Annotated in this window: 33 protein-coding genes; 20 read left to right on the forward strand and 13 right to left on the reverse strand. The window is 65.2% G+C overall.

Going from position 1 to position 40,478, the window contains the following annotated elements:
• Positions 1–68: 68 nt before the first annotated feature.
• Positions 69–3,440: a tetratricopeptide repeat protein gene (locus GPL20_RS35555; protein ID WP_157336882.1), complete on the reverse strand. Its 3,372-nt coding sequence runs from the start codon at positions 3,438–3,440 to the stop codon at positions 69–71.
• Positions 3,441–3,756: 316 nt separating this feature from the next.
• Between GPL20_RS35555 and GPL20_RS35560 the strand changes: the two genes are divergently transcribed.
• The gene (locus tag GPL20_RS35560) at positions 3,757–4,515 is read left to right on the forward strand and encodes an outer membrane protein (RefSeq protein WP_157336883.1); all 759 of its coding nucleotides are present in this window, start codon (positions 3,757–3,759) and stop codon (positions 4,513–4,515) included.
• 15 nt (positions 4,516–4,530) lie between these two features.
• Here the strand turns inward: GPL20_RS35560 and GPL20_RS35565 are convergent, their stop codons facing one another.
• Positions 4,531–5,106 (reverse strand): PadR family transcriptional regulator, encoded by a 576-nt coding sequence (locus GPL20_RS35565; protein WP_157336884.1) that lies wholly within the window; start codon positions 5,104–5,106, stop codon positions 4,531–4,533.
• A 177-nt stretch (positions 5,107–5,283) separates the two neighbouring features.
• Between GPL20_RS35565 and GPL20_RS35570 the strand changes: the two genes are divergently transcribed.
• The 4 genes from GPL20_RS35570 to GPL20_RS35585 all read left to right on the forward strand — a co-directional run bounded on the left by GPL20_RS35570 (position 5,284) and on the right by GPL20_RS35585 (position 11,072).
• Complete coding sequence (locus GPL20_RS35570; protein ID WP_157336885.1) at positions 5,284–5,667, forward strand: nuclear transport factor 2 family protein; 384 nt, start codon at positions 5,284–5,286, stop codon at positions 5,665–5,667.
• 117 nt (positions 5,668–5,784) lie between these two features.
• Positions 5,785–7,575: an acyl-CoA dehydrogenase C-terminal domain-containing protein gene (locus GPL20_RS35575; protein WP_157336886.1), complete on the forward strand. Its 1,791-nt coding sequence runs from the start codon at positions 5,785–5,787 to the stop codon at positions 7,573–7,575.
• A gap of 56 nt (positions 7,576–7,631) precedes the next feature.
• Positions 7,632–8,840, forward strand: a complete 1,209-nt coding sequence (locus GPL20_RS35580) for an acetyl-CoA C-acetyltransferase (protein ID WP_157336887.1) — start codon at positions 7,632–7,634, stop codon at positions 8,838–8,840.
• Between the two features lie 18 nt (positions 8,841–8,858).
• Positions 8,859–11,072 (forward strand): FAD-dependent oxidoreductase, encoded by a 2,214-nt coding sequence (locus GPL20_RS35585; protein ID WP_157336888.1) that lies wholly within the window; start codon positions 8,859–8,861, stop codon positions 11,070–11,072.
• Between the two features lie 451 nt (positions 11,073–11,523).
• On the opposite strand, the gene GPL20_RS35590 is transcribed toward GPL20_RS35585, so the two are convergent.
• The 3 genes from GPL20_RS35590 to gstA form a co-directional block, all read right to left on the reverse strand.
• A complete protein-coding gene (locus GPL20_RS35590; RefSeq protein WP_157336890.1) occupies positions 11,524–11,832 on the reverse strand; it encodes a hypothetical protein in 309 nt (102 codons plus the stop codon).
• Positions 11,833–12,040: 208 nt separating this feature from the next.
• Complete coding sequence (locus tag GPL20_RS35595; protein WP_157336892.1) at positions 12,041–12,385, reverse strand: hypothetical protein; 345 nt, start codon at positions 12,383–12,385, stop codon at positions 12,041–12,043.
• 114 nt (positions 12,386–12,499) lie between these two features.
• Positions 12,500–13,114 (reverse strand): glutathione transferase GstA, encoded by a 615-nt coding sequence (gene gstA / locus GPL20_RS35600; protein WP_157336894.1) that lies wholly within the window; start codon positions 13,112–13,114, stop codon positions 12,500–12,502.
• Between the two features lie 126 nt (positions 13,115–13,240).
• Between gstA and GPL20_RS35605 the strand changes: the two genes are divergently transcribed.
• From GPL20_RS35605 to GPL20_RS35615, 3 genes are all read left to right on the forward strand, one after another.
• Positions 13,241–13,735 (forward strand): MarR family winged helix-turn-helix transcriptional regulator, encoded by a 495-nt coding sequence (locus GPL20_RS35605; protein ID WP_157336896.1) that lies wholly within the window; start codon positions 13,241–13,243, stop codon positions 13,733–13,735.
• Between the two features lie 99 nt (positions 13,736–13,834).
• Positions 13,835–15,205: a glutamate--cysteine ligase gene (locus tag GPL20_RS35610; protein WP_157336898.1), complete on the forward strand. Its 1,371-nt coding sequence runs from the start codon at positions 13,835–13,837 to the stop codon at positions 15,203–15,205.
• Positions 15,206–15,320: 115 nt separating this feature from the next.
• Positions 15,321–15,887, forward strand: a complete 567-nt coding sequence (locus GPL20_RS35615; protein ID WP_157336900.1) for a PAN domain-containing protein — start codon at positions 15,321–15,323, stop codon at positions 15,885–15,887.
• 86 nt (positions 15,888–15,973) lie between these two features.
• Here GPL20_RS35615 and GPL20_RS35620 read toward each other — a convergent pair whose 3' ends face one another.
• Positions 15,974–16,207 (reverse strand): hypothetical protein, encoded by a 234-nt coding sequence (locus GPL20_RS35620; protein WP_157336902.1) that lies wholly within the window; start codon positions 16,205–16,207, stop codon positions 15,974–15,976.
• 206 nt (positions 16,208–16,413) lie between these two features.
• Between GPL20_RS35620 and GPL20_RS35625 the strand changes: the two genes are divergently transcribed.
• From GPL20_RS35625 to GPL20_RS35635, 3 genes are all read left to right on the forward strand, one after another.
• Positions 16,414–18,939 (forward strand): glycogen/starch/alpha-glucan phosphorylase, encoded by a 2,526-nt coding sequence (locus GPL20_RS35625; RefSeq protein WP_157336904.1) that lies wholly within the window; start codon positions 16,414–16,416, stop codon positions 18,937–18,939.
• A gap of 97 nt (positions 18,940–19,036) precedes the next feature.
• Positions 19,037–19,378 carry a hypothetical protein gene (locus GPL20_RS35630; RefSeq protein ID WP_254126096.1) on the forward strand — a complete coding sequence of 114 codons (342 nt, stop codon included), beginning with the start codon at positions 19,037–19,039 and terminating at the stop codon, positions 19,376–19,378.
• Between the two features lie 4 nt (positions 19,379–19,382).
• Entirely contained in the window at positions 19,383–20,198 is an 816-nt protein-coding gene (locus GPL20_RS35635) for an acyl-CoA thioesterase (RefSeq protein WP_157336906.1), read from the forward strand.
• A gap of 164 nt (positions 20,199–20,362) precedes the next feature.
• Here GPL20_RS35635 and GPL20_RS35640 read toward each other — a convergent pair whose 3' ends face one another.
• From GPL20_RS35640 to GPL20_RS35650, 3 genes are all read right to left on the reverse strand, one after another.
• Complete coding sequence (locus tag GPL20_RS35640) at positions 20,363–21,979, reverse strand: phosphoenolpyruvate carboxykinase (RefSeq protein ID WP_254126094.1); 1,617 nt, start codon at positions 21,977–21,979, stop codon at positions 20,363–20,365.
• Positions 21,980–22,262: 283 nt separating this feature from the next.
• Positions 22,263–24,851, reverse strand: coding sequence for a CHAT domain-containing tetratricopeptide repeat protein (locus GPL20_RS35645; protein WP_157336908.1), 2,589 nt, complete (start codon positions 24,849–24,851; stop codon positions 22,263–22,265).
• A gap of 78 nt (positions 24,852–24,929) precedes the next feature.
• Positions 24,930–25,664 (reverse strand): HugZ family pyridoxamine 5'-phosphate oxidase, encoded by a 735-nt coding sequence (locus GPL20_RS35650; protein ID WP_157336910.1) that lies wholly within the window; start codon positions 25,662–25,664, stop codon positions 24,930–24,932.
• A 241-nt stretch (positions 25,665–25,905) separates the two neighbouring features.
• Here GPL20_RS35650 and GPL20_RS35655 point away from each other — a divergent pair, with 241 nt between their 5' ends.
• From GPL20_RS35655 to GPL20_RS35675, 5 genes are all read left to right on the forward strand, one after another.
• Positions 25,906–26,607 (forward strand): response regulator transcription factor, encoded by a 702-nt coding sequence (locus tag GPL20_RS35655; protein WP_008542552.1) that lies wholly within the window; start codon positions 25,906–25,908, stop codon positions 26,605–26,607.
• A 114-nt stretch (positions 26,608–26,721) separates the two neighbouring features.
• Positions 26,722–28,521 carry a sensor histidine kinase gene (locus tag GPL20_RS35660; RefSeq protein WP_157336911.1) on the forward strand — a complete coding sequence of 600 codons (1,800 nt, stop codon included), beginning with the start codon at positions 26,722–26,724 and terminating at the stop codon, positions 28,519–28,521.
• The gene (locus GPL20_RS35665) at positions 28,518–29,042 is read left to right on the forward strand and encodes an HPr kinase/phosphorylase (protein ID WP_157336913.1); all 525 of its coding nucleotides are present in this window, start codon (positions 28,518–28,520) and stop codon (positions 29,040–29,042) included. The genes GPL20_RS35660 and GPL20_RS35665 overlap by 4 nt, the downstream gene beginning before the upstream one ends.
• A gap of 133 nt (positions 29,043–29,175) precedes the next feature.
• The gene (locus GPL20_RS35670; protein ID WP_024339151.1) at positions 29,176–29,577 is read left to right on the forward strand and encodes a PTS sugar transporter subunit IIA; all 402 of its coding nucleotides are present in this window, start codon (positions 29,176–29,178) and stop codon (positions 29,575–29,577) included.
• Complete coding sequence (locus GPL20_RS35675) at positions 29,574–29,891, forward strand: HPr family phosphocarrier protein (RefSeq protein ID WP_157336915.1); 318 nt, start codon at positions 29,574–29,576, stop codon at positions 29,889–29,891. The genes GPL20_RS35670 and GPL20_RS35675 overlap by 4 nt, the downstream gene beginning before the upstream one ends.
• 115 nt (positions 29,892–30,006) lie before the next feature.
• Here the strand turns inward: GPL20_RS35675 and GPL20_RS35680 are convergent, their stop codons facing one another.
• Positions 30,007–31,632 carry a glycosyltransferase family 39 protein gene (locus tag GPL20_RS35680; protein WP_157336917.1) on the reverse strand — a complete coding sequence of 542 codons (1,626 nt, stop codon included), beginning with the start codon at positions 31,630–31,632 and terminating at the stop codon, positions 30,007–30,009.
• A gap of 114 nt (positions 31,633–31,746) precedes the next feature.
• Between GPL20_RS35680 and lepA the strand changes: the two genes are divergently transcribed.
• Positions 31,747–33,558 (forward strand): translation elongation factor 4, encoded by a 1,812-nt coding sequence (gene lepA, locus GPL20_RS35685; RefSeq protein WP_157336919.1) that lies wholly within the window; start codon positions 31,747–31,749, stop codon positions 33,556–33,558.
• A 387-nt stretch (positions 33,559–33,945) separates the two neighbouring features.
• Here the strand turns inward: lepA and GPL20_RS35690 are convergent, their stop codons facing one another.
• A complete protein-coding gene (locus GPL20_RS35690) occupies positions 33,946–34,119 on the reverse strand; it encodes a hypothetical protein (protein ID WP_157336921.1) in 174 nt (57 codons plus the stop codon).
• A gap of 45 nt (positions 34,120–34,164) precedes the next feature.
• Between GPL20_RS35690 and GPL20_RS35695 the strand changes: the two genes are divergently transcribed.
• Positions 34,165–35,385, forward strand: a complete 1,221-nt coding sequence (locus GPL20_RS35695) for an MFS transporter (RefSeq protein ID WP_157336923.1) — start codon at positions 34,165–34,167, stop codon at positions 35,383–35,385.
• A gap of 116 nt (positions 35,386–35,501) precedes the next feature.
• On the opposite strand, the gene GPL20_RS35700 is transcribed toward GPL20_RS35695, so the two are convergent.
• A complete protein-coding gene (locus tag GPL20_RS35700) occupies positions 35,502–35,894 on the reverse strand; it encodes a VOC family protein (RefSeq protein WP_157336925.1) in 393 nt (130 codons plus the stop codon).
• Between the two features lie 373 nt (positions 35,895–36,267).
• On the opposite strand from GPL20_RS35700, the gene GPL20_RS35705 reads away from it, so the two are divergent.
• Positions 36,268–36,681, forward strand: a complete 414-nt coding sequence (locus GPL20_RS35705; protein ID WP_347340053.1) for a hypothetical protein — start codon at positions 36,268–36,270, stop codon at positions 36,679–36,681.
• 34 nt (positions 36,682–36,715) lie between these two features.
• Here GPL20_RS35705 and GPL20_RS35710 read toward each other — a convergent pair whose 3' ends face one another.
• Positions 36,716–38,884, reverse strand: a complete 2,169-nt coding sequence (locus GPL20_RS35710) for a putative bifunctional diguanylate cyclase/phosphodiesterase (RefSeq protein WP_254126092.1) — start codon at positions 38,882–38,884, stop codon at positions 36,716–36,718.
• A gap of 643 nt (positions 38,885–39,527) precedes the next feature.
• Here GPL20_RS35710 and mepA point away from each other — a divergent pair.
• A complete protein-coding gene (mepA, locus tag GPL20_RS35715; RefSeq protein WP_157336929.1) occupies positions 39,528–40,472 on the forward strand; it encodes a penicillin-insensitive murein endopeptidase in 945 nt (314 codons plus the stop codon).
• Positions 40,473–40,478 lie beyond the last annotated feature (6 nt).

Consider the following 40,478-nt stretch of genomic DNA (forward strand, 5'->3'; position numbering starts at 1 on the left):
ACCTCTCCCGCAAGCGGGAGAGGTGCATCGAGCCCGCGGCTCTTTCGTTCTGCCTAAGCTATTCGGCTCTAGTGCGCTGCCGAGGCCGAGCGCTTGGCTGCGACCGGCTTCGGCGCGGGTTTTGCGTTTGCCTGCGGTGCGCTGTCCCAGCCGCCGGCGGGCGCCATGACATTGACGGCGTCGTCGGGCTGCGGCTCGGCGCTGAAGGTCTGGATCGCGAGCTTGGCGGCGGCCAGCGACTGCGGGTCGAGCCGCTTCGCAACGTCGTCGCGCTTGCCGGCCGCATCCGCGTCCCCCTGGGCAGCGGCGAGGCTGAACCATTTGTAGGACTCGGCGAGGTTCTGCTCGACGCCGATGCCGCGGGCATAGAGGATGCCGAGGTTGAACTGGCTGTCGGCGACGCCGCGATCGGCCGCTTTCCGGAACCACTGCGCCGCGCTCTTGTAATTGGCGCCGCGGCCACCGCCGTCGGCATCGAGCACCGCGAGATTGTGCATCGCCTTGGCATTGCCGCGCTCGGCGGCCTGCGTGTAGTAGCGGCGGGCGATGTCGGCGTCCTTCTTCACGCCGAGGCCCTTCTCGTAGAGCGTGCCGAGCCGGAAGGTCGCGGGCACCACGCCGGCCTGCGCCGCGCGGTCGTACCATTTGGCGGCTTCGTCGTAGTTCGTAACGACGCCCTTGCCCTCGGCGAAGCGCACGCCGATCTCGTAGGCCGCGGTCGCATCGCCCTTCATCGCAGCGGCGCGCAAGCCCGGCCCGCCGATGCCGTCGGGCAATTTCTCGCTCGGCGGCACCTGGATCTGGCCGAGCCGCGCACGGCCCATGCCCGACAGCGCACCGGTGATGTCGCTGGAGGCAGGCGGCGGGGCCGCGGCAGGCGCCTGCGGGATTTCGACGGAGGCCAAGCTGCCCGCTTGGGGAATGGGCGCCGGCGCGGAATTGTTCTGCGATTGCCGTCCGATCGGCGTCGGCGAGGTCATCGACGGCGTGATCTGCTCGGGCGTTGCGGGCTTGGTCTCGACCGGCGGTGGCGGCGCCGGCGGCGCGGGCTCGCGCGCCGAATTCTCCATCGCCTGCGGCGCCGGCGGCGCACTGCCGCCGTCGAGCAGGTTCATCGCCATCTTGAAGGTGCCGAGCACGATCACGACCACGCTCGCGCCAACCAGCAGCTGGCGGATCTTCGAGGTGATGGTCGAAGCGCCGTCCTTGCCCTTGTCCTTGGACCGGTCGGCCCCTGCCTTGGCGGCGCGGCCGGTCTTTTCCGGCTGCGCGGCGGCGGCCTGGGCGGCGCGGCGCGCGGCGGCGATGAAGCTCGACGACGACACCGGCTCCTTCGACGCGGCGGGGATTTCGCTGATCGCGCTCTCGGAGGCGGCAATACGCTCCGACGGCGTGGCGACCCGTCCGCCCGGCCGTGTGCCCGGCTCGAGCGGGTGATCCGGCGGCAATTCCGGCGCCAGCGCGGCGCGCGCAGGCGCCGTATGCGGCTCCAGTATCTCGCTGATCGCGCGCGGTGGAACGGGCGGCGGCATCGGCGGCGGCGCGGCGGGCGTCGCGGCATGGAATTCGCGCGGCGCGGCGACGAAGGCGGCTTGCGCTGCCTGTGCCGCGGCAGGGTTGGGCAGCTCGGGCTTCGGATCGTATTTCGGTGGCTGCTGCTGCGGCCGCGGATCGCGCGCCATCGGCGCGGGCTCCATCGGAGCCGCCATCGGCATCGGCTGCGGCGCAGGGGCCGGCGGCGCCGTGCGCACCGCGCGCAGATCGCCCTCGATCATGGAGAGGCGATCGACCACGTGGCCGAGCGCGCTGTGGACGGCGTCGAGCGAGTCCTGGGTGCTGCGGTTGGTCTCGGCCTGGCTGAATCGGATGTCGGAGAGCTCGCGCTTGACGAGATCGACCACGCCGGAATCGGCCGGCGCGGCGTTGCGGCTCTCGGCCAGTGCGGAATAGGTCGACTGCTGCCGCTCGAGGTGACGCAGGATGTCGTGCAGCCCGTCCTCGACGCGGCTGAGATTGCCGTTGCGCGGATCGGAGGCGGCCTCGATCCGCTCCAGCAGATAGGACACGCGCTGTTCGAGATGCGCGAAGGTCGAGGCCGAATCGTTGCCGACCTGCATGCGGTCGAAGCGGTCCGACAGCGCGCGGATCGCAGCTTCCAGATGCTCGGTGCTCTCGGATGGCTGCGGCCGCTCGCGCATTTCCAGGGCCGCGGTGAGCGCGGCGATGCGCTGCTCCAGCACCGCAAAGCTGTCGCCGTTTCCGGAGGAGCGGGTGACCTGGTCGACCTTGGAGGACAAGAGCTGCACGTCGTCCGAAAGACGCGCCAGCGCTTCATTGGAGGCGACGTTGGAGACGATGCCGCGCAGCGCCGAGATCGCACCTTCGAGCTGCCGCACGGTCGACGGATCGTCATTGGCACGCAGGATCAGATCGAGCTTGGCGCCGAGATTGCGGATCGCCTCGTCGTAACCGGTGAGCTGCTCGGCCGGCGTCAGCGTGCGCAGCACCTGCTTGATGTCGGACAGCGCACGCTCGATCCCGGACAGGACCTGGCCGTCGGTGCCGTTGGAGCGGGTCTCGTCGATACGACGATGCAGCGAGCGGATCTCGTTCTCGATCGATTCGATCGCGCGCCGCGGCATCGCCTCGGTGATGGCGTGGCGGATCTCGGCAAGCTCGCCGCGGAAGGCGGCGATCGCCTGCTCGGTGTTGTCCGGCCGCTGCAGCGACTCGATCTGGCTCGTGATCTTGAGCAAATGGCGCTCGAGTGACGAGAAATCCGGCCCGGGCGGCGGCGCATAGGCCGGTGCGGGCGGCGCCATCGGAGCCGCCATGGGCGCGATCGGCGGCGCTGCGCGCGGCGGCATCTGCCGCGGCGCGAAGCCGTCGAGCTCGCTCTGCCGTGCAGTGATCTCGGCGACCGCAACGTCGAACGAAGCCGGGCTCAGGGGCGGTGAGTTGCGATAGACCTGCGCTGCCGCGCGCTCGACCGCGTCGGCCTGGCGCTGGCGCGTCTCGACGGGTGCCGGCCGCGGAGCCTGTGGCTGCTGCGGCTGAGGCCGCGAGATCTGCGACAGGCGCGCATCGAGCCGCGAGATCGCGTCGTTGAGCTGGCGCGCGACGCCCTGCTCGCGCGAGACGTCTTTCTCGCGCGAGGAATCCTGGCGCGGCGCGGGCCTCGAGATCCGCTCGATCTGCTGGGTGATCGCGTCGAGCCGCTGGTGGATGTCGGCAACGTCGCGGCTTTCCTGGCTCGGTGCTTGCGGCATGTGTTGCGGACGCTGGTCGTAAGGTCCGCGAAAGTTTGGCGGGACATTTTCGCCGAGCGTGGAGTTCAGCCAATCGTTGAGTGACATGCCGGCTCTGCGCGCAGCAGCTTCGGCCCGCTCCCGGACGGATGGATCGATGCCGTCAACACTCCACGATACGCGCGAATTCATGACTCTGTCCGGTTCCGACTCCGGCGCCCCACCCGGCGCCTCCAGCCTCCCCACGCGCCCCGGTTGCAAAGACAATCGAATTTGGCGCGGGTCGTCTGCCTCGAAAACCGACTTTTTCCTGTTACGGTAAATAACGGGTTAAGGAACGCGGTCCCGGTGTCTTAAAGTTGGGCGGGGGGAACCCGAGGCCGCCATCGGCTACCGCACCCGGCCGTGCGCCAACAAAAATTTCGTCCCCCACCCGGCCTGCACGTCTCAATGGATGAGCGCGGCCCGATCCACGGGCGGCTCTTGCCTGACCGGAATGTTGGCTGACATGAAATGGTTGCTCGTGGCCGCGATGACGGCCGGACTGGCATCGCACGCTGCCGCCGCCGATGCCCCGGCGGCGAGGCCGGCGGTGAAGGCACCGGCGCCCGCGGGCTTCAATTGGACCGGCTGTTATGTCGGCATCCAGGCCGGCGGCAGCTGGGGCAAGAGCGAGCACGTCGGGCGGGCCGGCGATACGTCCGGACCGACGATCTCGGGCACATTCAATCTCACCGGCACCGTCGCGGGCGGAAATTTCGGCTGCGATTTCCAGATCGAGAAGACCGTGCTTGGCTTCGAGAACGACCTGTCGTGGACCAACAAGCACGGCACGGCTCAGGATCTGCCGCCCTTCAACGTCGCGGGCACGAGCAGCACGCGGGAGACGTGGATCGACATGTTCCGCGGCCGCGTCGGCTATGCGCTCGATCAGTTCCTGATCTACGGCACCGCCGGCGTCGCCTTCGCCGGCACCGAGATCACTGTGTCCAACCCGGCCGGATCAATTACGGACTCCAAGACCCGCACCGGCCTCGCAGCCGGGCTTGGAGGGGAATGGGCGGCCTATGTCGATAGCTGGGGAGCGGTGAGCCTCAAGCTCGAATATGTGCACGTCGATTTCGGCAGCAAGCGATACGTCGATCCAGCGGTCCCGATGGGCGCATTCACTGTTGGCACGCGCGACGTCAGGTTGACCGACGACATCGTCCGCGCCGGCGTGAACGTCCGGTTCAACTGGGACGCGCCCGTCGTCACGAAGTATTAGGCGCGCTTGGCGAGCCTAACCCTTCCCCTCCAGCGGCACCACCGTGCCCTTGCCGCTCATCGCCGACAGCGCCTTGAGCGCCTCTTCGCAGAAATCGGCCACCATCTGCTCGTGCCGGGCACCGAGCTGGAGCAGCAGCAGATTCCCAAGGTCGAGCCTGCCCTCCGCCGTTCCGTCCGGGAAGCGCTTCTTGAGGATACGCTCGTAGTTCTCGTGCCGGTCGCGATGGTGCTCCAGGCGCGCCATGAGATCGGTGCGCATGGGCTCGATGTCGATACTGTCGAGCGCATGGAGCCGAACCAGGAGGTCGTCCTTGATCGAGGGCGGTGTGCTCGGTCGCGCGGCCCAGTGCCGCAGTGCTGTTCGTCCCTCGGGAGTAAGCGTATAGATCAGTTTATTGGGCTTGCCGGATTGCACGACCTCGCGGCCCTGGATGTAGCCGCGGTCGCGCAGCTTGGAGAGCTCGCGATAGATCTGCTGGTGGTCGGCCTTCCAGAAGAAGCCGATCGAGGAATCGAACGTCTTGGCGAGCTCGTAACCCGTCATCGGGCGTTCCGTCAGGCATGCGAGGATTGCGTCGCCCAGTGCCATGACCGGCCTCCTTCTTCTGACCCTGACGCTTGACTTTATGCGCATTGGCGCATATGCGTCAATGTGCATATGACGCGAGCTGAGGGTGAACTTACGACCCATCGGCCTTGGCGCGACCGTGCGAGGGTTGTTTTCAAGCTCCTTGCCAAGGCCTTGATCAAGGGAGGCACACCGAGAATGACCGGCCTCGACTCCTGGTACGGCTACATGAAGTCTCACGACCGCGCCGCGCTCTGGGACCTGCTCCATCCCGACGCCGTCTTCGAAAGCCCCGTCGTGCACACGCCGCAACGCGGCCGCGACATCACCTTCAAATATCTCTCCAGCGCCGAGAAAGTCCTCGGCGGTCCCGGCTTCACCTATGTCGGCGAGTGGAAAAGCGCCAACGGCGCCGTGCTCGAATTCAAGAATGTCATCGACGGCATCGAGATCAACGGTGTCGACATCATCACTTTCGACAGCGAGGGACGCATCACCCATTTCAAGGTGATGGTGCGCCCCCTCAAGGCGATCAACATGCTGCATCGCCTGATGGCGGAGCAGCTCGCCGCCCAATCATGAAACTGCCCTGAGGTTGCAGAACCCGCTAAGCTCGCGGGTCAAGGCTGCGCCACAGGAAGCAAGCAAACACCACCACTTCAAGCCCAATGACTTCAAGGCCCATGCCGGGAGAACGCCATGCCGATCTATAAAGCCCCCGTCGAAGACGTGAACTTCCTGCTCAACGACGTCTTCCAGATCGATCGTTACGACAATCTGGCGGGCTTCTCCGATGCGTCGAGCGACGTCCGCGAGGCGATCCTGGGCGAAGCCGCCAAGCTCGCCGAGGAGGTGCTGCAGCCGCTCAACCGTGTCGGCGATCTCGAAGGCTGCAAACGCACTGAGGACGGCAGCGTCACCACGCCGAAGGGTTTCAAGGACGCCTTCAAGCAAGTGGCAGAGGGTGGTTGGCTCGGCCTGTCGGCGCCGCAGGAGTTCGGCGGCCAGGGCCTGCCGGTGACGCTGAGCCAGGCGGTCAACGAATTCCAGATCTCCGCCAACATGGCGTTCTCGATGTATGGCGGCCTCACCATGGGCGCGACCGCGGCGCTGCTGGTGCACGGCACGGAGGAGCAGAAGAAGACCTACGTGCCGAAGATGGTGTCGGGCGAATGGACCGGCACCATGAACCTGACCGAGCCGCATTGCGGCACCGATCTCGGCATGCTCCGCACCAAGGCGGTGCGCCAGGCCGACGGCAGCTTCAAGATCACGGGCACCAAGATCTTCATCTCGGCCGGCGAGCATGATTTGGCCTCCAACATCATCCACCTCGTGCTCGCCCGCATCGAGGGCGCACCTGGCGGCATCAAGGGCGTCTCGCTGTTCGTGGTGCCGAAATTCCTGGTCAACGCCGACGGTTCGGCGGGGCAGCGCAACGGCGTCGTCTGCGGCTCGATCGAGCACAAGATGGGCATCCACGGCAATTCCACCTGCGTGATGAACTACGACAACGCCACCGGCTGGCTGATCGGCGAAGAGAACAAGGGCATGCAGGGCATGTTCGTGATGATGAACGAGGCCCGCCTCGGCGTCGCCGTGCAGGGCCTCGCGCAGTCCGAGGTCGCCTATCAGAACGCGGTCGCCTATGCCCGCGAGCGTATCCAGGGCCGCGCGCTTACCGGCGCGAAGGCGCCGGACAAGCAAGCCGACCCGATCATCGTGCATCCCGACGTGCGCCGCACGCTGCTGTCGATCCGCGCCTTCAACGAGGCGGCGCGCGCCTTCGTGATGTGGACCGCGCTGAAGAGCGACGTCGCTCACCGCTCCGAGGACCCGAAGGACCGCCAGGCCGCCGACGACCATATGGGCCTGATGACGCCGGTGCTGAAGGGCTTCCTCACCGACTACGGCTTCGCCAATGCGGTGCAGGCGCAGCAGATGTATGGCGGTCACGGCTACATCGCCGAGCAGGGCATGGAGCAGTTCGTGCGCGATGCCCGCATCGCCATGATCTATGAGGGCGCCAACGGCATCCAGGCGCTCGACCTCGTCGGCCGCAAGCTGCCGCGCGACGGCGGCCGTGCCATCATGGCGTTCTTCGGCGAGGTCATGGCCTTCGCCAAGGAGAATGGCGGCGACGAGGCGCTGAAGCCCTTCATCACCCCGCTCTCGGCCTCGCTCGGCCATCTCCAGCAGGCCACCACCTGGCTGATGCAGAACGCGATGATGAAGCCGGACAATGCGGGAGCAGCCGCAACCGATTACCTGCATCTCTTCGGCTTCGTCGCGCTCGGCTACATGTGGGCGCGGATGGCGAAAGTCACCCAGGCCAAGATTGCCGAGAGTGGGGCGACGCCCTATCTCTCGACCAAGCTCGTCACCGGCCGCTTCTTCATGGAGCGGATGCTGCCGGAGACCGCCGCGAACCTCGCGCGCATCCAGGCCGGTTGCGCCACCATCATGGAACTGCCGGCGGAAGCGTTCTGATCCTGTTTCCGCCGCCTGCTCCCAATCGCATCTAGACATCACATCAGGAGGGCGTCATGCCTGAGGCATTCATCTACGACCACGTTCGCACCCCGCGCGGCCGCGGCAAGCCGGACGGTGCGCTGCACGAAGTGACCGCGCTCGCGCTCGCCACCGTGCCGCTGAAAGCGCTGAAGGACCGCAACAATCTGCCGGAAGATTCCGTCGACGACGTCGTGCTCGGCGTGGTCGATCCGGTCGGTGAAGCCGGCAGCGACATCGCGCGCTTTGCCGCGCTCAAAGCCGGTCTCGGCGAGGCCGTGCCCGGCGTGCAGATCAGCCGCTTCTGCGCCTCCGGCCTCGACGCCGTGAACTTCGCCGCCGCGCAGGTGATGAGCGGCCAGCATGAGCTGGTGATCGGCGGCGGCGCCGAATCGATGAGCCGCGTCGGCATCGGCGCCTCCGGCGGCGCCTGGCCGATGGATCCCTCGATGGCCGTGCCGGCCTACTTCATGCCGCAGGGCGTGTCGGCCGACCTGATCGCCACCAAATACGGCTTCTCGCGCGATGACGTCGACGCCTACGCCGTGCAGAGCCAGCAGCGTGCGGGCAAGGCCTGGGACGAGGGCCGCTTCAACAAGTCGGTGGTGCCGGTGAAGGACATCAACGGCCTCACCATCCTCGCCAAGGACGAGCATATGCGTCCCTCGACGACGATGCAGTCGCTGGCGCAGCTGCAGCCGTCGTTCACGATGATGGCGCAGATGGGCGGCTTCGACGGCGTCGCGATCCAGTCGCATCCCGAGATCGAGCGCGTCAACTACGTGCACCACGCCGGCAACTCCTCGGGCATCGTCGACGGCGCCGGGGCCGTGCTGCTCGGCAGCAAGGAAGCGGGTGCGAAGTACGGCATGAAACCGCGCGCAAGAATCCGCGCGTTTGCGAATATCGGGTCGGAGCCGGCGATGATGCTGACCGGCCCGGTCGACGTCACCGAAAAGCTGTTCGCGCGTTCCGGCATGAAGAAGTCGGACATCGACCTGTTCGAGCTCAACGAGGCCTTCGCCTCCGTCGTGCTGCGCTACATCCAGGCCTTCGACATCGACAACGCCAAGATCAACGTCAATGGCGGCGCCATCGCGCTCGGCCATCCGCTCGGGGCCACCGGTGCGATGATCCTCGGCACCGTGCTCGACGAGCTCGAGCGCACCAACAGGTCCACCGCGCTGGTGACGCTGTGCATCGGCGGCGGCATGGGTACCGCGACCATCATCGAGCGCGTCTAAGGGTAGGGAGCAACCAACATGGCTTACAAGAACTTCAAGGTTGAGACCGATTCCGACGGCATCGCGCTCGTCACCTGGGACATCCCGGGCCGTTCGATGAACGTGCTCGACGAGACCTCGACCAACGAGCTCGACGCGATCGTCAAGGAAACCACGGCTGACGCCGCGGTGAAGGGCGTCGTCATCACTTCGGCCAAGGAGGCCTTCTGCGCCGGCGCCGACCTGTCGATGCTCGAGGGCATGAACCTGGCCTACGCGAAAGTCTTCAAGGAGCAGGGCGAGACGGCGGCGAACCAGATGCTGTTCGAGCAGAGCCGGCGCTTCTCGCAGGTGCTGCGCTCGATCGAGACCTCCGGCAAGCCGTGGGCGGCCGCGATCAACGGCCTCGCGCTCGGCGGCGGCTTCGAGATCACGCTGTGCTGCCACTATCGCGTGGCGGCGGAGAATCCCAAGCCCCGCCTCGGCCTGCCCGAGGTCAAGGTCGGCCTGTTCCCCGGCGCCGGCGGCACGCAGCGCGTGCCGCGTCTGGTGCCGCCGCAGGACGCCATGACCATCCTGCTCAAGGGCGACCCGGTCACGGTCGACAAGGCCAAGGCGCTGAACCTGATCCACGCCATCGTTCCCGCCGCCGACCTGATCAAGGCCGCGAAGGACTGGATCAAGGGCGGCGGCAAGGCCGTCGCGCCCTGGGACGAGAAGGGCTTCAAGCTGCCCGGCGGCCCGGTGTTCTCCAAGGCCGGCATGATGATGTTCCCGGCCGGCAACGCGATCTACCGCCGCGAGACCTACGACAATTATCCGGCCGCGCGCGCGATCATGAGCTGCGTCTATGAAGGCCTCCAGCTGCCGATCGACGCCGCGCTCCGTGTCGAGTCACGCTACTTCACCTCGGTGCTGCGCTCGAAGGAAGCGGCTGCGATGATCCGCAGCCTGTTCCTCTCGATGCAGGAGCTGAACAAGGGCGCGCGCCGTCCGAAGGACGTTCCGCCGACCAAGGTGAAGAAGATCGCCGTGATCGGCGCCGGCTTCATGGGCGCGAGCGTCGGCTACGTCTCGGCCCGCGCCGGCCTCGACGTCGTCCTGATCGATCGCGACCAGGAAAGCGCCGACAAGGGCAAGGCACATGCGCAGAAGGTGATCGAGGAGCAGATCAAGAAAGGCCGCGCCAAGCCCGCGGATGCCGAAGCCCTGCTCGCGCGCATCACGCCGACCGCGGACTATGCCGCGCTGAAGGACGTCGACCTCGTCATCGAGGCCGTGTTCGAGGACCGCAAGGTCAAGGCGGAGACCTTCGCCAAGGCGCAGGAGCACCTCAAGCCGGACGTGATCTTCGCGTCGAACACCTCGACACTGCCGATCACCTCGCTGGCCGAGAGCTTCAAGGACCAGGGCAAGTTCGTCGGCATCCACTTCTTCTCGCCGGTCGAGAAGATGATGCTGGTCGAGATCATCCTCGGCAAGAACACCGGCGACGTCGCGCTCGCGACCGCGCTCGACTACGTCCGGCAGATCGGCAAGACGCCGATCGTCGTCAACGACTCCCGCGGCTTCTTCGCCAACCGCTGCGTCGGCCGCTACGTCGCCGAAGGCAACGAGATGTTCCTCGAAGGCGTGCCGCCGGCGATGATCGAGAACTGCGCCAAGATGGCCGGCATGCCGGTCGGCCCGCTCTCGCTGTCCGACGAAGTCGCACTCGATCTCGGCCTCAAGATCATGAAGGCGACCGAAGCCGACCTCGGCCCCAACGCCATCAACCCCGATCAGAAGAAGCTGATGGTGGAGATGGTCGAGAAGCAGGGCCGGCTCGGCCGCAAGAACAGCAAGGGCTTCTACGACTATCCCGAGAAGGGCAAGGGCCAGAAGAGCCTGTGGCCGGGTCTCTCGGCGCTCCAGCCCAAGCAGCTCGACCCCGACACGCTCGACATCGAGGAGTTGAAGCAGCGCTTCCTGGTGGTGCAGGCGGTGGAAGCCGCGCGCACGGTCGAAGACCACGTCATCACCGATCCGCGCGAGGCGGATGTCGGCTCCATCCTCGGCTTCGGCTTCGCGCCGTTCACCGGCGGTACGCTGTCCTACATCGACTTCATGGGCACGAAGAAGTTCGTCGAGCTCTGCCACAAGCTGGAGGCGAAGTACGGCTCGCGCTTCACTCCGCCGAAGCTGCTCGAGGAGATGGCGGCGAAGGGCGAAACCTTCTATGGCCGTTTCGCGCCGAAGAAGGCGGCGGCCTGATCACCTGAGGTCATTCGAGAACAAAGGCCGGATCCATCGGATCCGGCCTTTTTGTTTTGGCCGACGCCATCACGGTTGCGTCAAATTAGTTCCCGACTGTGGAACCGGTCACAGAATTCACATAGGAACCGTGCCAGAATCCCGCTGTCCGTGGTGCCGCGCAATTGTCATAGCCGCGTCAAAGCGGCGCCGTTCTTTTGCTCGGCCCTGGCACTAGTCTTGCTGTGGGTCAGGGTGACGAACTCGGGTGGGACACTTGCCAATCCCATCGGCAAGTTGAAGACGAAATAAGAGAGCGTCCTTGATGAATTCTTTGGTGCTGCGGAAGACCGCGCTCGCTCGCGATCTCACCGCGAAATATGCTGTTGCCTTCACGACTGGCCGCTTCTCGCCGCAGCAGAAGCCGGCGCGCCTGCGCCGCAAGGGGCCGGTGCTTTGGGCTGCGCTGGCGTTACTTGTGCTGGCGGCGGATGTTCTGCTCGCTTATCTCGCCTGGTGCGCCGTCGACCTCGTTGTGGGCTGAGACGTCGCGCGCGTGCAGCAAATACGATGCAGCGAAGTAGGCGAGCTGGCAGACGGCAAGACAGATGGCAACGACGGCCACGCCCGCCATCATCCCGAATTCGTAGACGCGAAGGACAATTGCGGCAAGGATTGCGAGGAACGGCGAGATCACGACCAGCGCCCAGATCCTGAAAACATAACCGGTCGCTATTCCCGCCAATGCGCTTGCAACGATCAGGACGAAGGCGATCGTCAAGTTCAGCTCCAACGCGAGTTCAAATATCTTCAATCAATTCTGCCAAGCTCGCCCGCTTTACGAGCGTTGACAAGACAGCACTACTTACGTTTGGCGGACAACAGTTCATAAGTCTAAATGCAAGGTACGATGATCCCGCCATTTGGGTTCGCGCACCCCATCCGGGGCAAAGACAAGCAAAAAGGCCGGATCGTCGATCCGGCCCTTTTTATTTTCGGTCTCCGAACGGCGAGAACGCGCGGCCCGATACCGCATCGTCGGCGAGACTGGCTCTCCAGGCGCCTTCGTCGCCGCGGCCCATGCGCACCTCGAAGCGCCAGCCATTCTGGTTGGTGAAGGCGATGTCCGCACCGCCCTTCCTCCTAGTGTAGCTGCACGGATATTCGGTCATCCGGTCCGGAAAGACGATCTTTCCTTCCTTGCTCTCGAACACGGCCGAGGTGAGCTGGGGATGGATCATGAAGATGCAATTGCGCTGCGGCAGGTCCGGTGTCGACAAGCCGAGCATCGCGAGCGGCGCGCCCGCGGCGGTCATGAGAACGATCATGTTCATGGGGCTGTCTCGTGGATAGGAGCTGAGATTTCGACGCCGTTGACGGTCAAATGGTTCACAATGAAAAAGGCCGGATCGACGATCCGGCCTTTCGCCTGTTGCGTCTCGCAAGGCTTACTTCGCCTGCGCCAGCCCTTCCTTCTCCAGCGCTTGCTGCACCTTCGGCCGCGCCGCGACGCGCGCCTTGTAGGCGGTGAGATCGGGCATCGCCGAGAGATCGAACTTCATCCGGTCGGCCCAGGTCAGCATCGTGAAGAGATAACCGTCGGCGACCGTGAACTGCTTGCCCATGAGGTAGTCGCGGCCGGCGAGCTGGCTGTCGATGTATTTCAGCTTGCCCATCACGCGGTCCTTGAAGAACGCCTTGGCCTCGTCGTTCAGCGCCGGCGCGAACAGCGGGCCGAAGCTCTTGTGCACCTCCGAGGTGAGGAAATTCAGCCACTCCAGCAGCTTGTAGCGCTCGGAACTGTCGCGGGCGGGCGCGAGCGCCTTGCTTGAAGCTTGATCGGCGATCATCTGGACAATCACCGGGCCTTCGGTCACGATCTCGCCGCTGTCGAGGCCCAGCGCCGGGACCTGGCCCTTGGGGTTCAGCTTCAGATAATCCTCACCATTTTCGAGCTTCTTGGCCCGGATATCGACCTTGACCAGCTCGTAGGGCAGGCCGGCTTCGAGGAGTGCGATGTGGGGTGACAGCGAGCAGGCACCGGGCGAATAGTACAGTTTCATGGAATTTCCTCCTCTGGACGCTTGGTTCGTGCGAAAGACCAACTACATGCACCTGCATGAAATAGTCAAGATTGATGCAGGTGCATCAAATGAGGTAAAGAGCGGGCGACGAGTTTGAGCGGGACCATGAAACGCAAACCATCGACCGAGGCGACGTCAGCCTGGATCCGCCTGATGCGGGTCCAGAGCCGTGTGCTCGATTGTGTCGAACAGGACCTGAAGAAGGCAGGCTTTCCGCCGCTGGCCTGGTATGACGCACTGCTCGAACTGTCGCGCGCGCCCTCGGGCGAGTTGCGGCCGGTCGAGCTCGAGCGGCAGATGCTGATCCCGCAATATTCCACCTCGCGGCTGATCGATCGTCTCGTCGACGAGGGCCTCGCCTCGCGGCGCGAATGCAAGATCGACAAGCGGGGCCAGTTCGTCGAGATCACCGAGGCCGGCCGCGAGTTGCAGCGGCGGATGTGGGGCGCCTATTCCGCTGCAATCGAGAAATATGTCGGCTCCAAACTGTCCGATGCGGATGCCATCAAGCTCAGCGGTCTGCTCGATCGCCTGGGCTGCTCCTGCGGCGAGATGAAACTGCCGCCGGTCAACGTCAACGAGAGTACGCCGTCGCGATGATCGCGCGGCAAACCAGCACATCCGCGCGCCCGGTCGGTTCGCGGACCATCCCTGTCACCCGCGCGCATTCGGTCGAAGCGCTTTTGATTAGAGTTTGATATGGCGCGAGACCAGATCGATATGACGCCGCTGCAATCGCGCGACGAGCTCGTTGCGTGGTTCGAGGCCGGCTGCAAGGCCCCGTCCGAATTCCGCTTGGGCACCGAGCACGAGAAGACGCCGTTCACGCTCGAAGGCCACCGTCCGGTGCCCTACGAGGGCGCGCGCGGCATCGGCGCGCTGCTCGAGGGCATGAAGCTCCTGCTCGGCTGGGAGCCGATCATGGAGAAGGGCAACATCATCGGCCTCTACGACGTCACCGGCGGCGGCGCGATCTCGCTCGAGCCCGGCGGGCAGTTCGAGCTCTCCGGCGCGCCGGTCGAGACCGTGCACCAGACCCAGAGCGAGCTGATGGCGCATCTGGCGCAGGTGCGCGAGATCGCAGCGCCGCTCGGCATCGGCTTCCTCGGGCTCGGCATGACGCCGTCCTGGTCGCGCGCCGACATCCCGGTGATGCCCAAGGGCCGCTACAAGATCATGACCAATTACATGCCGAAGGTCGGCCAATACGGCCTCGACATGATGTACCGGACGTGCACGGTGCAGACCAATCTCGACTTCTCCTCCGAAGCCGACATGGTCAAGAAATTGCGGGTCTCGCTGGCGCTCCAGCCGATCGCGACCGCGCTGTTCGCCAATTCGCCGTTCACCGAGGGCAAGCCGAACGGCTTCCTCTCCTTCCGCTCCGAGATCTGGCGCGACACGGACAATGCACGCTCGGGCATGATGCCCTGGGCGTTCGAGGACGGCATGGGCTTCGAGCGCTATGTCGACTACGCACTCGACGTGCCCATGTATTTCGTCAAGCGCGGCGAGGAGTACATCGACGTCTCGGGCTCCTCGTTCCGCGCCTTCTTCGACGGCCGCAACAACAACCTTCCCGGCGAGCGTCCGACGCTGTCGGACTGGGCCAACCATCTCTCCACGATCTTTCCCGAGGTGCGGCTCAAGCGCTATCTCGAGATGCGCGGCTCCGACGGCGGCCCGTGGGGCCGGCTGCCGGCGCTGCCGGCATTCTGGGTCGGGCTGCTCTACGACGATGTCTCGCTCGATGCCGCCTGGGAGATCGTGAAGCACTGGAGCGCGCATGAGCGCCAGGCCCTGCGCGACGACGTGCCGCGCTTCGGCTTCAAGGCGCGGATCAAGGACCGCTATCTCTTCGAGGTCGCCAAGGAGTGCCTCGTCCTGGCCCATGCCGGCCTGCGCCGGCGCGGCCGGATCGACCAGCTGGGCCGCGACGAGACAAGGCATCTGGAGCCGCTCGACCGCATCATCGATTCCGGCCGGACGCCGGCCGAGGAGATGCTGGATAAATTCAACGGTCCCTGGAAGGGCTCGGTGGAACCGGCCTACGCCGAATACGCGTTCTAGACCAACGGGCCGGCGACCGGCCCTGTCAGCCGTTCATCGCCCATACAGGTTTGCGGCGATCAAATGATCGGCTGAAAAAACCTGAACGTCGTCAATAACTCGAAAGCTATTCCGAATGGGGAAGGGCCGCCTGCCAGGGGCCGTCATGGCAAGCGTCGCGGCATGCATCGCGCTGCTGTCGCTCGTGCTTGCGTACCTGCCGGCACGCGCCCAGACGGCGTTCGACCGGCCCGGCGGCGACTATTTCAGCACGCCGGTCACGTCGGGTGACCCCGAGGATTGCGCACTGCTCTGCGAGCGCGACCGCCGTTGCCGGTCGTGGAGCTTCAACTATCCCGACGTCGAAGGCGGCTCGGCGGTGTGCTGGCTCAAGAACACCGTGCCGCCACGCATCCCCGGAAGCTGCTGCATCTCCGGCGTCCGCGGCGCCGGCGTGATCGAGCCGCGCATCGAAGGCGTGGAAACGTCGATCGACCGCCCCGGCGGCGATCTGCGCAATTTCGAACTCAAGGAAGGCGAAGGCGTGGAAGTCTGCAAGGCCGCCTGCGTCGCCGACAACAAGTGCCGCGCTTTCACCTACGCCCGTCCCGGCTACACAGGGCGCGAGGCGCGTTGCTTTCTGAAGAAGGAAATCAAGCCGCCGCGCCGCAAGGCGGGTTTCACATCCGGCGTGGTCAGATAATCCGCAGCTGCGATCGCCGACATTGCGTGCGAGGGTGCACGGCGCGCCTTACGCGGGGGCGGTGACGCTCGCGGGTGGCGCGCCCCTCAATTCGCGGCCGACATCAGCCTGTCGCCGCACGCGCTGGCGTAGAACTTCCCGCCGCATTGGCGCTTGATGGCGGCACAGCGGGCAGCGGGAGACGCATTTTGCGGGACTGCAAAACCGCAGCTCAGCCCATCGGCACTGCGGCCGGGCTTGTCGGCGGCAAACGCAGCGCTGGAGGCGCTGATGCAGACGACGAGAAAGGCCGCCGCGGCGATTTCGATCATCAGTCTCATGGGCGTTTCCTCCACAGTGATGGCTGAATCTGCCGCCATTCTAGCAGGTAAGTCCACGCTCCACCGCGCTCCTCCGGGTTCCAAAAGCGGCCCATTCCTTGCATAAATTTACGCCAGCGCAGTGCACGGCCGCACCAGCGATGGTTCCGGTGCAGAGGCAAGACGCGTAGACTGAGTGCTGTTTTCGCGACCAGGAAGTGACGGCCTTGCAAGATCAATCGTTCCAGCCAAGTTTTCCCGCCCCCGGCCAGCCCATCGACGAACTGGCGCTGTCTGAGATCAAGGGCGCGATCCTGGCGAAGCTGCGCCTTGCCATCGGCAAGGACGCGGGCATGGCGACAAAGCACGACTGGTACCAGGCTGCCGCGCTGGCGCTGCGCGACCGCATCGTGCATCGCTGGCTGACCGCGGAGAAGCGCAGCTACGACGCCGGACGCAAGCGGGTCTATTATCTCTCGCTCGAATTCCTGATCGGCCGCCTGTTCTCGGATGCGCTGAACAACATGGGCCTGCTCAAGATCTTCGAGGTCGCGCTCGGCGACCTCGGCGTCTCGCTCCCCGAATTGCGCAAATGCGAGCCGGACGCGGCGCTGGGCAATGGCGGTCTCGGACGGCTTGCCGCCTGCTTCATGGAGAGCATGGCGACGCTGTCGATCCCCGCGATCGGCTACGGCATCCGCTACGATTACGGCCTGTTCCGCCAGATCATCAACCAGGGCTGGCAGCAGGAATATCCGGACGAATGGCTGAGCTTCGGCAATCCCTGGGAATTGCAGCGGCCCGAAGTGATCTACGACGTCAATTTCGGCGGCGGCGTCGAGCATGTCGACGACAAGGGCCGCGACCGCGCGATCTGGCATCCAGGCGAGACCGTGCAGGCGATCGCCTATGACACGCCGATCGTCGGCTGGCGCGGCCAGCACGTCAATGCGCTCCGCCTGTGGTCAGCGCGCTCGCCCGATCCGCTCAGGCTCGATGCCTTCAACAAGGGCGACTATGTCAGCGCCAGCGCCGAGCAGGCGCGCGCGGAGGCGATCTGCAAATTCCTCTACCCGAACGACGAGAGCCCGGCGGGCCGCGAGTTGCGGCTGCGCCAGGAATATTTCTTCGTCTCCGCCTCGCTCCAGGACCTGGTGAAACGGCATCTCGCCTCCGACGGCCAGCTCCGCAGCCTCGCGGGCAAGGTCGCGGTCCAGCTCAACGACACCCATCCGAGCCTCGCCGTCACCGAGCTGATGCGGATCCTGGTCGACCTGCACAATTTCCGCTGGGACGAGGCCTGGAAGATCACGGTCGCCACCCTCTCCTACACCAATCACACGCTGCTGCCCGAAGCGCTCGAGACCTGGCCGGTCGAGCTGTTCGAGCGCCTCTTGCCGCGCCATCTCGAGATCATCTACCGCATCAACGTCCAGCATCTGGCGCTCGCCGAAGCACGCGCGCCCGGCGACATCGACTTCCGCGCCTCGGTCTCGCTGATCGACGAGAAGAGCGGGCGCCGCGTGCGCATGGGCCAGCTCGCCTTCGTCGGCTCGCATCGCATCAACGGCGTCTCGGCGATGCATTCGGACCTGATGCGCGAGACCGTGTTCCACGATCTCAACCATCTCTATCCCGGCCGCATCACCAACAAGACCAACGGCATCACCTTCCGCCGCTGGCTGATGCTGGCCAACCCCAAGCTGACCGACCTGTTGCGCGAGACCTGCGGCGAGGCCGTGCTCGACGATCCGACCCAGCTCAGCCTGATCGAAGCGCGCGCCAGCGACGTCGCGTTCCAGCAGAAATTCCGCAGCATCAAGCATCACAACAAGACCGCGCTCGCGCGGCTGATCGGCGAGCGGCTCGGCATCAAGGTCGACCCCGGCGCTCTGTTCGACGTGCAGATCAAGCGCATCCACGAATACAAGCGCCAGCTCCTCAACGTCATCGAGACGGTCGCGCTGTATCAGTCGATGAAGGACGAGCCGAACGCCGACTGGGTGCCGCGCGTCAAGATCTTCGCCGGCAAGGCCGCGGCGAGCTACAAATACGCGAAACTGATCATCAAGCTGATCAACGACGTCGCGGAGGTCGTCAACAACGACCCCGCGATCGGCGGCAAGCTGAAGGTCGCGTTCCTGCCGGACTACAATGTCAGCCTCGCGGAAGTGATCATCCCCGCGGCCGACCTGTCCGAGCAGATCTCGACCGCGGGCATGGAGGCCTCCGGCACCGGCAACATGAAGCTGGCGCTGAACGGCGCCATCACCATCGGCACGCTCGACGGCGCCAACATCGAGATCCGCGACCATGTCGGCGCGGAGAACATCGCGATCTTCGGCCTGGAGGCCGGCGACGTGATGATCCGGCGCAAGCAGGGGCTGGATGCCTCCGACGTGATCCGCAGATCGCCCAAGCTCCAGCGCGCCATCAACGCGGTCGGCGCCGGCGAGTTCTCGCCCGGCGACCCCGGCCGCTTCGAATCCATCGCCCATGCGCTGCGCTATCTCGACCATTACATGGTCAGCGCCGATTTCGATTCCTATTACGAGACGCAGCGCGCGGTCGACGCGCGCTGGCAGGTGGCGCCGGCCTGGACGCGCGCCTCGATCCTGAATGTGGCGCGCATGGCGTGGTTCTCCTCCGACCGCACCATCCGCGAATATGCCGAGGAGATCTGGAACGTGCCGGTGCATCCGGTCACGCCGCCGTTCCAGGAGGACGAGGACCAGCGCGGCGCCATCGGCTGATTTTCCGCAGCGTGGAATCGACGTTACCTGCGAGGTCATTGATCTTACAGGATAGCCATCATATTACGGCTGGAGTTTTTCCCAGCCGGAGCCAATCGTGCCCGTCGGCGAATACATCAGCCCCGATGGGCAGCTCCGGTTGCTCGTCATTTGCCCCGAAGGGGACTGGACGTTGGGTTTCGACGGCTTTCCGTGGCACACGCATGGCAGCATCTTGGCCAGTCTGTCCGGGAAGGATGAAAAGACCGCCATCGACGACTTCGTCGCCGATTTGACCAGCGGCAAGAGCGTCATCGCGATGAAACGCATCAATGGCTCGTTGGCGGATGTCTGGGTCACGGACGATCCTGCTGACGACCTTTCGAGCTGGCAAAAATATGGTCCCGATGATGAAACGATGGAGTTTCGTCTTTGGGACGGAAGCGCAGTGAAGGTTTAGTTCAATGCACGCCAAGCTCCCTCACCCCTTCGACGACGCCACGCGCGTCACCGCCGGCGACTCGAGCTGGCAGGGGCACACCAGCGACGATTACTGGGCCTTTGTCGGCCCGTTCGGCGGCGCCACCGCCGCGACCATCCTGCGCGCATTGATCGACCATCCCGAACGCGCCGGCGATCCGCTGGCGCTCACCGTCAATTACTGCGCGCCGATCGCGAAGGGCCCGTTCGACCTGGACGTGCGGCTGGTGAAGGCCAACCGCTCCAGCCAGCACTGGAGCGTCGAATTGTCGCAAGGCGGCGGCGAGGTCGCGACGCTCGCCACGGCCGTGTTCGCCGAACGCCGGCCGTCCTGGGAGCACAGGGTGGCGCAATATCCCGACGCAAAGCCGTTCGAAGAGACGCTGCCTTTTCCGAAGATCGCGGCGTCCTGGGCCAACCAGTATGAATTCCGCTTCGTCGAGGGCGAGATGCGGATCGGCCCGCCGCAGGGCGAGCTGGCCAGCACCTATTCGAAGATCTGGATCAGCGACCGCACGCCGCGCAAGCTCGACATGCTGTCGCTGATGTCGATGTCGGACGCCTTCTTCGGCCGCATCTTCCACGCCAGGCGCGAGCTGGTGCCGTTCGGCACGGTGTCGCTGACGACCTATTTCCACACCGACAGCGAGGAGCTCGCGGCCGAGGACATCACCCGCGTGCTCGCCACCGCCGATTCGAAGATCATGCACAAAAGCTACGCCGACCAGAACGCCGAGCTGTGGTCGCCGAACGGAAGGCTGCTCGCGACCACGACGCAGATCGCGTATTTCAAGGCGTGACGGCTGCCACACACTCGTCATTGCGAGCGCAGCGAAGCAATCCAGAGTCTTTCGGCGGAGGGATTCTGGATTGCTTCGCTGCGCTCGCAATGACGGCGGAGTGATACTGCGCGAAAAAAGGGCGGCCTCTCGGCCGCCCTTTTTCTACTTCAAGCGATGCGAATTCACTCCGCCGCGAGCTTCACGTCCGGCGCGGCCGCGCGCACTTCGGCGTCGACCTGGGCTTCGAACTTGGCGAAGTTCTTCTGGAACATGCCGACCAGGCTGCGGGCGGTCTTGTCGAACTCGTCCTTGTCCTTCCAGGTGTTGACCGGGTTGAGGATCTCGGCCGGCACGCCGGGCAGCGCGGTCGGGACCGCGAAGCCGAAATATTTGTCGGTGCGGAATTCGACGTTGCGCAAGCTTCCGTCGAGCGCGGCGGTGAGCAGCGCGCGCGTCACCTTGATCGGCATCCGCGAGCCCACGCCGTACTTGCCGCCGGTCCACCCCGTATTGACCAGCCAGCAGTCGACATTGTGCTGGGCGATGAGGTCGCGCAGCATGTTGCCGTAGACGCTGGGATCGAGCGGCAGGAACGGCGAGCCGAAGCAGGTCGAGAACTCCGGTTGCGGCTCGTTGCCGAGACCGCGCTCGGTGCCGGCGACCTTGGCGGTGTAGCCGGAGAGGAAGTGATACATCGCCTGCGCCGGCGACAGCTTGGCGATCGGCGGCAGCACGCCGAAGGCGTCGGCCGCAAGCATCACCACGTTCTTCGGCTGCGGCGCGCGGCCGGTGCGCGAGGCGTTCGGGATGAAGTCGAGCGGGTAGGCCGAACGCGTATTCTCGGTCTTGGAGCCGTCGTCGAAATCGACCACACGGGTGTCATCGTCGAGCACGCAGTTCTCGAGCACCGCGCCGAAGCGCGTCGAGGCGGCATAGATCTCGGGCTCGGCTTCCTTCGACAGCTTGATGCACTTGGCGTAGCAGCCGCCTTCGAAGTTGAACACGCCGTTCGGGCCCCAGCCGTGCTCGTCGTCACCGATCAGCGTGCGGTTCGGATCGGCCGACAGCGTGGTCTTGCCGGTGCCGGACAGGCCGAAGAAGATCGCGGTGTCGCCATTGGCGCCGACATTGGCCGAGCAATGCATCGGCATCACGCCGCGCTCGGGCAGGTAGTAGTTCAGCGTGGTGAAGACCGACTTCTTCATCTCGCCGGCGTAGTAGGAGCCGCCGATCAGCACGATCTTGCGGGCGAAGTCGATCGCAACGACGTTCTCCGACTTGCAGCCATGGCGCTTCGGATCGGCGCGGAAGCTCGGCATGTCGATGATGGTGAGCTCCGGCACGAAGGTCGACAGCTCGATCGACTCGGGGCGGATCAGCAGCGTGCGGATGAACAGCGAATGCCAGGCGAGTTCGGTGAAGACCCGCGTCTTGATGCGGTACGCCGGATCGGCGCCGCCGTAGAGGTCCTGTGCGAACAGGCTCTTGCCTTCGGCGTGCTTGAGGAAATCCTGATAGAGCGTCTCGAACTGCTCCGCGGTGATCGACTGGTTGCCGGCCCACCACATCTTCTTGTCGGTGCTGGCGTCACGCACCGTGAACTTGTCCTTCGGGCTGCGACCGGTGAACTCGCCGGTATCTGCGCACAGTGCACCGTCAGCGGACAGCACCGCCTCGCCCGCGGAGAGCGAATATTGATAGAGTTGCGGCGCACCGAGGTTCCAGTGAACCTGCTTGAGATTCTTTAAGCCGAATTTGTCGGCGCCGAAGGCACCGTTGCGCACGCCCGTCTCTTGCACGAAAACATCCTCCTAGAACCCGCGACACTATCGCGACCAAGCTTTGGCGCCATCGCGGTCACCGTGAATAGCAGGCCGTCCGGCCTCGGCTGCACGACCTAATACTGTTGAACGCTGGCGTTGCCAAGCTGATCCCGCAGGATTTGGTTTATTCAAGGACCGCGCCAAACGTCGCGCATGTCAGCTCTGAACAGGCGCATCAGAATATCACCAATGATCGCGCAACCAAATGCGTGTTTCGGCGTTGTCTGAGGTTTTTGCGACGCACAATCGTCGAGACGGCTTATCGTACGTCGCCTTCGCCGACGAGCGCGAACGGCCCCCACATCGCGGGATAGGCGTTGCGCGGCGACGAGGCGTCGTCGAGATAGGTCAGCATGGCACGGCGCAACGCTTCGGCACGACCGAGCTTTGGTTCGTTTTTGAGCAGAGCGAAAGTCGACGTGGTCAAGCGGGTGGCAGCTTCCGAATCCACTGCCCAATGCGAGACCAGAAGCGCGCGTGCGCCGGCATAGAAGAACGAGCGCGCCAGTCCCGACAGGGCCTCCGCGCCGGGCCTGTCGCCGGCGATGGTGTTGCAGGCCGACAGCACCACCCAATCCGCATTGAGCTTGAGCTGAGCGACCTCGCTCGCGGTCAGCAGACCGTCGTCGAGATCCGACGGCTGATTGGGAATGGTGAGCGCGAGCGAGGGCTCGCCCAATCCCTTGATATCGCCGGCAACGAGGCCATGGGTGGCGAAGTAGATGATGCTGTATTGAGCAAGCGCTGCACGCTTCAGCGTCGTTTCGCTGGCCTCACGGCCGAGATGGATATCGGCGTCGGCGGCGCCGACATCCTTCGCCACGGCGTTGAGCTCATCGGCGGTATCGGGAAGCTGCGGCAGCGCCTGCGCAAGCCGCGCGCGGTCGACACCGGCGCCGCGCCAGAAGTCGGTATAGGCGATCGTCGCAATGCTGCGCGCGGCAACCTTGCCGCTTGCGGCGCGACGATCGGCCGGGCTTTCCAGCGCGGGATTGAACACGGGATCGCCAAAGCCGGTCATCGGCTTGACGCCCTGATCCCGACGCGCAAAGGCGCGCAGCGATTTCAGGCTGACCACCGACGGCAGCACCGAGACGGCCTGACGCCGCAACAGCCAGGCGGCGCTGCGATAGCCATCGAGCGTGTCCGGGATCGCAGCCTGCGGCCTCTCCGTGACAAGGAGATGAAATGGCAATGCGGTCAGCGCCGCCGACGGCACCACAAGCAGGCTGCGCTTGTCCTTTGTCAGCGTCTCGACGGGACCGAGCAGCGCGACATAGAGCTCGTTGGCGAGCGCAAGATCGAACAATCCCGACTTGCCGGAGGCATCGCGCGCCTTGCCGACATCGAGCCCCTTGCGGAATGCGGTCACCTTCTGCGCAAGCGTATCCGCGCCGAGCGGAATCTCCTTCCAGTCGACGGTCTCGCGCGTGATCGCGATGACATAGCTCTGCCTGTCGACGACGGAATAGAGCACCATCGCCTCCTCAGTCGACAACAGCGGCTGGATGTCCTTGACCGAGAGCGGCAGCGGATTGGAGAGCGAGGCATAATCGGGAAACTCGACCGCGAGCGTCTTCCGCAAGCCCGAGCGCTCGTTCGCGATCGTTGCGATCCGCGCGCGGCTGCGCTGCTCGGCTGCGACGTCGCGTTGCGCGGCTTGCTTGGACACCGCCGTGATGATTGCCTTGTCCAGCGCCTCGGACTCGGCCGCCAGATCCTGGTCTTTGCGCACGAGCTCGGCGAGCCGGTCGCTGCCGGCGGCGAGCCGCACCGCAAGCTTGTTCACGGCTGACGCCGCGGAGGACTGCGTGCCGCGCTGGATCGCGGCGAGCGCCTCGTCCAGCGCCTTGTCGTCGGGCAGGAGATGCTGCTGCCGCGCGGAAAACAGGATCGGCAGCACCACGCGCAGCTGCGCGCGACCGCCGCGGAACGTCCGCTGCGCCAGCGGCAGCGCATCGGCGGTGCGCCCGGAGACGTAGAGGAAATAGGCGAGATTGCTGGTCGAGGTCGCGACATCCGGATGATCCGGCCCAAGCGCACGCTCGCGGATCGCAAGAGCGCGGCGATACAGCGGCTCGGCATCGGCAAAGCGTTGCTGGTGCTCGTAGAGCCCGGCGAGATTGTTCAAGGAGCGCGCGACATCGGGATGATCCGGCCCCAGCACCTTTTCGCGAATGGCAAGCGAGCGCTTGATGGGCGCTTCGGCATTCGCATCGCGATTGAGGTCGCGATTGACCTGACCGATGTTGTTCAGGACCGTGGCGACGGCGGGATGCTCGGGTCCGGCGGCCTTCTGATAGATCGCGAGCGCCCGCTGGAACAGCGGCTCGGCGTCGGCAAAATGCTCCTGCTTGACATAGAGCGTGGCCAGATTGTTGAGGGCCTGGCCGACATCGGGGTGTTCGCGCGACAGCGCCTTCTCGCGGACAGCAAGCGCGCGCTTGAACAGCGGCTCGGCCTCGGCGTAGCGGCTCTGCCGCTGGTACAGCGCGGCGAGATTGGTCAGCTCGGCGGCGATCAATGGGGTTTCGAGACCAAGCGACCTTTCCATCAGCGCGATGGCGCGCTTGTAGAGCGGCTCGGCCAGATCGTCGCGGCCCTGGCCCGCATGGACCTGACCGAGATTGTTCAGCGCGGCTGCGAGATCGCGGCCATTGTCGCTCTTCTCGAGGCTCGCGACCATCGCCTGCGCCAAGGGCAGCGCTTCCGAATATTTGCCGGCGCTCATGAGGGCGTTGATCCGCGCGCCTTCCGCGGCAAGACCTTTCTGGGCAAGGCTGGGCGCAGGCAGCGCTGTGATCGCGAGCGCCAGACCCGCGACCAGCATCAAACGACGGCGTGTCATGAACCCTCTCGCTGCCGACCTCGAACCATTACGGTCTTGGGTCGCCGCGACGGGCGGCAGCGTTCAAATGGCTGCGCGCTAGTCTATCTTGCTGCGCGCTTGCCCAGCGAGGCGGACCAGCATCTTGCGCAGCGCCGTGCCATCCGTCACCCGCTCCGGGAAGTCCAGCCGCAGCGCGGTCTGGCCGTCCTGCATGTCGAGGCCCTCGGGGTCGCAGCCGGTGCAGCGCCAGTCGCCCCCGGCCGCGCCGAGCAGCCTCGTCGCATAGAGGTTCATGGCCTCGCGATGATCGGCATTCATGTGCTCGACCGCCCCCTCCTCGGCCGCCAGCAGGTCCTCGGCACCGCCGAGGTCCGTGAGGAATTGCTCCGGCTTGAGGTCGACGATCCGGCCGAAGCCGGCGACCAGATGGGTTCCGGTGGGCCGGATCCGGAAAAAGGAGAAATCCTTAAACGAAACAAAGCCTTCCGCCGAGGGATGGGCATTGAGATACCGCCGCTGGAGCAGATCCTTCTCGGCACCGGCCGGTTCTGCCCGGCCCGACAGCATGATCCGGGCGCCCTCCAGGGGATCGCCGGCCGCACGTTCGTCCAGCATCAGCGAGACCCGGCTGTCGGCGAGGATGTTCCTGGTATGCACGGCTAGGCCCGAGATCAGCAGAATTGGCGAGCCATCGGGGTGGCTGGCCAGATTGACCAGGGAACAATAGGGGTCGCCGCTGCCGGCCATCAGGGTCGCCAGCGCCCCCTGCCGCGACCGCCGCAGCAGCGATTTGGCGAGCTTTCCAGGGTCGAAATCGGGGATCGGTTGCATCGGCTTTCTCTGATCAGGTGGTTGCAAGGGGGGTCTTTTTTCGGGTAAACGGGGGTCAGGTTATGGGTCGAAACGCGGCGAATCTGCCGTGTTTCGTGGAACTTGGTCACACTTCAGCCCAGCTTGCATTGCTCGGTGACAAGGTTCGAACGCCAACTTCGGCACCCATGTATGCGGCGCATCAGTGGATTGCTCGCCGTTTCAAGCCACGACCCAAACGGAAAGCAGAAAGCAGAGGCTCATGCCCACAATCGCTTTGGTCGACGACGACCGCAACATTCTCACATCCGTCTCGATCGCGCTGGAAGCCGAAGGCTACCGCATCATGACCTACACCGACGGCGCTTCCGCGCTTGACGGCTTCCGCACCACCCAACCCGACCTCGCCATCCTCGACATCAAGATGCCGCGCATGGACGGCATGGAGACGCTGCGGCGGCTGCGGCAGAAATCCGACCTGCCGGTGATCTTCCTGACCTCCAAGGACGAGGAGATCGACGAGCTGTTCGGCCTCAAGATGGGCGCGGACGACTTCATCCGCAAACCGTTCTCGCAGCGCCTGTTGGTCGAGCGCGTCAAGGCGGTGCTGCGCCGTTCGGCGCCGAAGGATCCGACCGTCGCGCCGAAGGAGAACGATGCCAAGGCGCTCGACCGCGGCCTTTTGCGCATGGATCCGGAACGCCACACCTGCACCTGGAAGAACGAGCCGGTGACGCTGACCGTCACCGAATTCCTGATCCTCCAGGCGCTGGCGACCCGGCCCGGCGTGGTGAAGAGCCGCAATGCGCTGATGGACGCCGCCTATGACGACCAGGTCTATGTCGACGACCGCACCATCGACAGTCACATCAAGCGGCTGCGCAAGAAGTTCAAGGTGGTCGACAACGAGTTCGAGATGATCGAGACGCTCTACGGCGTCGGCTACCGTTTCAAGGAAGCCTGAGGCTCATGCAGCTTCACGAAGGACGAGAGCATCGCCGGTTCTGATTCCATCGGGACCGGGATGGCTCTAGGATGGGGACCTTCTCAACGAGCCGTCCTAACGCGGGCGTAAGCATTGCTTGACCGAACGCAACCTGACCCAAACCAAAGCGCCGAGGATGTCGCATCCAACGGTGTTCCGGAGCCCATCGCCGAAGACAAGCCGCAGGGCTGGCGGCCGCTGAACTGGCTGAAGCGTGCCGGGCAGTTCTTCTTCGCGCTGTCCTTCTCGAGCCTGACCCGCCGCATCGTCTCGCTCAACCTCGCCGGCCTCGTCGCGCTGGTCGCGAGCATCCTGTATCTGTCGCAGTTCCGCGCCGGCCTGATCGACGCGCGCGCGCAGAGCCTGCTGGTGCAGGCCGAGATCATCGCCGGCGCCATCGCCGCCTCCGCCACGGTGCAGACCAACGCCATTACCATCGACCCCGACCGGCTGCTCGACCTCAAGCCGGGCGAGACCTATGGCGGCTCTGACGAGTATTCGCCGCTGGATTTTCCGATCAACCCGGAGCGGGTCGCGCCGGTGCTGCGCACGCTGATCTCGCCGACCAAGACGCGCGCCCGCATCTACGATCCGAACGGCAGCCTGCTGCTCGACAGCCGCAACCTCGAGAACGTGCTGCGCTACGACCTGCCGCCGCCGTCGGCCGAGAAGCCGGGATTCGTCGAGCGCGGCTTGACCGCGGTGCGCACCTGGCTGAACCGCGGTGACCTGCCGCTCTATCGCGAGCTCGGGCCGGAGAAGGGCAACGGCTATGCCGAGGTGGCCGACGCGCTCCAGGGCCAGAAGCGCTCGATGGTGCGGGTCAATTCGCGCGGCGAGGTGATCGTCTCGGTCGCGGTCCCCGTGCTGCGCTCGCGCGCCATCCACGGCGCGCTGATGCTGTCGACCCAGGGCGACGACATCGACCAGATGGTCACGGCCGAGCGCCTCGCCATCCTGAAGGTGGGCGGCGTCGCCGCCGCCGTCATGATCATGCTGTCGCTGCTGCTGGCCAGCACGATCGCAGGTCCGGTGCGCCGGCTCGCCGACAGCGCCGAGCGCGTCCGTCGCCGCATCAAGACGCGCGTCGAGATTCCCGACTTCACCCGCCGCCGCGACGAGATCGGCCATCTCTCCGGCGCGCTGCGCGACATGACCAGCGCGCTCTACAGCCGCATCGAGGCGATCGAGATGTTCGCCGCCGACGTCGCACACGAACTGAAGAACCCGCTGACCTCGCTGCGCTCCGCGGTCGAGACGCTGCCGCTGGCGCGCAACGAGAACAGTCGCGCCCGCCTGCTCGAGGTGATCGAGCACGACGTCAAGCGGCTCGACCGGCTGATCTCGGACATCTCCGACGCCAGCCGCCTCGATGCCGAATTGCAGCGCCAGGATGCGATCCCGGTCGATCTCCGGCGCCTGCTGGGTACGCTGGTTTCGGTCGCCAACGAGACCAAGCTCGGCCACGACGTCGCTGTCGAGGCGCGTTACGAGGGTCGCGGGCCGACCGACACGTTCGCCGTGACCGGCCACGATTCACGGCTCGGGCAAGTGGTCTCCAACCTGCTCTCCAACGCGCAGTCCTTCTCCGAGCGCGGCAGCAAGGTGCGCCTCACCTGCCGCCGCGCGCGCGGCGAGATCGAGATCGTGGTCGACGATGATGGCCCCGGCATCCGCGACGATGCGCTGGAGCGCATCTTCGAGCGCTTCTACACCGACCGTCCGCATCAGGGCTTTGGCCAGAACTCCGGCCTCGGGCTTTCGATCTCCAAGCAGATCATCGATGCGCATGGCGGGCGCATCTGGGCGGAGAACCGTCCCGGCCCGGCCGATGCCGACGGTGCGCCGACGGTTGCCGGTGCGCGGTTCGTGGTGAGGCTGCCGGCGCTATGAGCGGCGGCGGCCCCAGTGTTCACGCCTCCGCCGTCAAGGTCGGGACTCGGGCAGTGCTGATCCGCGGCCCCTCGGGCTCCGGCAAGTCACGCCTTGCCTTCGATCTGATCATGGCGGGACGCTCGGGCGTGCTCGAAAGGGCCGTTCTGGTCGGGGATGACCGTGTCCATCTGGCGACAGTCGGCGATGAAATTGAGGTCCGCCCTGCCCGCATTCTGGCCGGCCTGATCGAGATCCGGGGGCTCGGAATCCGTCGCTGCGACTTCGTGGAGCATGCGACCGTCGGCCTCGTCGTCGATCTGGACGCGGACGACGCGGAACGCCTGCCATCCGCCGAATCGCTGAAAACAAGCATTTCTGGTGTCGAAATACCGAGAATCCCGGTGACCCGCGGCTATTCACCGCTCCCCTTGGTTGTTGCGGCCTTGACCACTACCAAGAGTTCATCTTCGGTTAACCCCTCAGGCGATTGTTTGAAGGGAAATGGTAACCATATGAACCCCACTATCGCGACCGAATAGACCGGCGCAGCTCCCCTCATCCATCCGTCTAGATTCAGGGAGATACGCAACATCCCCTCTTGCGCGGGGGCTCTGGATGGTCAAAGTGGCGCGTTCGTGCGGTGCACCAAAAGCGCCCGCGAGGAGTTTTCCGATGATTGGTCTAGTACTTGTGACCCACGGGCGCCTTGCCGATGAATTCAAGGCAGCGCTTGAGCATGTCATGGGCCCACAAAAGCAAATCGAAGCGATCACGATCGGTGCCGAGGATGATTCCGATCTCTGTCGAAGCGACATCATCGAGGCGGTTAACCGCGTCGATTCCGGCGACGGCGTTGCGATCCTCACCGACATGTTCGGCGGCACGCCGTCGAACCTCGCAATTTCCTGCATGAGCCGGCCCAAGGTCGAAGTGCTCGCGGGCATCAACCTTCCCATGCTGGTGAAGCTCGCCAAGGTGCGCGAGGAACGCTCGCTGCCCGACGCGATCGCGATGGCCCAGGAAGCGGGCCGCAAATACGTCACCATCGCCAGCCGCGTGCTCGCCGGCAAATGAGCGACGACGCGCCGCAAACCGGGACGGGCGTGCCCGCGGGCGCGATCTCCAAGGAGCTCCTGATCATCAACAAGCGCGGCCTGCACGCCCGCGCCTCTGCGAAATTCGTCCAGGCGGTCGAGCGCTTCAACGCGCAGGTGTGGGTGACGCGCGGCGGCGAGACCGTCGGCGGCACCTCGATCATGGGCCTGATGATGCTCGCCGCGGGACCCGGCACGACGATCACGGTGGCGGCCGCCGGCGATGATGCCGAAGCGGCGCTCGCGGCGATCACGGAGCTCGTTGAAAGCAAGTTCAACGAGGAAGGGGTTTAACCTTCACCGTCATTCCGGGATGGTGCGAAGCACCAGACCCGGAATCTCGAGATTCTCAGGTGCGCAATTGCGCACCGGAGTTCGATGCTGCGCATCGCCCCGGAATGACCTTCGGTCACTTCTCCGGCGGCGCGATGTAGATGTTCCAGCTCATCGCCGGGCCGGCCTTGCCGTGGGTGAAGCGGCGCGTCGTCATCACGATGCGTTCGGCGTTCGGCGCAGTCTCCGACACCCATTTCTCGAATGCCGGCAGGCGGCCGTCGGTCGGATCGAACACGCCGATGAAACCATGCTTCCTGGCATCATCGCGCGAGGTCAGCCCGGAATCCCAGGCCTCCAACGGCAGCAGCGCGGACGGATGATCCGGGCTGTAGAACACCAGCGGCTGGATCTGTTCCATCGTGCCTGCGACGACGGCCCAGCGCGAGCCGAAGCGGGTGTGCCAGGCCTGGGTCAATTCGCGCGCGAGCTCCGAGCGTGCGCCATAGATCGCGGCGTTGCCGGCATTGGCCGCCATCTCGCGCGCGGCGATCCAGGGCGAGGCGGCGAGCGTCGCCACGCTGAGCACGAGCCAGATCGCGGCGATGTTGAACAGGGCCGCGCCCTGCACCCGCAACGCCGGGATCGCGACCAGCGCCAGCGGCACCAGGAAGAACAGCGAGATGCCCCAGTCGGTCTTCATGTAGATGCTGAAGGCCAGCGCCCCGAGCGGCGGGCCGACCGCGACGATGATCTGGATGATCCAGACATTCAGCGCCTGAGAAAGATCGACACCCGGATTGACGCCGCGCGCCCAGGCGCGCGTGACGATGCGCAACGGCGCGCGCAGGAGCAGCGCGAAACAAGGCGGCACCAGCGCAATCGCCAGCGCGGCCAGCGCCACCGGCAGCGCCAGCAGCGCGACATTGTGCAGGGCATAGCCGGCGACGAGCTGGTGCACCTGGCTGGCGTTCTCGAGGCTGTAGGTGTCGCCGGCATAGGTCAGCGGCACGAAATGCGCATCCGCCAGCCAGACGATGTGCGGGATCATCGCCACGACGAGCGTCGCGATCGCGACCCACGGCGCCGGCGACGACAGGAAGCGCAACCGCTCGGGATGGATCAACGCCGCAAGCCCAATGGCGCCGATCATGGTCAGCACCCAGTATTTCGTCATCAGCGCCAGCGCGCCGGCAAGCCCGAGCAGGACGCCGGACTGCCAGCTGCGCTTCTCGAAGGCGTTGAGATAGGCGAGCACGAGCAGCGGCAAGGTGACGAGCTGCAAGAGATCCGGGTTGTACTTGAAACCCTTGAAATTGAAGATCGGGTAGAGCGCGATCATCACCACGACCAGGAACGCGCGCCGCGCGTCGACCACGCGCAGCGCGAGGAGCCAGCAGATCACCATGCCGACGCTCACCGTCGCCATCGCGAGCGCATAGGTTGCCCAGTCCGCCGCCGGGAACACGGTGAACCAGAGGCCGGCGACCCAGCCCGACAGCGGCGGGTGCTTGCCGTAACCGAGCAGGAACTTCTGGCCCCAGCCATAGGCTTCTGCGACGTCCATGTGAACGTCCTGCGCTGCCTTGAGATTGATCAGGATGAAGGTCCAGAGCACCGCATGCAGGATGGCGAGCTGGATCACCAGCCAGAGGCGCGCCTCGGGCCGGATCGCGCAGGCCACCAGCCAGGCCCGGAAGCGGCCAAGGCTCAGGCGGGTCTTCGCCCGCGCTCGGGGAGATGGGATCGAAGTCGTCGACATGGGGCGTTGCCTAGCGCGTTTTGGCCCCGCGTGGAATCAGCTTGGCGTGAACAAAGACCCTGAAAATACAGCAATATGGTTGCCGCACGGGGATGTGAGTGGTATCCCGCGCCCATGACGACCGTCCCCATTTCCAACATCCGCAATTTCTCCATCGTCGCCCATATCGACCATGGCAAATCGACGCTAGCCGACCGCCTGATCCAGATGACCGGCGGCCTCTCCGACCGCGAGATGGCTGGCAAGGAGCAGGTGCTCGATTCCATGGACATCGAGCGCGAACGCGGCATCACCATCAAGGCGCAGACGGTGCGCCTCGCCTACCGTGCCAAGGACGGCAAGGATTACATCTTCAACCTGATGGACACGCCCGGCCATGTCGACTTCGCCTACGAGGTCTCGCGGTCGCTGGCGGCGTGCGAGGGTTCCCTGCTGGTGGTCGACGCCAGCCAGGGCGTCGAAGCGCAGACGCTCGCCAACGTCTACCAGGCGCTCGACAACAATCACGAGATCGTCCCGGTCCTGAACAAGGTCGACCTTCCCGCCGCCGAGCCCGAGAAGATCAAGCAGCAGATCGAGGACGTCATCGGCATCGACGCCTCGGACGCGGTGATGATCTCGGCCAAGACCGGCCTCGGCGTGCCCGACGTGCTGGAGGCCATCGTCACCCGCCTGCCGCCGCCGAAGGGCGACCGCGACGCGACCTTGAAGGCGCTGCTGGTCGACAGCTGGTACGACGTCTATCTCGGCGTCGTCGTGCTCGTGCGCATCGTCGACGGCGTCATGAAGAAGGGCAGCCGCGTCCGCATGATGGGCACGGGTGCGGCCTATGACGTCGAGCGCGTCGGCTTCTTCACGCCGAAGATGCAGCAGGTCGACGAGCTCGGCCCCGGCGAGATCGGCTTCATCACCGCCGCAATCAAGGAAGTCGCCGACACCCGCGTCGGCGACACCATCACCGACGACAGGAAGCCGGTCGCCGACATGCTGCCCGGCTTCAAGCCGGCGATCCCCGTGGTGTTCTGCGGCCTATTCCCGGTCGACGCCGACGACTTCGAGACGCTGCGCGGCGCCATGGGCAAGCTGCGCCTCAACGACGCCAGCTTCTCCTTCGAGATGGAGACCTCGGCCGCGCTCGGCTTCGGCTTCCGCTGCGGCTTCCTCGGTTTGCTCCACCTCGAAATCATCCAGGAGCGGCTGTCGCGCGAGTTCGACCTCAACCTGATCGCGACCGCGCCGAGCGTCATCTACAAGATGAAGCTGACCGACGGCACCGAGATCGAGATCCACAACCCCGTCGACATGCCCGACGTGGTCAAGATCGCCGAGATCGACGAGCCATGGATCGAGGCGACGATCCTCACGCCGGACGAATATCTCGGCAGCGTCTTGAAGCTGTGCCAGGACCGCCGCGGCTCGCAGAAGGAGCTCACTTACGTCGGCTCGCGTGCGATGGTGAAATACGATCTGCCGCTGAACGAGGTCGTGTTCGACTTCTACGATCGGCTGAAGTCGGTCTCCAAGGGCTACGCCTCGTTCGACTATCATCTCACCGACTACAAGCCGGCCGATCTCGTCAAGATGCAGATCCTGGTCAACGCCGAGCCGGTCGATGCGCTCTCCATGCTGGTCCACCGCACCCGCGCCGAGGGGCGCGGCCGCGCCATGGTCGAGAAGATGAAGGAGCTGATCCCGCCGCACATGTTCCAGATCCCGATCCAGGCGGCGATCGGCGGCAAGGTGATCGCCCGCGAAACGGTGCGCGCGCTGCGCAAGGACGTCACCGCAAAGTGCTACGGCGGCGACATCACGCGTAAGCGAAAACTTCTGGAGAAGCAGAAGGAAGGCAAGAAGAAGATGCGGCAGTTCGGCAAGGTCGACATCCCGCAGGAGGCTTTCATTGCCGCGCTGAAGGTGGATAGCTGAGGCAGAGGGGCCTTAGGCTTACAGCTACATCAGCTACCGTCATGCCCGGGCTCGTCCCGGGCATCCACGTTTTTGGAGCGGTGAAAGCGTGGATGGCCGGGTCAAGCCCGGCCATGACGACGAAGGCGAAGGCCAAATTTCATAGCGAGATCAGGTCCAGTCCGGGACTTTCGCGGCCGAACATCAAAAAACGCGAAAACAACCCCATGCACAGTAGCCGGGGCTTTGCTTGCATTGAGATTTTCGTTTTTTACGAATCGCGTTTGACGCGTCGGGCAAAACAGTGGCATGATGGCATCGTCGCGGGATGTGATCGGCTAAGTCCTTCGTCATTCCGGGGCGCGCGGAGCGCGAGCTACGATGCGCAATTGCGCATCTGAGAATCCATCATGCAGCAAGCAAGGCAGCGAAATGGATTCCGGGCTCACGCCAAGTGGCGCGCCCCGGAATGACGATGCTGCTAGCACCTTGATCATCGCCACGAAATCGTTCGCGGCCATACCGCTCACTGAAACGCGCATAGCCGCCAGCCTTGCCCTCTCCCGGCAGATAGGCCACCATCCGCAGCGCGCACCATCAACAAGACCAAAAGCGCTGAGGAAACGCATGAGCAAGCCATCGAGCTTCGACTATGGCTGGGTCGTTGTCGCCGCGGGGGCGCTGATGACCTGTGTCGGCTTCGGCACCATGCTGTCGCTCGCGGTGTTCCTGCAGCCGATCTCGGAAGCGATGGGGTGGTCGCGCGCCGGCGTGTCGGCGGCGGCGACGCTGGATTTCCTCTGCATGGGCGTTGCCGCGTTCTTCTGGGGCACGCTGTCGGACCGGTTCGGCACCCGCATCGTGGTCCTTGCCGGAAGTCTGCTGCTGGGGCTCGGTCTCGTCACGGCGAGCCAGGCCGCGCAGCTGTGGCAGTTCCAGCTCTTGTTCGGCGGGCTGATCGGCATTGCCGCCGGCAGCTTCTACGCACCGATGATGGCGCTGGCGAGCGCCTGGATCGAGAAGAACCGCAGCCTTGCGGTGGCGCTGGTCTCCGCCGGCATGGGCGTGTCGCCGGTGACGATCGCGCCGACCGCAAGCTGGCTGATCACGGCCTATGACTGGCGCACCGCGATGCTGGTGATCGGCATCGCCGCCTGGGCGCTGCTGATCCCTGCCTGCTTCCTGGTGCGTCCGGCCCCTCGCACGGCGGGCGGCGCAACGGCGGACGCTGCGCCGGACGTCGAGCTGACCGCGGCGCAGGCGCTGCGCACGCCGCAATTCATCGCGCTCGCCGCGGCGCATTTCGCCTGCTGCGCCGCGCATTCCGGCCCGATCTTCCACATGGTGTCCTATGCGATGGTGTGCGGCATCGCACCGCTCACGGCGGTGACGGTGTACAGCGTCGCCGGCGTCTCAGGCCTCGGCGGGCGCCTGCTGCTGGGCGCGCTCGCCGATCGCATCGGCGCAAAGCCCGTGCTGGTCGGCGGCCTCCTCGTGCAGGCGCTGTGCATCGCGACCTATCTCGCGGTGGCGCAGCTCGGCGAATTCTACGCGCTCTCGGTGGTGTTCGGCCTCGCCTATGGCGGGGTGATGCCGCTCTATGCGGTGCTGGTTCGCGAATTCTTCGGAGCGCGCATCATGGGCACCGTGTTCGGCGCGGTCTCGGCCTTTGCCAGCCTCGGCATGGCGCTCGGGCCATGGGCCGGCGGACTCGTGTTCGACAATTTCCAGCGCTACACATGGCTGCACGTCGGCTCCTTTGCGATCGGCCTTGCCGCCGTCGCGGTGGCGCTGAGCTTCCCGACCAGGCGCAGGCAATCGCTCGACCTCGGCCGCGCAGCGGCCTGACGGGGTGGCGCGTGAACGCGATTGTCGAGAGGGTTCGAGCGCAGCTTCGGTCCGGACGCTGGATGACCCGAGCCGGTCCACGCCATCATGCGTAGCTCACAGGACCCGTCCCACAGCTATCGCGTCAGCTGCAGCAGGTCCCAGCGGTTTCCATAGAGATCATCGAAGACGGCGACGATTCCATACGGCTCGACGCGCGGCTCCTCCCGAAACAGCACGCCCTTTGAGCGGTAGGCTTCGTAGTCGCGCCAGAAATCGTCGGTGTGCAGGAAGAGGAACACACGCCCGCCGGTTTGATCCCCAACGTGCTGCGTTTGATTCAGCGTCGCCGTTTTCGCCAGGAGGATGCGGGTCTCCACGGAGCCCGGTGGCGCGATCAGCACCCACCTTTTCCCGTTGCCCAGGTTCGTATCCTCGACCAACCCAAAGCCCAGCCGTTCGACGAAATAGGCAATGGCTTCATCGTAGTCGCGGACAAGAAGGGACACATATCCGATATGCTGTCGCATGGTGAGACCAGTCTATGCGGCTGATCCTGGTCTGCAACGGTCGCGGCGCAGGAAATTTCCAACTTTGACGCTGCATGCCATCGCCCAGCAGATCCAGGCGCGCGACACGCATTGCGAGGACGTCGGCAAGGGGATTTTGTCAACGCCCGAGCCGTAATCCGCTTGTCCGCTCCAGCCCGGCGCGCGCCGGGCAGCGGCTGCACCAGCGGCGGGCCGATTGCGGACCTGTTGGGCTGGATTTCCGGGATTGCTCAACGCATTTTGATCATGCTGTTCAGCAGCCTAAGGTAGCGTGTCACAACAGCATCCGGTCGCGTGCATCTATGGGATTCGCGACAAACAAAAGGGAGGTGACATGCGCAGGATTCCAGCCGTGATCGGTACGATCCTCTTCACGTTGGTCATGGCAAGTGCCGCCTACGCAGAAAAGGTCTTTTATCTTCATGACCCCGGCGGCAACACCGCCGCGCACATCTACACGTACACGCACGTCAACGCAGAGTATGATCGCGTGGTGATCGACGGTCGGTGCAAGTCGTCTTGTACGACGGTCCTCGGGGTCGTTCCTCTCAACAAGATCTGCATCACCCCGAGCGGCTACTTCATGTTTCACGCCGCGCATCACCGTGACCGCAGCATCAACCCCGGCGAGACTCAGTTGATGATGTCGGCCTATGCGCCCGTGGTGCGCGACTGGGTGATGAGGCACCACGCGCTTGAACAGGTGGACCCTTACACGTACCTGTACGCCAGGAATGTGACGTTCATCCGCCACTGTCGCCAGTAGCCGGGGCTTCAGCCCGGAACGGACGCCTCAAAAGCTAGGCGACCAGCGCGGCGTCCTCGTCCGCGGCATCGATGCCGCGCTGCGCGGCCAGCAGGCTGATGATCTCGGCATTCGGCCGCGCCTTGCTGAACAGAAAGCCCTGGCCTTCGTCGCAGCCTTCGGCCCTGAGGCAGCTGAGCTCGGCTTCGGTCTCGACGCCTTCGGCGGTGATGGTGACCCCTAAGCCCTTGCCGAGGCTGACGATGGAGCGGATGATCGCCTGGGCCTCGCGATTGGCGCCGAGATCGCGCACGAAGGACTGGTCGATCTTGATCTTGTCGAAGGGGAAGCTGCGCAAATAGCTGAGGCTGGAATAGCCGGTGCCGAAATCGTCCATCGAGATGCGTACCCCTAACGCGCGCAGCGCATGCAGCGTTGCCAGCACCTGGGCGCTCTTCTCCAGCAGCAGCGTCTCGGTGATCTCGAGCTCGAGCCGCCGCGGCGGCAGCCCGGAATGCCTCAAGGCATCGGTCACGACCGAGAGCAAATTGCCGCTGCGAAACTGGAGCGGCGAGAGGTTGACGGCGACGCGGACGTCATCCGGCCAGGCCGCGGCATCGAGGCACGCGCGGCGCAGCATCAAGCCGCCGAGCGGATTGATCAGCCCGGTCTCCTCGGCGACCGGAATGAACTCGGCCGGCGAGACCATGCCACGCTCGGCATGCGGCCAGCGCACCAGCGCCTCGAAGCCGGTGATGCGGCCGCTCGAAAGATCGATCAACGGCTGGTAGTAGGGGCGCAGCACGTCGTTCTGGATCGCATCGCGCAGCTCGACCTCGATCTTGCGGCGGCTCTGCGCTTTCGCGTCGAGCGCGGCCTCGAAGAAGGCGAAGGTGCCGCGCGAATCGGCCTTGGCGCGCGACAGCGCCATGTCCGCGCTCTTGAGCAGCTTTTCGGAATCATCGCCATCGCCCGGCGCCATCGCGATGCCGACGGAGGCGCCGATCACCACGGAATGGCCGTCGAGCAGATAGGGATCGGCGATGGCTTCGAGCAGGCGTTTTGCCAGCATCACCGCGTCCTCGGGACGCGTCAGGCCGCTCTGCACGATCGCGAACTCGTCGGAGTTCAGTCGTGCCAGCGCGTCTTCCTCGCGCAAGGTGGAACGCAGCCGCTTGGCGACGCCGCGCAGCAGCTTGTCGCCGACCGCATGGCCCAGCGTGTCGTTGACCGACTTGAAATTGTCCAGGCCCAGCATCAGCAGCGCGACCTTGTCGGCGCTGCGCCGCCTGTGCAGCAGCATCTCGTCGACCTGCTGGCGCAGCAGATTGCGGTTGGGCAGGCCGGTCAGCCCGTCGTGCTGGGCCATGAAGGCAAGCCGCGCCTCGGCGCGCTTGCGCTCGGTGATGTCCATCAGCGCGAGCAGCACCGCGGGCCGCTCGGCATAGGTCAATTCGCGGGAATAGATCGCAAGGTCGATCAGCGCGCCGTCGGCCTTGACGTGCTTCCAGGTGCGCCCGGCCTGCTCCTCGCCGCCCGGATCGGCGGTCCAGGGCGGCTCGCTGTCGAAAGCCTGCAAGGACCGGATCTTCAGCTTCTCGAACTCGGCGCGGTTGTAGCCATAATGCGCGACTGCGGCGTCGTTGACGCCGAGGATGCGCTCGTCATCGAGCGCACAGACGATCATGGGCACGGGATTGCCGTCGAACAGCAGGCGGAACGAGGCTTCGCGCTGCTTCAACTCGGTGATGTCGACGCGCAGGCCGACGACGCCGCCATCGTCGGTCAGCCGCTCGTCGATCAGGATGACGCGGCCGTCGGCCAGCTTCTGCTCGTGGCGCGCACCGGGCCGATAGAGTTTTTGCAGCCGTTCGGCAATCCACTCGTCTTCGTGGCCGATGGCTTCGGGATAGTCACCGCGGGCGACGCCGACACGCAGCGTGTCTTCGAGCCGCGCGCCTTCCGCGAACAGATCGGCGGTCTTGCTGTAGATCTCGGCGTATTTCCTGTTCCAGAGCACGTAGCGGCCATCGGCATCGAGAAACACGATGCCCTGCGGCAGGATGTCGATGGCCTGGCGCAGGCGCTCATGGGATTTGCGCGCCTCCACGATCGCGGCCTCGGCTTCGGCGCGGCTGCGCAGGACTTCGTCGCGTTCGGAAAGAGGACGAGGCGCGCGCGCGAAGCGCGGCTTGCGCGGCTGTCGGCCGGCCTGGGCAGGCACGCGTCCCTTTCGCTTTTTCGTCTTTCGAAACCCCAAACTCAACGTCACTCGTCCTAGCCGCGTCCAGCGGCCGCAAGTTTTGAGGCAAGTGTCTGAAAAAAAAGTAATCTTGGGCGGTCACGCCGGCCGAGGCGGCACCTTGCGGCCGCCGGCAGCGGGGCCGTGATGCCTGTTTACGAGGCGCCAGCTGGCCGAGATGCGCGTCAAACCTGATGCTTGGTCGCAATCGGCGAGAGAGGTGTTGCAAAAACGCGCGCTCGTCATGAATCAATTCCGAAACGCGTGTCCGATTGCGTGCAGGCGAGGGCGAATCGCGTTCCGCGCACGAATTTTGGTCAATGCAGGACAGGGTTATCGCGCCGTTAAAAATCCGCGGATGGTCGGCGCAAGAACAACGTCTACGTCATTCCGGGAATCCATCGGGCCGCAGCGTACGCGGGCTAATGGATTCCGGGCTCGCGACTTCGTCGCGCCCCGGAATGACATTCCACAAGTGGATCTCATTGGAAGTACGGATCGTCGTACGTTCGGGCCCGCATGATGTCGCCTCGGGGACTGTGGCTGTAAAGACGCCGTGAGGCTGCGCCGCCGTGAAAGCCTAATCCTTAACCCTGACGCCGCGTTGGGTTATAAGGATGATCGCATGAGTCCCCGCCGCATCGCCCCTCTCCTGCTTGTCACGACACTCCTGACCGCCGGCGCCGCGCTGGCCCAGGACAAGGGCAGCGTCACCCCGAAGCCGCTGCCGCCGCTTGCCAATCCGAACGATCCCGCGCTCGCCGCCAAGGAGCTGTTCGCGCGCAAGCTGCTGCCCTCGAAAGGATCGGCGCATGTCGTCGGCTCCTACACCAAGGGCTGCATCGGTGGCGCAGCGCAGATGCCGCTGAACGGCGACAATTGGCAGGTGATGCGGCTGTCGCGCAACCGCAACTACGGCCATCCCGACATGATCGCACTGATCAAGCGGCTTGCGGCCAGGGCGCACAAGGACGCGGGCTGGCCCGGCATCCTGGTCGGCGACATCGCCCAGCCGCGCGGCGGGCCGGCGCTGTCGGGGCATGCCAGCCACCAGATCGGCCTCGACGCCGACATCTGGCTGACGCCGATGCCGAACCATCGGCTCTCGCGCGAGGAGCGCGAGGAGATGAGCGCGGTGATGATGGTGCGCGCCGACCGGCTCGACATCGACCCGAAGGTGTTCACGCCGTCCCACGTGCTGGTGTTGCGCGACGCGGCGCAGGAGCCTGCCGTGCAGCGCATCTTCGTCAATGCCGCGATCAAGAAGGCGCTATGCCGCGAAGCCAAGGGCGACCGCGCCTGGCTGTCGAAGATCCGCCCCTGGTGGGGCCACGACTATCACTTCCACATCCGCATGCGCTGCCCGGCGGGCGCGGGCGAATGCGAGGGCCAGCCATCGCAGGCCGAGGACGAGGGCTGCAAGGCGTCCGATCTCGCCTACTGGTTCTCCGACGCGGTGCTACACCCGAAGCCACCGCCGGAGCCGCCGAAGCCCAAGCCGCCGATGACGCTGGCGCAGATGCCGTCGGCCTGCAAGGCGGTGCTGCATGCAGGCGATGCGAAGCCGTAGCGGATG

It is taken from the genome of Bradyrhizobium cajani (assembly GCF_009759665.1).
Classification (GTDB): Bacteria; Pseudomonadota; Alphaproteobacteria; order Rhizobiales; family Xanthobacteraceae; genus Bradyrhizobium; species Bradyrhizobium cajani.

Bases quoted from the DNA above. Each gene is read 5' to 3' on its own strand.
- GPL20_RS35555 (WP_157336882.1), bottom strand. From the start codon at position 3,440: ATGAATTCGCGCGTATCGTGGAGTGTTGACGGCATCGATCCATCCGTC.
- GPL20_RS35560 (WP_157336883.1), top strand. From the start codon at position 3,757: ATGAAATGGTTGCTCGTGGCCGCGATGACGGCCGGACTGGCATCGCAC.
- GPL20_RS35565 (WP_157336884.1), bottom strand. From the start codon at position 5,106: ATGGCACTGGGCGACGCAATCCTCGCATGCCTGACGGAACGCCCGATG.
- GPL20_RS35570 (WP_157336885.1), top strand. From the start codon at position 5,284: ATGACCGGCCTCGACTCCTGGTACGGCTACATGAAGTCTCACGACCGC.
- GPL20_RS35575 (WP_157336886.1), top strand. From the start codon at position 5,785: ATGCCGATCTATAAAGCCCCCGTCGAAGACGTGAACTTCCTGCTCAAC.
- GPL20_RS35580 (WP_157336887.1), top strand. From the start codon at position 7,632: ATGCCTGAGGCATTCATCTACGACCACGTTCGCACCCCGCGCGGCCGC.
- GPL20_RS35585 (WP_157336888.1), top strand. From the start codon at position 8,859: ATGGCTTACAAGAACTTCAAGGTTGAGACCGATTCCGACGGCATCGCG.
- GPL20_RS35595 (WP_157336892.1), bottom strand. From the start codon at position 12,385: ATGAACATGATCGTTCTCATGACCGCCGCGGGCGCGCCGCTCGCGATG.
- gstA (WP_157336894.1), bottom strand. From the start codon at position 13,114: ATGAAACTGTACTATTCGCCCGGTGCCTGCTCGCTGTCACCCCACATC.
- GPL20_RS35605 (WP_157336896.1), top strand. From the start codon at position 13,241: ATGAAACGCAAACCATCGACCGAGGCGACGTCAGCCTGGATCCGCCTG.
- GPL20_RS35610 (WP_157336898.1), top strand. From the start codon at position 13,835: ATGGCGCGAGACCAGATCGATATGACGCCGCTGCAATCGCGCGACGAG.
- GPL20_RS35615 (WP_157336900.1), top strand. From the start codon at position 15,321: ATGGGGAAGGGCCGCCTGCCAGGGGCCGTCATGGCAAGCGTCGCGGCA.
- GPL20_RS35620 (WP_157336902.1), bottom strand. From the start codon at position 16,207: ATGAGACTGATGATCGAAATCGCCGCGGCGGCCTTTCTCGTCGTCTGC.
- GPL20_RS35635 (WP_157336906.1), top strand. From the start codon at position 19,383: ATGCACGCCAAGCTCCCTCACCCCTTCGACGACGCCACGCGCGTCACC.
- GPL20_RS35645 (WP_157336908.1), bottom strand. From the start codon at position 24,851: ATGACACGCCGTCGTTTGATGCTGGTCGCGGGTCTGGCGCTCGCGATC.
- GPL20_RS35650 (WP_157336910.1), bottom strand. From the start codon at position 25,664: ATGCAACCGATCCCCGATTTCGACCCTGGAAAGCTCGCCAAATCGCTG.
- GPL20_RS35655 (WP_008542552.1), top strand. From the start codon at position 25,906: ATGCCCACAATCGCTTTGGTCGACGACGACCGCAACATTCTCACATCC.
- GPL20_RS35665 (WP_157336913.1), top strand. From the start codon at position 28,518: ATGAGCGGCGGCGGCCCCAGTGTTCACGCCTCCGCCGTCAAGGTCGGG.
- GPL20_RS35670 (WP_024339151.1), top strand. From the start codon at position 29,176: ATGATTGGTCTAGTACTTGTGACCCACGGGCGCCTTGCCGATGAATTC.
- GPL20_RS35675 (WP_157336915.1), top strand. From the start codon at position 29,574: ATGAGCGACGACGCGCCGCAAACCGGGACGGGCGTGCCCGCGGGCGCG.
- GPL20_RS35680 (WP_157336917.1), bottom strand. From the start codon at position 31,632: ATGTCGACGACTTCGATCCCATCTCCCCGAGCGCGGGCGAAGACCCGC.
- lepA (WP_157336919.1), top strand. From the start codon at position 31,747: ATGACGACCGTCCCCATTTCCAACATCCGCAATTTCTCCATCGTCGCC.
- GPL20_RS35690 (WP_157336921.1), bottom strand. From the start codon at position 34,119: ATGGTGGCCTATCTGCCGGGAGAGGGCAAGGCTGGCGGCTATGCGCGT.
- GPL20_RS35695 (WP_157336923.1), top strand. From the start codon at position 34,165: ATGAGCAAGCCATCGAGCTTCGACTATGGCTGGGTCGTTGTCGCCGCG.
- GPL20_RS35700 (WP_157336925.1), bottom strand. From the start codon at position 35,894: ATGCGACAGCATATCGGATATGTGTCCCTTCTTGTCCGCGACTACGAT.
- mepA (WP_157336929.1), top strand. From the start codon at position 39,528: ATGAGTCCCCGCCGCATCGCCCCTCTCCTGCTTGTCACGACACTCCTG.